Annotated in this window: 55 protein-coding genes and 2 tRNA genes (2 of these 57 cut by a window edge); 33 read left to right on the top strand and 24 right to left on the bottom strand. The window is 31.4% G+C overall.

The features are described 5' to 3' along the window. A protein-coding gene (locus ABGB03_RS05515) for an FAD-dependent oxidoreductase (protein ID WP_347925524.1) crosses the window boundary here: on the bottom strand, nucleotides 1–715 show its 5' portion. 533 nt of this gene lie to the left of the window's left edge; the window shows 715 of its 1,248 coding nt (coding positions 1–715); the start codon lies at nucleotides 713–715; its stop codon lies off the left edge, out of view. Between the two features lie 157 nt (nucleotides 716–872). Then, nucleotides 873–1,718 (bottom strand): universal stress protein, encoded by an 846-nt coding sequence (locus ABGB03_RS05510; RefSeq protein ID WP_347925523.1) that lies wholly within the window; start codon nucleotides 1,716–1,718, stop codon nucleotides 873–875. Nucleotides 1,719–1,891: 173 nt separating this feature from the next. Between ABGB03_RS05510 and ABGB03_RS05505 the strand changes: the two genes are divergently transcribed. From ABGB03_RS05505 to ABGB03_RS05490, 4 genes are all read left to right on the top strand, one after another. Then, entirely contained in the window at nucleotides 1,892–2,668 is a 777-nt protein-coding gene (locus tag ABGB03_RS05505; protein WP_347925522.1) for a DUF3108 domain-containing protein, read from the top strand. 2 nt (nucleotides 2,669–2,670) lie between these two features. Then, nucleotides 2,671–3,072: an FUSC family protein gene (locus ABGB03_RS05500; protein WP_347925520.1), complete on the top strand. Its 402-nt coding sequence runs from the start codon at nucleotides 2,671–2,673 to the stop codon at nucleotides 3,070–3,072. A 139-nt stretch (nucleotides 3,073–3,211) separates the two neighbouring features. Further along, a complete protein-coding gene (locus ABGB03_RS05495; RefSeq protein ID WP_347925518.1) occupies nucleotides 3,212–4,246 on the top strand; it encodes a M28 family metallopeptidase in 1,035 nt (344 codons plus the stop codon). Between the two features lie 96 nt (nucleotides 4,247–4,342). Continuing rightward, the gene (locus ABGB03_RS05490) at nucleotides 4,343–5,896 is read left to right on the top strand and encodes a M28 family peptidase (RefSeq protein WP_347925516.1); all 1,554 of its coding nucleotides are present in this window, start codon (nucleotides 4,343–4,345) and stop codon (nucleotides 5,894–5,896) included. 736 nt (nucleotides 5,897–6,632) lie between these two features. Here the strand turns inward: ABGB03_RS05490 and ABGB03_RS05485 are convergent. From ABGB03_RS05485 to ABGB03_RS05465, 5 genes are all read right to left on the bottom strand, one after another. Further along, nucleotides 6,633–6,708: transfer RNA gene (locus ABGB03_RS05485), tRNA-His, on the bottom strand. 72 nt (nucleotides 6,709–6,780) lie between these two features. After that, a complete protein-coding gene (gene bshB1 / locus ABGB03_RS05480; RefSeq protein ID WP_347925514.1) occupies nucleotides 6,781–7,503 on the bottom strand; it encodes a bacillithiol biosynthesis deacetylase BshB1 in 723 nt (240 codons plus the stop codon). Between the two features lie 56 nt (nucleotides 7,504–7,559). Beyond that, on the bottom strand, nucleotides 7,560–8,450 hold the full coding sequence (gene rlmF, locus ABGB03_RS05475; protein ID WP_347925513.1) for a 23S rRNA (adenine(1618)-N(6))-methyltransferase RlmF: 891 nt from the start codon (nucleotides 8,448–8,450) through the stop codon (nucleotides 7,560–7,562). A 46-nt stretch (nucleotides 8,451–8,496) separates the two neighbouring features. Continuing rightward, complete coding sequence (locus ABGB03_RS05470) at nucleotides 8,497–8,850, bottom strand: four helix bundle protein (RefSeq protein ID WP_347925512.1); 354 nt, start codon at nucleotides 8,848–8,850, stop codon at nucleotides 8,497–8,499. Nucleotides 8,851–8,868: 18 nt separating this feature from the next. After that, on the bottom strand, nucleotides 8,869–10,023 hold the full coding sequence (locus ABGB03_RS05465; RefSeq protein ID WP_347925510.1) for an aminotransferase class I/II-fold pyridoxal phosphate-dependent enzyme: 1,155 nt from the start codon (nucleotides 10,021–10,023) through the stop codon (nucleotides 8,869–8,871). Between the two features lie 57 nt (nucleotides 10,024–10,080). Between ABGB03_RS05465 and ABGB03_RS05460 the strand changes: the two genes are divergently transcribed. After that, the gene (locus ABGB03_RS05460) at nucleotides 10,081–10,656 is read left to right on the top strand and encodes a pseudouridine synthase (RefSeq protein WP_347925508.1); all 576 of its coding nucleotides are present in this window, start codon (nucleotides 10,081–10,083) and stop codon (nucleotides 10,654–10,656) included. Nucleotides 10,657–10,822: 166 nt separating this feature from the next. Here ABGB03_RS05460 and ABGB03_RS05455 read toward each other — a convergent pair whose 3' ends face one another. The 4 genes from ABGB03_RS05455 to ABGB03_RS05440 form a co-directional block, all read right to left on the bottom strand. Continuing rightward, on the bottom strand, nucleotides 10,823–12,229 hold the full coding sequence (locus ABGB03_RS05455) for an MATE family efflux transporter (protein ID WP_347925507.1): 1,407 nt from the start codon (nucleotides 12,227–12,229) through the stop codon (nucleotides 10,823–10,825). Nucleotides 12,230–12,658: 429 nt separating this feature from the next. Beyond that, nucleotides 12,659–13,324, bottom strand: coding sequence for a response regulator (locus ABGB03_RS05450; RefSeq protein WP_347925506.1), 666 nt, complete (start codon nucleotides 13,322–13,324; stop codon nucleotides 12,659–12,661). Nucleotides 13,325–13,326: 2 nt separating this feature from the next. Further along, on the bottom strand, nucleotides 13,327–14,976 hold the full coding sequence (locus ABGB03_RS05445; RefSeq protein WP_347925505.1) for a tetratricopeptide repeat protein: 1,650 nt from the start codon (nucleotides 14,974–14,976) through the stop codon (nucleotides 13,327–13,329). A 41-nt stretch (nucleotides 14,977–15,017) separates the two neighbouring features. Then, a complete protein-coding gene (locus tag ABGB03_RS05440) occupies nucleotides 15,018–15,170 on the bottom strand; it encodes a hypothetical protein (protein WP_347925504.1) in 153 nt (50 codons plus the stop codon). Between the two features lie 85 nt (nucleotides 15,171–15,255). Here ABGB03_RS05440 and ABGB03_RS05435 point away from each other — a divergent pair, with 85 nt between their 5' ends. Both ABGB03_RS05435 and ABGB03_RS05430 read left to right on the top strand, forming a co-directional pair. Further along, nucleotides 15,256–15,459 (top strand): hypothetical protein, encoded by a 204-nt coding sequence (locus ABGB03_RS05435; RefSeq protein WP_347925503.1) that lies wholly within the window; start codon nucleotides 15,256–15,258, stop codon nucleotides 15,457–15,459. Between the two features lie 75 nt (nucleotides 15,460–15,534). Beyond that, a complete protein-coding gene (locus ABGB03_RS05430; RefSeq protein WP_347925502.1) occupies nucleotides 15,535–16,311 on the top strand; it encodes a hypothetical protein in 777 nt (258 codons plus the stop codon). A gap of 20 nt (nucleotides 16,312–16,331) precedes the next feature. Here the strand turns inward: ABGB03_RS05430 and ABGB03_RS05425 are convergent, their stop codons facing one another. From ABGB03_RS05425 to ABGB03_RS05415, 3 genes are all read right to left on the bottom strand, one after another. After that, complete coding sequence (locus ABGB03_RS05425) at nucleotides 16,332–17,291, bottom strand: tetratricopeptide repeat protein (protein ID WP_347925500.1); 960 nt, start codon at nucleotides 17,289–17,291, stop codon at nucleotides 16,332–16,334. Between the two features lie 67 nt (nucleotides 17,292–17,358). Next, on the bottom strand, nucleotides 17,359–20,553 hold the full coding sequence (gene ccsA / locus ABGB03_RS05420) for a cytochrome c biogenesis protein CcsA (RefSeq protein ID WP_347925498.1): 3,195 nt from the start codon (nucleotides 20,551–20,553) through the stop codon (nucleotides 17,359–17,361). A gap of 92 nt (nucleotides 20,554–20,645) precedes the next feature. Next, nucleotides 20,646–21,032 (bottom strand): group III truncated hemoglobin, encoded by a 387-nt coding sequence (locus tag ABGB03_RS05415; RefSeq protein ID WP_347925496.1) that lies wholly within the window; start codon nucleotides 21,030–21,032, stop codon nucleotides 20,646–20,648. A 60-nt stretch (nucleotides 21,033–21,092) separates the two neighbouring features. On the opposite strand from ABGB03_RS05415, the gene ABGB03_RS05410 reads away from it, so the two are divergent. The 10 genes from ABGB03_RS05410 (at nucleotide 21,093) to ABGB03_RS05365 (ending at nucleotide 31,245) form a co-directional block, all read left to right on the top strand. Continuing rightward, entirely contained in the window at nucleotides 21,093–21,857 is a 765-nt protein-coding gene (locus ABGB03_RS05410) for a Rossmann-like and DUF2520 domain-containing protein (RefSeq protein WP_347925494.1), read from the top strand. Beyond that, nucleotides 21,841–22,368, top strand: coding sequence for an HAD-IIIA family hydrolase (locus ABGB03_RS05405; protein ID WP_347925492.1), 528 nt, complete (start codon nucleotides 21,841–21,843; stop codon nucleotides 22,366–22,368). Before ABGB03_RS05410 ends, ABGB03_RS05405 begins: the two co-directional genes overlap by 17 nt. Beyond that, nucleotides 22,365–22,685: a hypothetical protein gene (locus tag ABGB03_RS05400; protein ID WP_347925490.1), complete on the top strand. Its 321-nt coding sequence runs from the start codon at nucleotides 22,365–22,367 to the stop codon at nucleotides 22,683–22,685. The genes ABGB03_RS05405 and ABGB03_RS05400 overlap by 4 nt, the downstream gene beginning before the upstream one ends. A 2-nt stretch (nucleotides 22,686–22,687) precedes the next feature. Continuing rightward, complete coding sequence (locus ABGB03_RS05395) at nucleotides 22,688–23,602, top strand: geranylgeranylglycerol-phosphate geranylgeranyltransferase (protein ID WP_347925488.1); 915 nt, start codon at nucleotides 22,688–22,690, stop codon at nucleotides 23,600–23,602. Then, complete coding sequence (locus ABGB03_RS05390; RefSeq protein WP_347925486.1) at nucleotides 23,602–24,192, top strand: Maf-like protein; 591 nt, start codon at nucleotides 23,602–23,604, stop codon at nucleotides 24,190–24,192. The genes ABGB03_RS05395 and ABGB03_RS05390 overlap by 1 nt, the downstream gene beginning before the upstream one ends. 6 nt (nucleotides 24,193–24,198) lie before the next feature. Then, a complete protein-coding gene (locus ABGB03_RS05385) occupies nucleotides 24,199–25,107 on the top strand; it encodes a septum formation inhibitor Maf (RefSeq protein ID WP_347925484.1) in 909 nt (302 codons plus the stop codon). Nucleotides 25,108–25,151: 44 nt separating this feature from the next. Continuing rightward, a complete protein-coding gene (locus ABGB03_RS05380; RefSeq protein WP_347925482.1) occupies nucleotides 25,152–25,688 on the top strand; it encodes a mechanosensitive ion channel domain-containing protein in 537 nt (178 codons plus the stop codon). Nucleotides 25,689–25,722: 34 nt separating this feature from the next. Further along, nucleotides 25,723–26,787 (top strand): magnesium/cobalt transporter CorA, encoded by a 1,065-nt coding sequence (corA, locus tag ABGB03_RS05375; RefSeq protein WP_347925480.1) that lies wholly within the window; start codon nucleotides 25,723–25,725, stop codon nucleotides 26,785–26,787. A 76-nt stretch (nucleotides 26,788–26,863) separates the two neighbouring features. Beyond that, nucleotides 26,864–29,392, top strand: coding sequence for a PIG-L family deacetylase (locus tag ABGB03_RS05370; RefSeq protein WP_347925479.1), 2,529 nt, complete (start codon nucleotides 26,864–26,866; stop codon nucleotides 29,390–29,392). Between the two features lie 116 nt (nucleotides 29,393–29,508). Then, on the top strand, nucleotides 29,509–31,245 hold the full coding sequence (locus ABGB03_RS05365) for a sodium:solute symporter (RefSeq protein WP_347925477.1): 1,737 nt from the start codon (nucleotides 29,509–29,511) through the stop codon (nucleotides 31,243–31,245). A 133-nt stretch (nucleotides 31,246–31,378) separates the two neighbouring features. Here the strand turns inward: ABGB03_RS05365 and ABGB03_RS05360 are convergent, their stop codons facing one another. From ABGB03_RS05360 to arsB, 4 genes are all read right to left on the bottom strand, one after another. Next, nucleotides 31,379–31,942, bottom strand: a complete 564-nt coding sequence (locus tag ABGB03_RS05360) for a nucleotidyltransferase family protein (protein WP_347925475.1) — start codon at nucleotides 31,940–31,942, stop codon at nucleotides 31,379–31,381. A gap of 175 nt (nucleotides 31,943–32,117) precedes the next feature. Then, nucleotides 32,118–33,110 (bottom strand): alpha/beta hydrolase, encoded by a 993-nt coding sequence (locus ABGB03_RS05355; RefSeq protein ID WP_347925473.1) that lies wholly within the window; start codon nucleotides 33,108–33,110, stop codon nucleotides 32,118–32,120. Nucleotides 33,111–33,228: 118 nt separating this feature from the next. After that, entirely contained in the window at nucleotides 33,229–34,071 is an 843-nt protein-coding gene (locus ABGB03_RS05350) for a DUF2911 domain-containing protein (RefSeq protein ID WP_347925472.1), read from the bottom strand. Nucleotides 34,072–34,161: 90 nt separating this feature from the next. Continuing rightward, nucleotides 34,162–35,208 (bottom strand): ACR3 family arsenite efflux transporter, encoded by a 1,047-nt coding sequence (arsB, locus tag ABGB03_RS05345; RefSeq protein WP_347925470.1) that lies wholly within the window; start codon nucleotides 35,206–35,208, stop codon nucleotides 34,162–34,164. A gap of 221 nt (nucleotides 35,209–35,429) precedes the next feature. On the opposite strand from arsB, the gene ABGB03_RS05340 reads away from it, so the two are divergent. The 8 genes from ABGB03_RS05340 (at nucleotide 35,430) to ABGB03_RS05305 (ending at nucleotide 40,570) form a co-directional block, all read left to right on the top strand. Next, nucleotides 35,430–36,854 (top strand): SDR family oxidoreductase, encoded by a 1,425-nt coding sequence (locus ABGB03_RS05340; RefSeq protein ID WP_347925468.1) that lies wholly within the window; start codon nucleotides 35,430–35,432, stop codon nucleotides 36,852–36,854. Nucleotides 36,855–36,989: 135 nt separating this feature from the next. Continuing rightward, nucleotides 36,990–37,220 carry a hypothetical protein gene (locus ABGB03_RS05335; RefSeq protein WP_347925467.1) on the top strand — a complete coding sequence of 77 codons (231 nt, stop codon included), beginning with the start codon at nucleotides 36,990–36,992 and terminating at the stop codon, nucleotides 37,218–37,220. Between the two features lie 35 nt (nucleotides 37,221–37,255). Next, on the top strand, nucleotides 37,256–37,732 hold the full coding sequence (locus ABGB03_RS05330; protein ID WP_347925465.1) for a glutathione peroxidase: 477 nt from the start codon (nucleotides 37,256–37,258) through the stop codon (nucleotides 37,730–37,732). A 2-nt stretch (nucleotides 37,733–37,734) separates the two neighbouring features. Next, nucleotides 37,735–37,905 (top strand): Lacal_2735 family protein, encoded by a 171-nt coding sequence (locus ABGB03_RS05325; RefSeq protein WP_347925464.1) that lies wholly within the window; start codon nucleotides 37,735–37,737, stop codon nucleotides 37,903–37,905. Nucleotides 37,906–37,910: 5 nt separating this feature from the next. Next, nucleotides 37,911–38,372, top strand: coding sequence for a TspO/MBR family protein (locus ABGB03_RS05320; RefSeq protein ID WP_347925463.1), 462 nt, complete (start codon nucleotides 37,911–37,913; stop codon nucleotides 38,370–38,372). Further along, nucleotides 38,373–38,837: an SRPBCC family protein gene (locus ABGB03_RS05315; RefSeq protein WP_347925462.1), complete on the top strand. Its 465-nt coding sequence runs from the start codon at nucleotides 38,373–38,375 to the stop codon at nucleotides 38,835–38,837. Then, nucleotides 38,834–40,144, top strand: coding sequence for a deoxyribodipyrimidine photo-lyase (locus ABGB03_RS05310; RefSeq protein ID WP_347925461.1), 1,311 nt, complete (start codon nucleotides 38,834–38,836; stop codon nucleotides 40,142–40,144). The genes ABGB03_RS05315 and ABGB03_RS05310 overlap by 4 nt, the downstream gene beginning before the upstream one ends. Nucleotides 40,145–40,210: 66 nt before the next feature. After that, nucleotides 40,211–40,570 (top strand): nuclear transport factor 2 family protein, encoded by a 360-nt coding sequence (locus ABGB03_RS05305; RefSeq protein ID WP_347925459.1) that lies wholly within the window; start codon nucleotides 40,211–40,213, stop codon nucleotides 40,568–40,570. 86 nt (nucleotides 40,571–40,656) lie between these two features. Here ABGB03_RS05305 and murA read toward each other — a convergent pair whose 3' ends face one another. The 3 genes from murA to ABGB03_RS05290 form a co-directional block, all read right to left on the bottom strand. Continuing rightward, a complete protein-coding gene (murA, locus tag ABGB03_RS05300; RefSeq protein ID WP_347925458.1) occupies nucleotides 40,657–41,967 on the bottom strand; it encodes a UDP-N-acetylglucosamine 1-carboxyvinyltransferase in 1,311 nt (436 codons plus the stop codon). 7 nt (nucleotides 41,968–41,974) lie between these two features. Then, the gene (locus ABGB03_RS05295; protein WP_347925456.1) at nucleotides 41,975–42,616 is read right to left on the bottom strand and encodes a DUF4290 domain-containing protein; all 642 of its coding nucleotides are present in this window, start codon (nucleotides 42,614–42,616) and stop codon (nucleotides 41,975–41,977) included. A 135-nt stretch (nucleotides 42,617–42,751) separates the two neighbouring features. Further along, nucleotides 42,752–43,042, bottom strand: a complete 291-nt coding sequence (locus ABGB03_RS05290) for a DUF493 family protein (protein ID WP_347925454.1) — start codon at nucleotides 43,040–43,042, stop codon at nucleotides 42,752–42,754. Nucleotides 43,043–43,133: 91 nt separating this feature from the next. Here ABGB03_RS05290 and ABGB03_RS05285 point away from each other — a divergent pair, with 91 nt between their 5' ends. The 5 genes from ABGB03_RS05285 to ABGB03_RS05265 all read left to right on the top strand — a co-directional run bounded on the left by ABGB03_RS05285 (nucleotide 43,134) and on the right by ABGB03_RS05265 (nucleotide 47,674). Then, nucleotides 43,134–43,676, top strand: coding sequence for an ATP-binding protein (locus ABGB03_RS05285; RefSeq protein WP_347925452.1), 543 nt, complete (start codon nucleotides 43,134–43,136; stop codon nucleotides 43,674–43,676). Next, nucleotides 43,676–45,574 (top strand): RecQ family ATP-dependent DNA helicase, encoded by a 1,899-nt coding sequence (locus ABGB03_RS05280; RefSeq protein ID WP_347925450.1) that lies wholly within the window; start codon nucleotides 43,676–43,678, stop codon nucleotides 45,572–45,574. The genes ABGB03_RS05285 and ABGB03_RS05280 overlap by 1 nt, the downstream gene beginning before the upstream one ends. 1 nt (nucleotide 45,575) lies before the next feature. Further along, a complete protein-coding gene (gene fmt / locus ABGB03_RS05275; RefSeq protein ID WP_347925448.1) occupies nucleotides 45,576–46,526 on the top strand; it encodes a methionyl-tRNA formyltransferase in 951 nt (316 codons plus the stop codon). Nucleotides 46,527–46,716: 190 nt separating this feature from the next. After that, nucleotides 46,717–46,989: an HU family DNA-binding protein gene (locus ABGB03_RS05270; RefSeq protein ID WP_347925446.1), complete on the top strand. Its 273-nt coding sequence runs from the start codon at nucleotides 46,717–46,719 to the stop codon at nucleotides 46,987–46,989. A 124-nt stretch (nucleotides 46,990–47,113) separates the two neighbouring features. After that, complete coding sequence (locus ABGB03_RS05265) at nucleotides 47,114–47,674, top strand: YqgE/AlgH family protein (protein ID WP_347925445.1); 561 nt, start codon at nucleotides 47,114–47,116, stop codon at nucleotides 47,672–47,674. Here the strand turns inward: ABGB03_RS05265 and ABGB03_RS05260 are convergent. Beyond that, a complete protein-coding gene (locus ABGB03_RS05260; RefSeq protein ID WP_347925443.1) occupies nucleotides 47,671–48,516 on the bottom strand; it encodes an aminotransferase class IV in 846 nt (281 codons plus the stop codon). The two genes, ABGB03_RS05265 and ABGB03_RS05260, sit on opposite strands and share 4 nt — an antisense overlap. Before the next feature lie 52 nt (nucleotides 48,517–48,568). Then, nucleotides 48,569–48,955 carry an START-like domain-containing protein gene (locus tag ABGB03_RS05255; protein ID WP_347925441.1) on the bottom strand — a complete coding sequence of 129 codons (387 nt, stop codon included), beginning with the start codon at nucleotides 48,953–48,955 and terminating at the stop codon, nucleotides 48,569–48,571. A 134-nt stretch (nucleotides 48,956–49,089) separates the two neighbouring features. On the opposite strand from ABGB03_RS05255, the gene ABGB03_RS05250 reads away from it, so the two are divergent. Then, nucleotides 49,090–49,163, top strand: a tRNA-Met gene (locus ABGB03_RS05250). Between the two features lie 88 nt (nucleotides 49,164–49,251). On the opposite strand, the gene alr is transcribed toward ABGB03_RS05250, so the two are convergent. Beyond that, entirely contained in the window at nucleotides 49,252–50,475 is a 1,224-nt protein-coding gene (gene alr / locus ABGB03_RS05245) for an alanine racemase (protein WP_347925439.1), read from the bottom strand. Nucleotides 50,476–50,731: 256 nt separating this feature from the next. Between alr and ABGB03_RS05240 the strand changes: the two genes are divergently transcribed. Both ABGB03_RS05240 and ABGB03_RS05235 read left to right on the top strand, forming a co-directional pair. Continuing rightward, the gene (locus tag ABGB03_RS05240) at nucleotides 50,732–53,167 is read left to right on the top strand and encodes a M14 family zinc carboxypeptidase (RefSeq protein ID WP_347925437.1); all 2,436 of its coding nucleotides are present in this window, start codon (nucleotides 50,732–50,734) and stop codon (nucleotides 53,165–53,167) included. A 340-nt stretch (nucleotides 53,168–53,507) separates the two neighbouring features. Then, nucleotides 53,508–57,671, top strand: partial view of a choice-of-anchor D domain-containing protein gene (locus ABGB03_RS05235; RefSeq protein WP_347925435.1) — the 5' portion only. 1,101 nt of this gene lie beyond the right edge of the window; only the first 4,164 of its 5,265 coding nucleotides appear in the window; its start codon is at nucleotides 53,508–53,510; its stop codon lies beyond the right edge, outside the window.

Raw genomic sequence — 57,671 nt, 5'->3', positions numbered from 1 at the left:
TATCTGCATAGTCTACTATTTTGTTGTTTTCATAATCTACGCGCTCAATATTAAAATCAGTAACTTCTTTTATTCCTTTTTCTTCTAATAAATGATGCAATGCTTCAGTCGCTTTAGGCTTTGTAAAAGCTCCTCCCAAAGGTGTTACGTAAGTAATGTCTACTTTATCTCGCATACTTTTATTTTTAAAGAAAGAATCGGCAAGGAAAGCAAATTCTAAAGGTGCAACTGGACATTTAATTGGCATTTCAGTAATATGTACCACTAGCTTACCTCCCTCCCATTCGCGTAGCTTATTTCTCAATGCCTTAGCACCTTCATAGGTATAAAAATCGAATATGTTCTTGTACCACATTGGGCCATCCATTCCTTCAATTTCACTAGGAGCAATTTTAGTACCAGTTGCAACGATTAAAATATCATAATCTAATTGCGCATCTCCTTCAAGTTGGACTTTATTTTCATCAGGCTTTATTAATTCAATCTTTTTTTGAATGTAATTAACTCCTTTAGGTATAAACTTCTCCCCTTTCTTTTTAACTTGTTTCGTTGTGTAAATATCAAACGGAAGAAATAAAAACCCTGGTTGATAATAATGTGTTTTAAATTGATCTACAATAGTTATATTCCATTCTCTTTTTGGTAATTTTGAAATTAAATGATTTGCCATCATTGTTCCAGAAGTTCCCGCTCCTAATATTACTAAATTTTTCATCTTAATCATTTATTAACAAGCATTTTAAGTGCTTAATTACTTTGTAAAAGTACTTCGTATTATGTTTGAAAAACATGATAAAAATCATGGAAACCCCTAAAGTAACATAGGTTACAGAAGGGGTTTCCACTCTCGAAAATAATTTAATTATATCTGTTTATTGATTAGAGTTTTCCATAACTAAAAATGGAATATTAATTTTAAAAGCAAAAGTTTCTACCAAATGTCTAGTAAAAAGACGCTCTAAAAAAGAATGGTGTCGACTTGTCATTGCCAATATTTTAATGCTATTATCCTTTATGTAATCTTGTATTGCTTTAAAAATATCTGACTCTTCAATATTGATAAATTCATGCTTTAAACTACCAAAAAGAGTGTCCAAAAAGGTTCTATTATCTTCTTGATTTGATGTCAACTCACCATCACTTGTTACGTGTAAAATATCAATACTAGATGTATATAGGTTAGAAATATCTAACAGTGATTGAAAGTCTTCTTTATTGTATTTGATTGAAAAATTTGAAGTAAAAGCAATCTTATCTAGACCTATAAATTTGCATCCATCAGGAATTGCTAATACTGGAGTACTACATCGTTGCATAACTCGTGCTGTATTACTCCCAAAAAGAACTTTTTCGGCGCCTGAGGCTCCTTTAGTACCCATGATAATTATATCAATTTGCCTTGTCTCACAGGCTTGGTTAATACCATCTACAAAATTATCGTAATCAACTATCGAATAAAACTCGTGCAAGTCATTATTATAAGTTTCTTTAACTTCATCTATTACATTTTTAATTGATTTCTTAGCAATATCAATTAATGTATGATAGATGGTAGCTGAAGAGGTCATCGTCATTAAATCATCCGATACAAACGATGACGCCTTTTGGATATTTAATACATAAAATTCACACACTTCATTTTTAAATAACTCCACAGCATAATTAATTGCATTAATGGAATTCTTTGAAAAATCTGTAGGTAATAATATTGATTTCAATGTTTTATATTTTTAAGCACGATAAAAATATTATAGACAAAAGCCAAAAACTATGACAAATGTCAGTTAATTCAGTAACTGAAAAGAAATTATATTAGTTTCTTTTATATAAGCATTGTATTTTGGTATAATAAATGATAATATTTGCGTTATAATCAACAAACTTCTTTTATATGAAATCATTTGTTTTTACAATTTTATGTCTTACTTCTTGTCTTATTCAAAGTCAAAATACTGCTATTGGTTCTAACGAAAAACTTGTATTTACGGCATCTTATAATATGTCTGGTTTACTAACAGATTTAGCACAAGTCACCATGGAAACAAGTGAAGTTAAGACTTCAACAAGCACTTTGCTTCGTTTAAAAGGCAAAGCCAGAACTTACACCAAATGGGATAATTTTTTTAAAATCAATGATTTATACGAAAGCTATGTGCATCCAAGCTCTTTAAAACCATATTTATATAAAAGAGATATTAATGAAGGTGGTTATTACAAATTCATGCAATATAATTACAATCATAAAACCAATTCGGTAAAAAGTTTAAAACGTAAAAGAAGAGGTGACGGTACCTTTTGGGATGAAAATAAAAATCTTAGTATATCGTCAAATACTAGAGATATAATTGCAACGCTTTACCATATTAGAAATTTAGATATTCATAAAGCAAGTATTGGAAACTCAGATACATTCACAGTTTTAATGGACAACGAAGAGTTTAAAATAACACTTACTTTACTAGCTAAAGAAACTATTAATACTAGTATTGGCAAAAAAGAATGCTATAAATTAGCTATAGCAATGAACAATAATCTATTAAAAGGAAGTAATGATAACCTACTTTGGCTTACAGCAGACAAAAATAAAATACCTGTATATGCCAAATTTAAAGTTCCAGTTGGAAATGGTGAATTAAGAATACAAAGTGCAACCGGTTTAAAAAATTAAATATGACTCTATACATTTACTTAGGCATTATCAGCATTGTTTTAATTTTAATTTTTGCTGCAATTATTAAAAAATTAAGGTTAGCAGTAACAATATTAGCAATATTAGCAGCAAGTTTAGGATTGATGCTATCTATTTTACCTTTAGGTTCTATTGCTTTAATACCAATAATTGGTGCCTTTATTTTAGCATTTATTGCTTTTAAAATGGCTCAAAAAGATGGTGCAAATACCAAACTTGTTAAGGTCATTTTTTTAATAACAATCATTTCACTAGCATTAACTATATACAGATCGGTTTTTGAAGTTAATGTTGTAGAAAATGACATAGAAACCATTGAAAGAGAAAAGCAATCTAAAGAAGATGCTATTGAAGAATTAGAAGGTTTAGAAATTGAAGATTAAACATATTTTCACTTTATTTGCCTAACAATTAATTGCTTAGTTCATCAAATACTTAATTCTTTAGAGTTGTTATTACCTGTTTAATAGCCACTTAATAATGAGTTACATCTGGTAATAAGCATATTACAAAAGTTTATAAATGAAAATTTTAGTGTATGCTTCGGCTTTTATACTTGTAGGTTCTTGTGCTTCTTTAAGCAACAAAGAAAAAAGACAAGCAATAGTTGATAATATTAAAATTGTTCAACCAGACCAATTAAAAACCTACTCTAAAACAATAACTTCCAAGGAGTTAAAAGAACACCTATACATTTTTGCTTCAGATGAATTTCAAGGCCGAAAAGCTGGAAGTGCTGGACAAAAAAAAGGGGTGAACTTTATAAAAAACTATTATGTTTCTAAAGAAATTTCGTCACCATATCCAGATTCTAATTACTTTCAATTTATTCCCAAAAGCTATTTAGGAGAAGGTTATAATGATACAGAAAATGTTCTAGCTTTCATAAAAGGAGAAGAAAAACCTAATGAAATCATTGTGATTTCTGCACATCATGACCACGAAGGCATTGATGAAGATGGTAATGTATATAACGGCGCAGACGATGATGGCTCTGGTACAGTAGCACTCTTAGAAATGGCCGAAGCTTTTAAAAAAGCTAAAGATAATGGACATGGTCCAAAACGAAGTATTCTCTTTTTACACCTCACCGCTGAAGAAGTCGGACTACAAGGATCTAAATATTATACCGAAAATCCTGCTTTCCCTCTAGAAAATACTGTTGCAAACCTAAATATAGACATGATTGGTCGAGTAGATAAATCTCATTTAAAATCTCCAAACTATGTTTACCTAATTGGATCGGATAGATTAAGTACAGAATTACACTATATATCGGAAGCTATTAATAGTACGTTCAACAATCTTGAGCTGGATTATAAATACAATGATGAAAATGATCATAATCGTTATTATTACAGGTCAGATCACTACAACTTCGCGAAACATAATATTCCAGTAATTTTCTATTTTAATGGAGAACATGATGACTATCATCAAACTAGCGATACTGCCGATAAAATTAACTATGACATACTAGAAAAGCGTACAAAACTCATCTTTGCAACCGCGTGGCAACTTGCCAATCAAGAAAATCGCATAATTGTTGATAAATAATGTGTTAAAAAGTGTTAAAAGACACGCTATACAAAGCATCATAGTCGTTCTTTTTTTGTAATATCGCACAACACATAAATATAACAACCAATAAAAATGAAAAAAACACTATTACTATTAAGCGCAATGATAATAGTATTTTCTTGTAAAAAAGAAGCAACTCAAGAAGACGTCGCTACTTACGGAAGTACTATAACTCAAGAAGAGTTAAAGGATCATTTATACATTTATGCTTCTGATGAGTTTGAGGGAAGAGACACAGGAGCTCCAGGACAAAAGAAAGCAGTTGAGTATCTTAAAAAAGAATACGAAACTATGGGTATTCCATCGGTTATCGAAGGAAACTATTTTCAAACAGTGCCTTTAAATATTGTTAAAACGCCAAATGTTAGTATTTCAGTAAATGGTGAATCATTTAATTATTTCGATGACTTTATTTCTCAAACAGCTGCTGCTACTGGAACTATATCTGCTTCAGAAGTAGTTTATGCTGGTTATGGAATTGATGATGAAAAATACAGCGATTATACTAATCTTGATGTTAAGGGTAAAGTAGTTGTTGTAAAAGGCGGTGAGCCTAAAGACCAAGCAGGAAACAACATATTAAGCGGAGGTAAAGAAGCTTCTAAATGGTCTAATGGTCGTCAAGCACTTTCTTCTAAAAGAACTGCTGCTAAAGACAATGGTGCAAAAGCATTATTTTTTATGGATAATGAGTTATTTAACCGTTACGCAACATTCTATAAAGAACGTGACGCTAATGGTGGGAGTAATCGCTTATCATTACCTACAAAAGAAGATGCTGACCCTGAAATTTATGATTTCTTGATTAGCGAAAAAATGGGTAAAGCGTTAGTAGATAACATTAACGAATCTACTGAAACTGCAACACTCGCTACTAAGTTAGATATGAACTATGAAAGTATTACTGAGTCTATGCCGTCTGAAAACGTAGCAGCAATGATTACAGGTTCTGAAAAACCAGATGAGTATATTGTTATTTCTGCGCATTTAGATCACGTTGGTGTTAATGCTAAAGGTGAGATTTTTAATGGTGCTGATGATGATGGTTCTGGAACTGTATCATTATTAGAAGTTGCTGAAGCTTTTAAAACAGCTACCGATAAAGGTCATGGACCAAAACGTTCAGTTATCTTTTTACACGTAACTGGTGAAGAAAAAGGATTATTAGGTTCTAGATATTATACCGATTATGAGCCATTAAAACCTTTAGCAAATACAGTAGCTAACTTAAATATTGATATGGTTGGTCGTATTGACCCAAAACGTGAAGGAGATAGAAACTATATCTATTTAATTGGAGCGGATAAGTTAAGTACGGAATTACATGAAATCTCTGAAGAAGTAAATAAAACCTTTACGAATATTGAGTTAGACTATACCTATAATGATGAGAACGATCCAAATCGTTTTTACTATCGTTCAGATCATTATAACTTTGCAAAAAATAACATTCCAATCATATTTTATTTTAATGGAACTCACGATGACTACCATAGACATACAGATACTCCAGATAAAATTAATTATGACTTGTTAGAAAACAGATCGCGTTTGGTGTTCCATACAGCATGGGAATTAGCAAATCGTGCAGAACGTATTGTAGTTGATAAAGCTACTGAAGAATAGAAGTATATCTTAGTTATATAATATAAAGCCTTCCAAATGGAAGGCTTTTTTGTTTTTAATGCATTATAAGAAAATTCGCTAAATTTGAATTATCTATGTTTAAGATATACAACCAGAACGTATATCTATACACTGGTAAAGATTTAAACTTATTCACAAATATCGCTCACTTTAATGAATATTGATAAAAACAAATTAATTGGATTTTTCGGACTTGGAATTTTTGTGTACAAGACTATTTCAAGTATAAGTTATAGCTTTGGGAATTTTTTAAAAAATTTCTTAATTAATTTAAACACAAAGCATTCATTGACTTTTTGGGCATCTGAAATATGTGATGTCGCAGTATTTGTAATATTAATTAGCTTCATAATTAATAGGGTTTTTAACAATTATGAATCAATAAGTGACAAAATTCTAAAATACTTCATCTGGAGTTTTATTGCTTATTTTGTCGTACAACTTATTCAAATAGTTTATCCTTTACTTAATTACTATTTTGAATATGAAATTAACGATAAGATTACTGCTTACTATGAATATTTAGGGAACAAAAACAATTTATATTTTATACAATCAATTCTATATTATTTCGGAGAGGTTATTACAGTAATATTAATTTACATTAAAATAAAAAACCGTAACCAACACCTTGTATAGCTTATATCTTTTTATTAGCAAGCTACAATGCATTGTACAAAAAAAGTCCCTCATTTCTGAGAGACTTTGTCTTTCTGGGTGGAAGACGGGATTCGAACCCGCGACCCTTGGTACCACAAACCAATGCTCTAACCAACTGAGCTACAACCACCATGTTAATGGTGCCTCGAAAGGCGTGTGCAAATGTAAATTATTTCAAATTTTCTACAAAGATTTTTTTGCAATTATTTTATATCATACAAACTATCTACAGCAACATAGCGTTCTACTGTAAACCCTTCACCATGATCTACACCAATTAAACGTCCTAAATCTCTAGCACGATAAACAATACTATCAGTAAAATTACTACTGGAAATTGGTGTTTCAGGTTCTTTACTAGCTGGATCAAAAAATTGCGTTTTATACGCCAATACCGAATCCATTTTTTTATTCATAAATCCAGTAACATCTACTACAAAATCTGGTTCAATATTTTTCCATTGTATGTAATGATACACGTGTTTTGGTCTCCAAGGTTCTTGCCAACCATCTTCATCAGGACATTTAGTATCAATTTTTAGTAAACCACTTAAAAAACAGGCATCACTTACTAATTGGCTTCCTTTACCATGATCTATATGTCTATCGTCAATAGCATTGCATAATACAATCTCCGGACGATACTTTCTAATCATTTTTATAAGCTCTAATTGATGCTCCTTATCATTTATGAAAAAACCATCAGCAAATTCCATATTTGTTCTGGTTGCTACTCCTAAAGTTTTAGCTGCTTCTGTAGATTCTGCATCTCTAGTTTCGGCAGTACCACGTGTACCCAGCTCACCTCTTGTGAGGTCAATAATACCAACTTTTTTACCATTAGCAATTTCTTTGGCTATAGTAGCTCCACAGCCTAACTCTACATCGTCAGGATGGGCTCCAATTGCAAGTATATCTAGTTTCATGTAATTTATTATGAATTATAAATGCAAATTACGAATTATCGGGTAATCTAAAAGAACTATAATCGCCAATCTTTTTGTTGTTCACTTGTTAAAAAAGTCCAAGCCACTACTCTACTTACTTTATTTCCTTGTTCCATACTAATGACTTTCACTTCTTTAGCTCCAAGCTTTTTTAAAGACTTCTGCATAGATTTAACTAAGTCTTTATTTGACACTAAACTTGTATACCAAAAGTTATTAGTTTTAAACAAAGAACTTTCATATAAGTAATTATGCAGAAAAGCTTTTTCCCCTCCTTGATACCAGAGTTCATTGGCAGTACCACTAAAATTTCTAATAGGAATTGCATGTTCCATTTTCAAGCCTTTTAACTTTCTTATAGTTGCTTCTGTGGCTTCTTGTTCGCTTTTATAAAATGGAGGATTACACATACTTAATGTAAAAGCATCAGTTAGCTTAATAATTCCTTTTAAAATATGAGCATTATTTGTTTGTAAACGCAACTCAATATTAGAAGCTAAATTATTTTTATCAATAATTATTTGAGCATTTTTTAATGCTTTAACATCTACATCTGTACTAACAAAACTCCAATTATAAACACTATAACCAAGTAGAGGATAAATACATGTAGCTCCAGTACCAACATCCAAAACCTTAATTGGATTTGGTGATTTAAAATTCTTAAGCAAATCGGCTAGATAATGGATATAATCTACGCGTCCAGGAATAGGTGGACATAAATGATCATCTTGAAACTCCCAATAATCTACAGCATAATAGGTCTTTAAAAGTGCTTTATTAAGCAATTTTACTGCTTCTGGGTTTGCAAAATCAATAGTTAATGTCCCATAATCATTTTTAAAAATATAAGGTTTTAACTCAGGGACAGATTGAGATAATTTTTCAAAATCATAGTTTTTTTGATGTTTGTTGTTTTTATGCAAAATGTATTCAATTACGAATTTTCAATTATAAATTATGACTGATTAATTAGGAATTACGAATGGTTTTTTGAATACTCCCAATAATTCGTAACAATTCTTCTATATCTTCTAGCAATGGCAGACTTTGCTTTTTTGTTAAAAAATCAGTATCTGTCAATAAACGCAACCAATACTTAGTTTCTCTAGCTTCTTTATAAGCAATTGTAAGTTTAGCATAAAAGTCTTTTCGTGATTGTCCTCCAATCGCTTCTTCAATATTAGCTCCAACAGAGGTAGCTGACCTTAATAATTGCTTTGATAATGTGTATTCTTTTTTATCCTCACTGAGGTGTTTATAAAGCTTTACAATTTTGATTGCAAATGCATAACTTTTAACTTGAACTACATTATCACTTTTCATATTCTTAATTAATCATTCCTAATTCCTAATTCTAGCTAACGCTTGTTCGATATCTTCCATTAAATCATCAACTTCTTCCAATCCAACTGAAAAACGTATTAACCTATCACTAATCCCTTGAGCTCTTCTCTCTTCAAGAGTTAGTGATGCATGCGAAGTCATTACTGGCAAAATCATGGTACTCTCCACGCCTGCTAAACTCATAGAAGGTTTTATTAATTTCAATGATTTTAAAAACGCTTCTGCATTCAAATCTTCAGCTAAATCAAACGATAGCATCGCTCCAAAACCTTTCATTTGCTTTTTTGCTAATTTGTAATCTGGATGACTCTTTAATCCAGGGTAATACACTTGACTAATTGCCTTATTCTTATTGAGGATTTTTGCTATTTTCTTAGCATTTTTTTGTTGCGCTTTTACACGAACATTTAACGTTTTCATGCTACGCTCCAACATCCAAACCATAAAGTCACTTAAATTACCTCCAAGGTTTTTAGCTAAATTCCAAATAGCATCAATGTTATCTTGAGAAGTTGCTACTGCTCCAGCACTAATATCGCTATGACCTCCAAAGTATTTTGTTGCGCTATGCAGCACAATATCAATCCCAAAATCAATTGGTTTTTGAATTATTGGCGTCGCAAATGTATTATCAATAACTGATAATATACCATTTGCTCTAGATAAGTTAGCAATAGCTTCTATATCTACTAACTTTAGTAAAGGGTTTGAAGGCGTTTCAATATATATCATCTTAGTATTAGGCTGTATACATTTTTTAAAATCATCAACATGTATACCTTTTGTAAAGCTATATTCAATATTATATCTACCAAATTGTTCTTCAATTAAGTTTCTTGTACCTCCATAAATATCATTTTGCAATATAATATGATCACCAGAACTTAAAAACGCCAACAGTGCTGTACTTATAGCTGCCATACCTGAACTGAAAATCATAGCAGATTCAGCTTTTTCTAAAGCAGCTATTTTTTTTGCTAGATATTCCTGATTTGGTGTGTTGAAATAACGAGGATATCGTTTTATATCAACATCCATAAACTCATAAGATGATGACATATATATTGGCGACACTGCACCTTTAAACGTTATATCTTTAACTTCTCCAGTATGCGTACAAGTAGTGTTTTCTCCAAGGTTTTTAGACTTCATATAATAGTGATTTTAACGATATAAAGTTAGAAAAAAAGCGATACATTGCATCTTATAATGCAGCAAGAAATTCATAGTCATTACATATTGCATAAACCTTACGGTTATTTAAGTCAGTTTATTAATAACCAGAATAAGCGAAAGAATAAAAAGCTACTTGGTGAACTTTATAATTTTGCTCAAGGCACCATGTCTATTGGTCGTTTAGACGAGACTTCAGAAGGCTTATTATTACTTACAACTAATGGGAAAGTTAGCTCGCATATAACTAGCAACAAAGTTGAAAAAGAATATTATGTGCAAGTTGATGGGCTAATTACTGATGAACAAATCAATCAATTGCAAAATGGAGTGACTATAACCATTCATGGAAAACCATACAATACAAAGCCATGCAAAGTTTTTCATGTTAATAGTCTAATTAATTATCCTATTGAAAAACGCCATGTCCGTGATGAGCGTCATGGTCCAACTTCGTGGGTGTCTATAACACTCACTGAAGGAAAATTTAGACAAGTACGAAAAATGACAGCAGCTGTTGGTTTTCCAACTTTAAGACTAGTACGTGTTAGAATTGGTGATATTAAGCTAGATCTAAATACAGGAATGGTTAGAGAAGTTAAGCAACTATAATCCTTTCGATTTAGCGATAATAGCTTTTAATCTTTCTTTTCGTATTTCTTTTTCTCAGTTTTAATCTTGTTCTTTTTACGAGTCATTAACTTGCTATGCTTAGCTTTATTCTTTGTGTTTTTTTCACGTCCTTGTTTTCCCATACATTCTTACTAATAGAATTCGTTTAAACTTCAACTAGCTTCCACTTTCCTTTTTTAAACCAAATAACACCAATAACTGCAATAAGCACTTCTGCTAAAGTAATAGCAGCAAACACGCCAATTGGACCATAATCTAAAGTAATAGCCATGAGATAAGCAAAAGGTAATTGAAACAGCCAAAAACACACAAAATTAATATATGTAGGTGTTTTAGTATCTCCTGAACCATTAAAAGCATTAATAACAACCATACCATAGCCATAAAACACATAACCCGCTGCAATTACTCGCAAACATAAACTTCCATACTTTATAACTTCTACTTCAGAAGTGAATATGGCAATTATTTGTGGTGAAAATACTAAATACACAATGGATACTAACAACATAAAAATAGCACTATACTTTCCTGTTAACCAAACAGAGTTTTCTGCGCGTTCTGGTTGTTTTGCTCCTAAATTTTGACCTACAAGCGTTGCAGCTGCATTACTCATTCCCCAAGCAGGCATTAAAGTAAACATCATCACACGAATAGCAATGGTATAACCAGCTAGTACTTCGCTACCAAATTCACTCATAATTCGCATTAAAAATACCCAACTTGAGGTGCCAATTAAAAACTGACCAATACCACCAAGTGATACTTTTATTAAATTCCACATCACTCCTACTTGCAGAACTAAATCTTTTACAGCAACTTTAATTTTGCTATAACCAAAAAATAAGATACATAATTGGAATAACACTGCACTACCACGACCAATAGTAGTCGCAATAGCTGCACCTTCAACACCATGTGCCTCAATAGGACCAAAACCAAATATAAATATGGGGTCAAGAATAATATTAAGTCCGTTTGATAATATGAGTGTCCACATGGCAATGGATGCGTTTCCAGCACCTCTAAAAATGGCATTGATTAAAAAGAGTAACATAATGGTAATGTTACCGCCCAAAAGTATTTGTGTGTAACCGTAACCTTCTTCTATAAGATCAGCTTCGGCTCCCATAATGCTTAAAATTTCTTTAGGATATAATATCCCAATAATACTAATACCAATAGCTACTGCTGTTCCAAGAAAAATAACTTGTACTGCAGCTTGCGAAGCTCCTTTTAAATCATTTTCGCCTACACGCCTTGCTACTACAGCTGTAGCTGCCATACTTAAACCAATGGCAACAGCATAGACTAAGGTGATTACAGACTCCGTTAAACCTATGGTTGCTACTGCATTAACGCTTACTTGTGATACATAGAATATATCGACAATGGCAAAAATAGATTCCATAAGCATCTCCAAAATCATAGGAATAGAGAGCATAAAAATTGCACGACGAATACTGCCCGTTGTAAAACTTTCTTCTTTACCAGACACAGCAATTTTGAAGTACTTGAAAAATTGTTTAATTGAAATTTTGTTAGATGACATAATTGATGATTAAATATAGACATAGCTAAATACCATAAGTATTTTGCAATAAAAGGTCGAAAAGAATTTCGACAAGACGAAAGTGGATTTAATCAATCATAGCAACAAATATGAGAATATAACTTGATAATTACAAGTATCAATAAAAATTATGGTCAAATAAAGAGAGTAAGAGCCCCTAGTTTAGCTCTTAAATGTATTGTATGCTTATAATTTATAAGAATTAAAAAAAACTCAGCTTTTTACTTTAATTAGATAACAGAAATTAAATATTCCATAACTGATTATACTTGTTAAAAAAAGCACGCTTCAAAAACAAAGTTTTTTAACGTGCTATCTTTCGTTCTCCCTAAGAACTAATTAATAGCACAATAATATAATTTCAATAAACAACTATTTTACGGATATCCGTAATATTTGAAAAAAGTATTAAATAAGACCCAAATCTTTTACTATTGCCACTAAATGTATAGCATTATTTGCCTTAAATTGTATTCGAAGTCTGTTTAATCGTTTTTCAATTGAACTTAGGCTACTAGGGGACATATTATTTACTTTGAAAAAAATACTTATTTCATCTTGAGATAATCCTTTAGATAATTGATTCACTAACTCTACATCATAATCATCAATTTCTAAACTTGCTTTTGGACTTAAAGCATGTTCTACTTTAGGTGACAAATAAACGCCATTTTTATAAACCTTTTTAACAGCTTTAGATAATTCAATTAATCCTTGCCTTCCCTTACAAACGTAAGCATCAGCTTTATGTTTATTTATAATCGTTCTAACTTTTTGCAACCTATCCTCAACAGAATATACTATAATCTTTAAATCAGGGAATTCAATTTTTAATGCTTTCAATAAATCTTCACCTGAGGCATACTTTTGCTCTCTATAGTCTGCCTTAAAAGATAAATCTGTAATCACTAAATCAAAAGGCTTATTATCTAGTATTGCTTTTTTTACTTTTAAATAAGCATCATCACAATACTGCACTTTCTCTACTTCTTTAACTCCTAAAGTATCAAGGATAGATATCACTCCTTGATTTATACTTCCTAAATCGTCTGCAACTAGAACTTTTGTAAACATATCTAAATTGTAATTATGGCTTTAAAACCATTGTTAATTTCAGATTCAAAATTAATTGTTCCGTTTATAGAATGTATACGGTTTTCCGCATTGCTCAAACCTCCATGCATTTTTAAGAGACACCCAATACCATTATCTTTATACACAATAGTCTTCTTGTCTTTAACTTCACTAAAAGTGACAACAACTATAGAGGCTTTACTATGCTTTTTCATGTTTACCATTAGCTCTTGAAGTACCCTATACAGCATTGTTCTTTTAATTTCCGATAGTGATTTCCATTGAATTTTAGATAATCCTTTTGTAATAACAGCAATATTATCCTGTTTAAAACTAAATAGCAAATCACTTAATAATTCTTCAAATTTTTCGTCAAAATTAATGGCTATGTTTTCTTTTGAAATGTCTCTAGTTTTGGTGTAAATATGCTCTAAATCATCCAAAACATCTTCATGTATATTACTATCCTGTTGCAACTTTGTCATTACATGATATACATCATTAGCAACTTCGTCATGTACTTTTTTTGAAATACGTGTTTCTGTATTATATATTTCTATATGACGGCGCTTTTTATGTCTAGATTTTAAAACAAAATATAAAAATGTTGCTATTAATAATACTAAAACAATAATACCTTGAGCTACCAGTGTTCGACGTTGCAGTTCCTGTTCTTTTAATTTTGATTTATAAAGTTCTTCGTTTTTTTTACTCAAATCATATTTATAAGCAGCAAATTTATTAGTATTTACCTGTCTCGCTTTAGTAATACTATCTGTCATTTCTTTATACTCTCTTACATAATCGTTTCCATTTAAGTCGACTATTAATCCCAAAGCATTTTGCCTATATGAAGTGCTATTAATTAATTGAGACATTTTTAAAGCCTTTTGAGCATACTCATTAGCTATAGCCTTATTGTTTCTGTCTTTATAATGTATAGCCAAACTATAATAACTAGAATACATTCCTTTAGAATATCCAAACTTTTCTCGTAGCCTTAATCCATCTTCCAAATAATTAAGAGCTTTATCTGAGTTCAATTTTGAATATGCAAATCCTAAATTATTTAAAACTAAAGCTATCAATAAAGTATCTTTAGCTTGCGATATTAATGACTGTGCCTTAAGTAATTCTTCTTTAGATTTTAAATAATTTCCTTGATCCTTAAAAACATTTGACCTATTATTAAAAATTCCTATACTATCTTCAGCATTTTGGGCGTTTAACATTGCATTATTATAAAGATCTAATGATTTTTCCACATTACTTTGCTCTCTATATGTTATTGCCAAATTAGTAGTTAACGATTTTCTAAGCTTTTTTAAATATGGCGTCTCTTCAAGCTTATCGATTAGATCAAGAGCTTTAATATAAGTGTTCTCACTTTCAACATACAAACCCCCTTCTTTTTCGATCATTGCTAAATTGATCAAATGAAATATAATTAAAGTAGTATCTTTCTTTACTAAAGCATATCCTTTTTTTTCGTTAAAAAAAGAATATGCTTTAGTAAGACTCTCACTGCTTTTTGGATTGCGTGCTATATTTTGGTAATACGCTATACTATCCTTCTCTTGAACGGCAAAACTCACCTTACTAAAAGTGAAAAAGCATATAAAAAAGAGGAATAAAATTCTTATTAATTTCATTCCTCTAATGTAAAAACAAATTTTTAGTTATTCTTTATTTATTAGTTACCATTTGGTGGCGGTGGCGGTGGATCATTATCATCACCACAGCATACTTCTGCTGTACTTGCATTTTCATCTAAAGGTTGAGGTGTACAAGAAAATAATCCCAAATTGAGGAAAACCGTAAACAATATTATAGATATTTTTTTCATTTTGTTGTGTTTAAAAGTTTGACATAAGTGTTGCTGTCCGATAACTTATATCGGATAAGCAAATGCTTACAACACTTGAATAACTTTGAAGAGAAAACCCTTCGTCGGGAAGTATGGAGAGCAAGAAGTAAAGGGTATTTTACTTCCCAATAGCAATAACATTTACTTTGCTACTCCAAAATTAGAGTTGAAGTTCGCAAGCTTTATTGCGAGTAAAGCGGCCATCAACTCTTTAACAAATGAAAAGAAAATTACTATTAGAATGTGGAAAGAAAATGGAAGAAATTAGGAAAGATTATGGACGAAAATTTTCATAATCAATTTAAGATGTAACAAATAAATTGAACTAATAATTAATTCTCTAATGCACAGAAAAATAATAATTAAGGCTTTTGAAAAGGCTCGGAAAGAAGCCCAAAAAAAAGGTATTAATCATCCCTCTAATAATTTTTTGGCAAAAATTTTATCTGATTATATTTCTAATGAATTTAAAACTCCTATTGGAGAGCGAAGGCTTAGAGATTATTATAAGCTAGCAATTCATAAAGGAATCAATGATGAAGGTGATATTAACATCACTCAGCTCAATGTTGTTAACGCTTTATGTGAGTATCTAGGATATAAAAACTATCAGGATTTTGTAGTTAAAAATCGCTTAAAAATTGTTTATGAAGATAACTCAAATGAGGAGGATACACTTATTACTATATCTCCCGAGAATATTTTAAAGAAGAATGATCGCATAGATATACGCATACGAAAAAATAAAATTGTACTCTCTATAAGTATGCTTGCAATTATTCTATTAATGACTGTAGTATCTATGAATAATCGACGATGGATGCGATGGCAAGAACACCAGTATGTAGAAGTGGAATTTAGTATAAACGAGTTTAAAAAAGGAAATTTAAAATTATATAAAGAAGAGCGTTTTAGTCTTTTTAAAAAAATTATTCCTGATTGTTATACTGTTTTTTTTGACACAGATGGAAATGAAAAAATTTGGTACGGAAGAAATGAACAAGAGAATATGGAATTTTACACTTTTTTAGGATTACATCCAATAACAAATAAAATTTTAAAACCTATAACACCAAACATTATAAAAAAACATATATGTGCTACTTATTCACAAAGTTAGATATCATTAAAACTATTTAACTATTGCATTCTACTTAAATCAGCCTCTGCTGATACGTATCCAAATCCAGCCCAATTTCCTGTTTTAATAATATTTTGAAACATACTAATAGCCTTGTCTTCATTGCCATTATAGAAGTGCCAATTAGCAATACCATATTGTGTTGCTTCATTTGCACCAACTGAGCCATTCTCTAGTTTTAACACTTCATTTTCTTTACGCAACCCTTTGTAAAATAATAACAAATCGTGATAGGCTATGTTTTCAATAATCTCCATATCTTCTGTTACAGGATTTAAAATAGAAGCTGCTTCATCTTTCATATTCATTCGCTGTAAAATCATATATAACCAATGTCTTGTTGCTACTTGCATATCGTCATTTTTTGAAGCTTCTAAGCAATCAGAAAATGATTTTAAAGCCATTTTAAGGTCATTTTTTAAATAATATGCTAACCCTAAATGGTAATAAATATTTGTATGTAAACTTGAAACAGGTGTGTTGAGTCTATTTGGAACACCATCAGGCTCTATAACATCTTCGGAGTCTTTAATAAGTAGAGCAGCATTTTCAAAATCAGTAATAGCATTATTAAATTGTCGTGTGCTTATGTATCTATGACCTCTATGCCTTAAAAATCTGGCGTCTTCTGGAAATTCATTAATACCTTCAGTAAATACTTCTATGGCTCTCTTATAATCTCCTAAATAAGCAACTCTTCTTCCTAACCAAATAATATTATCTGCTAACTTATCATTGCTTTCATAATCCTTTAAGGCCTCTAAGTATTTAACAATTTTAAGAGAATCTTTTGTTGCATCTACTTGCCCACTAATTAAAGGCGTGTTTAATAGTGACATCCCTTGCGAGGTGTTAATTTTAACCTTATCAAGGTTTTCTCGATTATTACAACTAAAAAACACTAGACCTACTACTAGTAGTATGGTATTGGTAGTACTGAATTTTTTGAAGAATTTCATATATAAAATTTTGATTTCTAAGGTACTAAAATTTAGTTATCAAAATTATTCTAAATACTAAAAATGATTACTTTTTATAATACTTAGCATATTTTCTATAAGCCAAAATTGCTACTACAGCTACTCCTAAAACAGCACCTAGTATAAAATACACACTTATTTCTTGGTCATCTTTAGCGTAACTATGTAATCCAGCTAAATAGAAGTTAACGCCAAAATAGGTCATTAAAATACTTGCAAACGCATAAATAGAAAACACATTAAATGTAAAGCGACCTCGAAGCCCAGGAACTAAACGCATATGAATTACAAAGGCATACACCATAATACTAATAAGCGCCCAAGTTTCTTTAGGATCCCAACCCCAATAACGTCCCCAACTTTCGTTTGCCCACATACCACCAAGAAAGTTACCAATAGCTAGCATTACTAATCCTACCGTTAATGCCATTTCATTAACTATGGTAAGCTCTTTAATGTTCAAGCCCATTTTAGCTTTATTATTCTCGTTTGTAAGAATCATTAATAATAATGATACAACTCCTAAAATCATACCTAGAGCAAATGGCCCATAACTACCAACTATTACTGCTACGTGAATCATTAACCAATAACTATCTAAAACTGGCTGTAAATTTGCAATAGAAGGGTCCATCCAGTTCCAGTGTGCAATCATTAATATCATAGAGGTTACAAATGCAGTTGAAGCCATAGTTATATCACTTTTCTTTCCAAATAGCAGCCCAAATAACATCGTAGCCCAAGCTACATAAATCATGGATTCATAAGCATCACTCCAAGGTGCATGACCAGAAATATACCATCTTACAATAAGTCCTGCAGTATGTAAAATAAATAATCCTAAAATGATGTATTTAAATATTTTAACAGCTAAGTTGATCCCTTTGCTTTTATCTTTAAATATTTGGACTATTAACAAAATAAACATAAGTGTACCTGCGTACATATACCAACTAAATAGCTTTTTGAAAATATCGTATTTGTTATAGGTAATTTCAGCATTAATCTTTTTATCGCTTATCATAACCTCAGCACCATACTTTTGCTGTGTTTTTTTAATGGCATCAAGTAACTTGCTACTTTCAGAAAAATCTCCAGACTTTTTTCCTTCGTTAAGCATATACAAATAAGCTTTAAAACCAGTGTTTATAAAGTTACCATAAAGTGAGTCTCTAAGTTGAATTTTTTGGTCTCTATAATCATAAGACGATATCCATTTATTATTATCATCCTCTGGAATTGGGTAAATCTTTAACGATTCGCCATTAAGCGTAGAGTAAAGTAAACTAACACGTTGGTTGGCTTCTCTAAACTCCTTTTGAATAGCTGTTGGCACTTGAGCTCTAGTCGCCTCAACCATATATGGGTCCAATTTATACTCTCCTCTTTCGGTAAAAAATTGTGCGAAAGTGGCATACTTTTCAGATGGATCTAAACCAATAATACTTCTTATTGTATCTGCTTTTTTAGCTTTTAGATAAATAAGTGGCACATTATACCATAAAATAGGACTCTCTTGTATTGATAAAAACACTTGATTTGCATCAAACTCTTCGTACGTGTCGTGTTTACTTAATTTACGTAGTAATTCAGAAGCATAGGTGTTTATCGGCTTCATTCGTCCATCGAAATCCTGAATTACCAAACGCCCAAATTTATCGGCTTGTTCTTTAGATATAATATTTGCTCTTAAAATAGAGTCTACTTGAATTTTATTAATTGTTGATGATTCATGTTCATGACCATCATCTTCTGTGTGCGTTTCCTGTGCACTAAGTCCAAAAGTGGTTGCTAAAAATAAAGCAATACACATAGCCGCTTTTTTAGCTTTTATTTTTTTGAGGCCTTTACGTAAATCATCAAAACGTGTATGCTTCGCAAACAAAATTGCCATCAATCCAAAGTACAGTAAGAAGTACCCTAAATACGTAATATTTGTTCCCCAAAAATCATGATTTACAGATAGAATTGTTCCTTTCTCATCACCATCAAATGAGGCTTGAAAGAATCTATATCCCTTATGATTCAAAATGTTATTCATATAAATATGAAAATCGAAATCACCTTCTTGTTCATCTAAAACAGTGACTTTACTTTCATAAGCTGAATAACTATTTTCTGTTCCTGGATAACGCTTTGCAATAAAATCATTAAGTTTTATACTAAATGGCAACTCAAAAACTTTTGAACCGTATTTAAAATGAAAATCCAGACCTCCAATAGTTACTTTTTTGAAAGCATTACTGGTACCCTTACCTCCTAGTAATTTTACCGTTTGCGTTTCGTTATTTGCTGACACACTTAATACTAATCCATCTTCATCATTTTTTAGCAATTCAGATTTTTTTACAACATCAAACACCCCTTTTATTACAGGTTTAGGAAACACCAATGTTTGGTTTCCTATAATATATCTAGAACGTAATACTAATGGTTGAATACTATCTTTAACCAATTTACCTTGAGCTTGTGTTGCCATAGTCATATACTCACCCTCAAAAGGTGATTGAATAGTCAATGAGCTATCTGTATGTGTAATATTTACTGCGCCATCTGTAGGTGTGTTTAAAGCATACAAAACGTTATGAATACTTTGCACTTGACCTTCTTTTAAAAAGTGATTATGGGAACCACCCATTCCAGCTTCTACAATCTTTAAGTAATTTTCACCTAAATCGTCTGGTACAATATCTTCTTCAGCTCCAAGAATAAATTCTTCAAGCTTTATACTTACAGGTTGATCATCATATCTCTCATTTCTTACAAAAAAATTATCAAGTCGATGAGAAAAATCAGTTTCATATTCTCTTGGAAGACGCTGCTTTTGTCCATTAATAACGTAATCTCCATCAATATAAACCGTTAAGTATGTCTTTTGAGATAAGAAAGTGCTTTCGGTAGCACCTTCTCGAATTGCCATCATACCTTCAAAACTTACATATCTAGTAATAAAAGCACCAATGAAAATAAATATAAAGGCTAAATGTAATGTTAGAGTTGCCCATTTCTCTTTTCTTAAAAGGCGATATCTAAATATGTTTCCTATAAAGTTTATGGTAAATAAAACCATAATAGTCTCAAACCACCATGCATTATAAATAAGTGTTCTTGAATATGGCGTTGGCGACGTTTCTTGTCCTGCATCCATAAAAGTTCCTATTGCCATTGCCAATGCAAAAACAATAAATAAAGTAGCAGTAAGTCTTGTAGAAAAAAGAATATTGGAGAGTTTTTTTAACATAACAGAAATCGTCTTTTAAAATCATGCAAATTTAGTATTTTCTTTACAAAGAATAGTTATTAAATAATCTTTTAACAGGCAGTAAATTATTCTTATTTCTGTCTAGCTTCAAATATTTTAAGATATAAAAAAGTACCCATTTTTCTGGCGCGACGTTTAGCATTTTCGGCAGTTTCTCCTATAAAAAGCTCTTCGATAGTTTCAAACCATAAATTTAGCCACACACCAAAATGCAATTCAGATATTTTGTTACCGTGTTCTTTATCAGCTTTTGCATGGGCTTTTAAAGGGTCTCCATAGTATTTTGTTTGCAAGAACAGACTAGATTCCCAAAATGTTGTCAATCTATCTAAGTGTTCATCCCAATCTTCAATATTTCCAAAAAAAGGTCCTAAAGTTTCATTTACTCTCACTTTAGCGTAGAATGTAGATACTAGTTTATAAATATCTTCACGTGTTTTAATATCTTTCTTTTCCATTGTTTACAAAGATAGTTCATCAAACTTTTAAATCATATTTTACTTATCTATTTTAGCAGTATGTTATCAGTAGTATTAATTGGCGCAGGAAATGTAGCATCGCATTTGTATAAAGCTTTAGAAAAAGCTAAAGACATCACTGTTTTACAATGGTACAATAGAAATCTAAAAACTATTGAATCTTACCGAAATAAGGTTAGTATCACTAATAATCTTGCAGATTTAAAAACTGCCGATATCTACATTATTGCCGTTAGTGATGATGTAATTGGAGCGTTATCATCACAACTACCATTTAGTAATCAGCTTGTTGTACATACATCGGGAAGTGTGAGTTTACACGATTTAGACAAAAAAAATAGACGTGGTGTGTTTTACCCTTTGCAAACATTTACGAAAGATGCAGATATAGATTTTACAGAAGTCCCAATTTGTATAGAAATAGAAGACAAGAATGACTTACAACTCCTAAAAGAGCTTTCGAAAGCTCTAGGTTGTAAGCATTACAGGGTAAATTCCGATCAACGTGCTGCATTACATTTGGCTGCCGTTTTTGTAAATAACTTTACAAATCAATTATATCGTATTGGTCATGAAATTACAGAATCTAAAAGTGTAGATTTTAATATTTTAAAACCTTTAATAAAAGAAACTGCAAACAAAATAGAATTATTATCTCCTTATATGGCTCAAACTGGTCCAGCAAAACGAGGTGATAAAAAAACGATTAAAAAGCATTTAAAAACCTTAGATAAAGACATTCATAAAGATATTTATGAATTGCTAACAAAATCAATTAAACAAACTCATGGGAAAAAGCTATAAAGAATATTTACACCATATAACGACCTTTATTTTTGATGTAGACGGTGTACTTACAGATGGTACTGTAACTATTACTACCAAAGGAGAAATGCTGCGAAGAATGAACATTAAAGATGGTTATGCAATAAAAACTGCCGTGGATCAAGGCTATAATGTTTGTGTGATTTCTGGAGGGTCTAACGAAGGCGTTCGTTTGCGTTTAAAAGGATTAGGTGTTAATGACATTTACTTAGGTGCTCACAATAAAATTGACCAAATGAATGAGTTTCTACACATCTACGATATAAAACTAGAGAATGTACTTTATATGGGAGACGATATTCCAGATTACCCAACAATGACATTAGTAGGTTTACCTTGTTGTCCTCAAGATGCTGCACCAGAAATTAAAGAGATTTCTAGTTATATTTCTCATAAAAATGGTGGCAAAGGTGCAGTACGCGATGTGATTGAGCAAGTGTTAAAAGTACAAGGTAAATGGAATGCTAATTTTGATGCGAAATACGATTGAGAGGAAATAGAAGAAATAAAAGAAGGCATAAAATTGGTTTTGGTTATATAGGTTCTGGCAATACTCACGACGTTTTTTTTAGGAAACCAAAGGTTGCATTTTCTGAAATTAAGCACAAACTCAATTTACAAAGTCAAGAGAAGTTTCATAAAGACTTTAATGACAAGAAATTAACCAATATTGAAAGAAATAGAATTAAAGATAGAATTAGAGAAACTGAAAAACAACGAATGAAGAAAATAGTATTCATTTTTATTATTACTTTTCTAATAATATTCATTTTAGTTAGATACCTAATTAGTTATTTATTCTCTTAAAGATGACTAATATTTTAAACCTCGTCCGCTGGAAAAATCTTCTGCTTATTGCATTAGTTCAAGTTCTTGTTAAATACGCCCTTTTTGAGTCTTTTAATATTCAACTTACTTTACATACACTGCAATTCTCTTTACTTGTATTAGCTACCGTATTTATTGCAGCAGCAGGAAATATTATTAACGATATTTATGATGTTGAAACTGATTTAGTAAACAAACCAAAAAAAGTCATAGTAGGTAAAATAATTTCAGAAAAAACAGCTTTAAACTTATTTATTGCTTTAAATGTACTTGGAGTTGGTCTTGGGTTTTATTTGTCAAATACAATTAACAGAAACGGTTTTGCAGTCATATTTGTAATTATTTCTGCACTACTTTACATTTATGCATCTTACTTAAAACAAACATGTCTTCTAGGTAATATTATTATTTCAATATTAGTAGCATTAAGCATTCTAATAGTGCCTATTTTTGATTTAATTCCTTCTTTAACAAGTAGTAATAGAGAATTATACTTAGACATTTTTAAAATTGCATTATACTATGCGCTTTTTGCTTTTATAATAAATCTTTTAAGAGAAATCATTAAAGATATTGAAGATATTAATGGCGACTATAAGTCGCAAATGAAAACACTGCCAATTATTATTGGTAGAGATAGAGCAACTATGCTTGTTTTTGCGCTTTCATTTATTCCTTTACTAGCTCTAATAAATTATATTGTTTCGCAATTATATAATAACATATTAGCTGTTGTGTATTTTCTAATATTTGTGCTTGGGCCAATGCTATATTTTACAATCAAGATCTTTTCGGCAGAACTAAAAAAAGAGTATCAGCATTTATCTAATGTTTTAAAAGTAATTATGTTATTTGGTGTGTTATCTTTGTTACTATATCCATTAATTATTAATTAATGCTAAACGAAAAACTAAAAAATTATCGAATTATTTTAGCATCAGGCTCTCCTAGGCGTCAGGAATTTTTTAAAAATCTTGGTTTAGAATTTGATGTTATTTTAAAACCCGTAAAAGAAGAATACCCAAACCGTTTACGTCATTTTGAAATTAGCAACTATCTAGCACAGTTAAAATCCCTGCCTTTTGAAAGTGAGTTGCAGCCAAATGACATCCTCATTACTAGTGACACTATAGTTTGGCATAATGAAGAAGCTCTTGGTAAACCAAGATCAGAACAAGAGGCTTTTAACATGTTAAAATCTATGAGCAATACTACACACGAAGTCATTACTTCTGTCTGTTTTAAAACAATCTCTTCTGAAAAAACAATACATGATATTACAAAAGTGACTTTTAAAGAGTTAACTGATGATGAAATTTGGTACTACATAAGTCATTTTCCACCAATGGATAAAGCTGGCGCATATGGTATACAAGAATGGATTGGACAAATTGGAGTCACCCACTTAGAGGGTTCCTATTTTAATGTAATGGGATTACCTGTACATAAAGTATATCAAAATTTAATTGACATTGTAGAAAAATAAGGTTCTATGAAAACACATAATAACAAAAGCATTACTAGCTTTCTTATAGCAGTTCTTTTAATTGTTAGTATATCTTGTAAAAACAATGAAGATAAAAAAACAACCAAACTATCAAGTAATACAAAGTATAGAGAACTAAGCGACGAGTTTAAAGATTATTGGTATGCTGGAGAAGCAGAAATAACATCTTATGAGTTAGAACAAGCTCGCTATGGTGAAATTAGAAAAGGACATGCAGTATTAATCTATGTTACCGAAGATTTTCTTCCAGTAGAACAAGTAAAAGCAAATAACCAAAATCCTGAAAATATATCAGTTTTAAAGTTAAACGCAACCAAAAAATTCAATACAGGTATTTATCCATATTCCATCATGCAAAGCACCTTCTATCCCCTTCCAAAAGTAGAACATGCTATTAAAATATCTAGTTCAATACAAGAGTGGTGTGGACAAACCTATATGCAACTCAATAATAAGAAAGATTTTGAAATCAATTCACATTCGTACTTTGAAGGTGAGGCTGACCAAAACTACCAATTAGAAAAAACGATTTTAGAAAATGAACTTTGGACACAGCTTCGAATAAATCCAAAAGAGCTACCAACTGGAAGTTTAAACATAATTCCTTCGTTTGAATTTATTAGTTTGAAACATGTTGAGTTAAAACCATATCAAGCAAACGCTGAATTAAAATTAGGCTCTTACTCTATTAGTTATCCCGAATTAGAAAGAGTTTTAACTATTAACTTTAATAAAACATCACCTTACGAGATATTAAGTTGGACAGAAACAACTAAAAGTGATAGTGAAACATTAACTACTAAAGCAACAAAATTAAAAACCATTAAATCGCCATATTGGAGCAAAAATAGCAACAAGGATAGTATGTTAAGAGAAACTCTTATGCTTAAATAGTTTTTTTGATTAGCAACTTTTTATCTTTACAAAAAGATTACAAAATGACCAATTTCTTAACAACATATCAAAACGAGTTAATTAATACACTAATTGTTTTTTCAATTCTATTTACTTTGCGATTTATTATTAAAACTGCTATAAATAAAATAGGCAGAAAAAGCGGTATTAATGATGCAAGAATCAAACTTATTAATAGGTATGTAACCGTCACACTATTTCTTATTGTATTACTTATTGAAGCCTTTATTTTTGGTGCAGAACCAGAAGATTTATCATTAGTGTTTTCTTCAGTTTTTGCAGTTATTGGAATTGCGCTTTTTGCAATTTGGTCTATTTTAAGTAATATAACCTCTGGTGTTATCATGTTTTTTTCATTTCCATATAAAGTTGGAGACAAAATACAAATACATGATAAAGATTTTCCAATAGAAGCCATTATTGAAGATATTCGAGCTTTTCAATTACACCTTAGAATGGATAATGGCGATTTAGTGACCTATCCAAACAATTTAATTCTACAAAAAGCAGTGACTTTAGTTGAAAAAGATGCTATAGATGATGGTAGTGATGCTATATAAATAGTATATTTATAACATATAGTATTATGTTTTTATGGCAAAAAAAAGAACTACAAAATACAAAAAACACGTTGGACAAATTCCAGGTGCTTTAATATATACAGGGAGTAAATTGTCTAAACTTTTTATTGAATCTTTTGATTACAATGCAGATCATGTTGAAGAGAAAGAGCTGAAAAACATTAAAGATGTTCTTCATTACAAAACCACCGATTCTATAACTTGGATTAACATAAATGGTCTAAATAATATTAATGAAATAGAAAAAATTGGTGAAAATTATGATATTCACCCTTTAACACTTGAAGATATTGTAAATACCTCGCAGCGCCCAAAAATAGATGAATATGAAGGATATTTATTTGTCGTTGTAAAAATGCTGTATTATGATAACGATGAAAATGTCGTTTCAGAACAAGTAAGTTTTGTGTTAGGCGCTAATTATGTATTATCTTTTCAAGAAGCCGAAGGGGATGTTTTTGATTCCGTTAGAGATAGAATAAGAACCAAAAAAGGAAGGATTCGCAATTTAGGAGCAGATTATCTACTCTATACGCTTATTGATTCTGTGGTAGACCATTACTACGAAATTATAGAAACAATGGGTAATAAAATTGAAGAGTTAGAAGACCTCCTTTTTAGTGGCAACCCAAAAGAAGATATAACCACACAAATTCAATCACTTAAACGTGAAGTTTTAAAAGTGCGACGAGCAATTTTTCCATTGCGAGAAATAATTAATAGAATTGAAAAAATTGAGCATAAACTTATTCATAAAAAAACCATTCATTTTTACCGAGACATCTATGATCATATCATTCAAGTATCAGAAAACATTGATATTTATAGAGAAATGATTTGGGGACTTATGGATATGTACATGACTACCATAAGTAATAAAATGAATGAAGTCATGAAAGTACTTACTATTATTGCAACTATATTTATTCCGCTAACCTTTATTGCTGGAATTTATGGAATGAATTTCGAGAATATTCCCGAACTGCACTATAAAAATGGGTATTTCGTATTATGGGGAATTATGATTGTTCTTTTTATTGGCATGTTATTCTACTTTAAGCGCAAAAAGTGGCTATAACCGTTAAAGAAAGATTAAAACCAAGCTTTTCACTTGGTTTCTTTTATATATTTGGTTTCTAGCAAACCTAATAACCATGCAAAAATTTAAATTAGCAATTGCCATTGCTCTTTTTTCTACAATAATTACTTACGGCCAACAACCAAAAAAACCAAGTACTTCCGAAATTTATGAAGCGGTACAAAAACTAAATGTTTTAGGTTCTGTGTTATATGTAGCTGCACATCCTGATGACGAAAACACACGTCTTATCTCGTATATGTCCAATCATGTTAAGGCTAGAACAGCTTATCTATCTGTGACTCGTGGTGATGGTGGACAGAATTTAATTGGACCAGAAATTCGAGAATTATTAGGTGTTATTCGTACGCAAGAATTATTAGCTGCGAGACATGTAGATGGTGGCGAACAACGTTTTACAAGAGCTAACGATTTTGGATATTCTAAACATCCTGACGAAACCTTTGCTATTTGGGATAAAGAAAAAGTATTAGGTGATGTTATTTGGGCCATACGACAATTTAAACCAGATGTTATTATAAATAGGTTCGACCATAGAAACCCAGGAACCACACATGGTCATCATACAGGTTCAGCCATGTTAAGCATGGAAGCTTTTGATATGGTTGCAGACAAAAATAGTTACCCAGACCAATTAAAACACGTGGATACCTGGCAACCTAAAAGATTATTCTTTAATACTGGTTGGTGGTTTTATGGGAGTCAAGAAAATTTTGAAAAAGCCGATAAAAGTGGAATGCTAAACTTTGATGTTGGTGTATTCTATCCACATAAAGGATTGTCAAATAACGAAGTGGCGTCACTAGCAAGTAGCCAACATTTATGTCAAGGATTTGGTCGCTTAACAACACGTGGGTCACAGCAAGAATACATAGAATTTTTAAAAGGAGAATTCCCAGAAAATAAAGACAATATCTTTTCTGGAATCGACACATCTTGGAATCGTGTTAAAGACGGAAAAGCTATTGGAGACATTTTATATAAGGTAGAAAAAAACTTCAATTTTAGAGACCCTTCCGTTCATTTAGACGATTTAGTTAACGCATATAAACTTCTACAAAACATTGAAGATAAGCATTGGAAAGACATAAAAATCAATGAATTAAAACATATTATTGAAGCGTGTACAGGGTTGTACTTAGAAGTGTCATCAAATACACCAACAACAAGTAGCGGAAGTGATATTACATTAAATTTCGAAACACTTAATAGAAGTAATGCTAGCTTAAAATTAATGTCTTACCAAGTGTCTTCAAATAATAATTCAATAGAAAAAAATCAAACACTTTTACCAAATGTAAAGGAGGTTTTTAAACAAGAAATCACCTTACCTAGAAGCATAAAAACAACCACACCTTACTGGCTTGAAGAAAAAGGAACTTTAGGAGTATATAAGGTAGATGACCAAACGTTAATTGGGAAACCAGAAACACCTAGAGGTTTAACTGTCGATTTTAATGTAATGGTTAATAATACGCTTATCACATTTACTAAAGATGTTGTATATCGCTACTCAAAACCAGATAAAGGGGAATTATATAGACCTTTCGAGATTATTCCAGAAGTATCTACTAGCATTAGCAATAAAGTAATCATTTTTGAAAACGACAAGCAAAAAGAAATTCAAGTGATTGTAAAAGCTGGTAGAGATAATATAGAAGGGTCCATTACCCTTGAACATCCTAAAGATTGGAATGTATATCCACAACAACAAAAAGTGACGATAGAAAATAAAGGAGAAACTCAAAAGTTAGTATTTACGGTTATTCCACCAAAATTCCAAAGTGAAGGAACGCTTGTACCAAAAGTATCTGTTAACGGAAAAACCTATTCAAAAGAATTAATAGAAATAGATTATAGCCACATTCCTTTTCAAACAGTGTTATTGCCAAGCGAAAGTAAAATTGTTCGCTTAGACATTCAAAAACGCGGTGAAAATATTGCTTATATAGAAGGAGCTGGCGATGTTGTTCCTGAAAGTTTACAACAAATAGGCTATAACGTAGTAAAAATAAAACCTGAAGATATTACTTCTGAAAATTTAGCGCGTTTTGATGCCGTTGTTGTTGGGATTAGGGCTTATAACATTGTAGATGAACTAAAATTTAAGCAAGATATTTTGTTTGATTTTGTAGAGCAAGGTGGCAATATGATTGTGCAATACAATACTAGCAGAGGTGTTAAGGTCGATAACATTGCTCCTTTCGATTTAAAACTATCGAGAGACAGAGTTACCGACGAAAACGCGGAAGTAAGAATATTAAATCCAGACCACGAACTTTTAAATTTCCCAAATAAAATTACGTCAAAAGATTTTGATGGTTGGACTCAAGAACGTGGACTCTACTTCCCTAACGAATGGAGTAAAGAGTTTACACCTCTTATTTCAATAAACGATAAAGGAGAAACACCTAAAGATGGAAGCTTATTGATTGCCAAACATGGTAAAGGACATTATATCTATACAGGATTAAGCTTTTTTAGAGAGTTTCCTGCAGGCGTTTCTGGAGCCTATAGACTTTTCTCAAATATGTTATCTATTGGGAAGGATAATATTAATTTAAACAAAAAACTAACTGACTAATATGGAAAATCATTCATACCAAAAAGCAAAATGGAAAAACTGGTACACTCTGGTTTTAGTGGCTAATGCCATATATATTATTCTTTTTTATATCATAACTCAGTCGCTGTCGTAGTATGAATCATTTTACAAAATTAGAAACCTTAGATTGGACTATCCTAATATTTACACTAGTTACCATTGTGGCTTATGGTACTTGGATAACCAGAAAAAATAGAGATGTTAAAGACTACTTAAAAGGCGGAAGCACCTCAAAATGGTGGACTATTGGTTTATCTGTCATGGCGACTCAAGCAAGTGCTATTACCTTCCTTTCTACACCAGGACAAGCATTTAATGATGGTATGGGCTTTGTGCAATTCTATTTTGGATTGCCAATTGCTATGATTGTTATTTGCATGGTGTTTATTCCATTGTACCATCGATTAAATGTATATACTGCTTATGAGTTTTTAGAAAATCGGTTCGATTTAAAAACAAGAACCTTAACAGCAATCCTCTTTTTAATACAACGTGGACTCGCTGCTGGAATTACCATTTTTGCACCTTCAATTATATTATCTGTAGTACTTGGTTGGAACTTGATATTGCTAAACATTATTATCGGAATCCTTGTCATCATCTATACTGTGACTGGAGGCACTAAAGCAGTAAGTGTGACTCAAAAACACCAAATGATTGTGATTTTTACAGGAATGGTTGTTGCATTTATTATTATAGTTAGCAAGCTCCCTGCAGACATCACATTTTCTAAAGCATTAGAAATAGCTGGTGCAAATGGCAAGATGGAAGTGTTAGATTTTTCATTCGACTTAAATAATCGCTACACATTTTGGAGTGGTATTATTGGTGGTACGTTTTTAATGCTCTCTTATTTTGGAACAGACCAAAGTCAGGTGCAACGTTATTTAAGCGGAAAATCGGTTAAAGAAATGCAATTAGGTTTACTGTTTAATGGCTTGTTAAAAGTACCAATGCAGTTCTTTATTTTATTAGTTGGTGTGATGGTATTTGTATTTTACCAGTTTAATGCAGCGCCTTTAAATTTTAATCCAGATGCAACCAAAACAGTTTTGAACTCGGAATATGCCGATGAATACAAAGCATTACAAGCACAACAAGCCGCTATTTTTAATGATAAGCAAACTTATATTGCCGACTTTATTAATGACAATAACGAAGCTAATACTAAGAAAATAGCTGAAGCAAACAATGCTTATGAAGCACTAAGAAGCGAAGCGAGAATTTTAATTGAAAAAGCAGCAGATGCACAACAGGTAAAAGTTGAAAAAAATGACAAAGATTATGTGTTTATCAACTTTATATTAAACAACTTACCAAGAGGCTTAATAGGCTTATTATTGGCAGTTATTTTAAGTGCAGCTATGTCGAGTACCTCTAGTGAATTAAACGCTTTGGCATCCACGACGACTATCGACTTATACAAACGAAATACTGGTAAGCATTCTGAAGAAGAGATGGTAAAAGCCTCCAAACTATTTACGTTGGGTTGGGGAATTTTAGCCATTGGTATTGCTTGTGTCGCAAACCTCGCCGAAAATTTAATACAATTAGTAAATATTATTGGCTCTATTTTCTACGGAAATGTTTTAGGTATCTTTTTACTAGCCTTTTTTGTAAGGTGGGTAAAAGGAAATGCAGTGTTTACCGCAGCTTTAATTACACAAGTCTTGGTGATAGGCTTATTTTTACTAAACGAATACGAATTTATTAATTTACCATTTCTATGGTTAAATTTTGTTGGTTGTGTGATAGTCATGGTAATTGCCATTCTGCTTCAAACAATGGATAGAAGTTCGCCTAGTGAAGAGTTAGAAGCTATTGGTGAGTAAAATAGTGGATTAAATTACGCTTATCGGTTTTGTATATGAAAAGTAGCGGATTTTTACAGACTAACTTTTCGGTTTTACAATGACCTCTAATTTATTAATTTTCCTTTGTTTAAGCACTTAAACCGCTATTTTTTTATACGTTGTTGTAGCCAGTTTTTATTTCTAATTCGTTCCATTTTTCTTTCCAGTTCTTCTTTTCAATTCTATTCTTGTAAATGGTCAAATCAAACCTCGGTGTTGGTACAACTAAAAGATTAAATAAATCTTCTAATCCATAAGGTGCGATATACTCAATTTTGTTTTTGAAATTCAATCTTACAGCTATTGAAGTAGCAGTTTCAGGCCAAAAGGAAATAGCTTTATTACAATCAGTATATTGTTTGTGTCCATTTCTAATATGCATCCTTGCTTGATTCTTAACAGACCAATTTAGTTTAGGATTCAGATTTCTCAGTTTGCTCTCTATTTCTAAGTCAAACTTTTTGGTCAAATTTGATTTGTCAAAATATATTATGTCAATATCATTAAGTTCAGTTCTGTCTTTCCCGTGTTTTTCGTCCCAAATTTTATTTCTAACAAAACCAGCTCCAATCCAACAATCTTTTAGGTTTAAATCTCTGACTATTTTCAAAATGTTAGTCATCCATTTATCACTTTCAATAATATCGATTAGTTTATTTTCTAACTCTTCAGGCATTTTTGGGTAATTGGCTACAATGTCATGATATGTAACGTTTTAATGTTTTATATCAAACGATAAGCGAAGTTAGAATTTTCTTACTACAAAGTCAATTGTATCATTATTATTTGATGACAAAGTTATTAACTAAAAAAGTGAGTCAATTGGCTCGTTTTTTAAATTTTTGCAGAAATCATAATTCTAAAAAACTATGAATCCATGTTTTTTTATCTAGTATAAAGTTAGGATGCACATCGCCATTTTTAAGAGTCATGGAATGGTCTGTTACTTTATAGTTTTTAATTTTAAAATTAGGCTTATCTGGTATTAAAGCAATTGATTTTTTTGGGTCAACCAAAATATCTAATTCGCCATATTGAAACAATACTGGACATGTTATACCATCTAGTTTATCTTCTTGAGTAAAATGTACATCTTGTGATAATGGTCTTTGTGGTAATCGTGTCGAATTGCTTGGTAAATAATTAATTTCTGGATGAAGCTTTCTAAAGGCATTTACTTTTTTAATAGTTTCACTTGAAATGCTGCCTGAACTAACTTCCTCCAGATAGATATCCCAAAGACGTACAGCTTCGTTTACAGTAACAGAATCGATATTTCTTGACAAGAAATTATGCTTAATGGCGTATAAATGGTTTTTTTTATAAGACTCAATGGGTCCAGATACAGCATTCACAAAAGCTATCTCATTAGGATATTCAATAGCCATATTAAGAGCAAGCCTCCCTCCTTCGCTCATGCCATGTACGCCAACTTTATTAGAATTGACATACGCTTTATTAGACAACCAAGTAAACAATTCGTAATATTCATTGGTTTTATCTACAAAGCTTTGTGCTCTCCATCCTTTTTTTGTGTTTGATAACCCAGCTCCAGATTTATCACATACTAATGCCACAACTCCTTGTTTTGCAAAAAACTCAGCTTCATAAAGATAATTAGACAACCCAACATCGCCACCACCTTGCAAGCATAAAACAGCAGGCGTTTTTTTATCAACACCAATAGGTCTATACAAAATCCCGAATATAGTACCATTGGAAGTTTCAATTTTAACAGAGTCCTTGGTAACTTCATATTCATTAGTAGCAATTGTTGGTAATTGTTTTGAAGCATTACTTACACAACTTGTAAGGAATACAAATACGATAAAAATATATTTCATTGCGACTTATTTAATGACTATTTTCAAGTTGATTTAAAAATACAACAAACTCTCAAATATAGTTATAAAAAAAAGCGAGCATATAGCTCGCTTTTTTTATTCTATATAATATAAATCATTAATTCATCCACTCAGCAAGAGACGCTTTGTTCATTTTAACATACTGTGCATTTCCAGCTTTTTCAGAAGCAGCTAAAGATTTTTTAGCTAGTTCTACAGCACCTTTTTTATCACCTGCGGCAGCATAAATAAGGGACTGTTGACGCAGTTGCCAAAATGCAGGGTTTTCAATCTTGCTCATAGCCTTATCTATCCATTTTTTTGCAGTAGCTGGATCTTTACCTGCGCTTAAATAATAACCTGCAGCAGCATAATAATCGTTTGCACTAGGGCCACCCAACATTTTATCAATAGCAGCCGATACTTTAGCATCAGTTGGTACAGTAAAAGGCACAGTGATATACGTTTGTTCCCATATGATATCTAAATTAGCACTAGCATTTCTAATATTATTGATATCAATAGTAAATGTTTCTACAACAAAAGGAATTGGCATAGCTTCAACTGTTGCTTTTGCAGCAATTTTAGATTCATCCAAAGTTTGAGGTGCTCCATTTCCTTGATGTTCTGTGTATAAATACACGTCCCAATTCTTTTCTCCTGGTATAGTGAAAATAGCATATGTTCCTGCTTTTACATCTTGACCTGCAAAAGTAATATCGTCACTAAAAGTAATTTTAGTTCTTGCATTAGCTCCTGTTCTCCATACTTTTCCATATTGTTCTAATCCACCAAATATTTTTCTACCCTTTACTCCTGGTCTAGAATAGTCAATAGTAATGTCTGTTAACCCAACCTTTTGCTCTACTTTAGACGCAGGACTTGGCGCAGGGGTTTGCAATTGTGCATTTATTGCGTAAGACAATGTAAACGCAAGCATTATTAAAAGTAATTTTTTCATGTGTATTAAGATTTAATGTTTATTTTTTTAATTACACAAATTTACAAAATCAAACTAAGAAAATAATGACTCCAATTATATTTTGTATTACTATGCTTTTAGGTAATATTTCTTTCTAAGCCAAAATGCAACTCTAACTAATAAAATTAAAGCAGGAACTTCAACCAAAGGCCCAATAACGCCAGTGAATGCTTGCCCAGAATTTAATCCGAATACTGCAATAGATACCGCAATAGCTAGCTCGAAATTGTTTCCAGCTGCTGTAAACGAAATAGCAGCATTTTTGTCGTAAGACGCTCCCATGGCTTTAGACACAAAGAAGCCAATAAGAAACATGATTGCAAAATAAATAAGCAAAGGAATTGCTATAGTTACAACATCCATGGGAATCTCAACAATCAATTCTCCTTTTAGCGAAAACATCACTACTATTGTGAATAACAATGCTATTAAAGTAATTGGTGAAATTGTTGGGATGAATTTTTTGGTGTACCACTCCTCGCCTTTTGCTTTTACTAATATAAGTCTACTTAATATGCCTGCTAAAAAAGGAATGCCCAAATAAATTGCGACGCTTTCAGCTATTGTCACAATGGAAATATCTACAATAGCACCTTCAAAACCAAAAAGAGGTGGAAGTTTGGTAATAAAAATCCATGCATAAAAACTATATGCAAACACCTGAAATACACTATTTAATGCCACCAAACCAGCGCCATATTCGCTGCTACCTTCTGCTAAATCATTCCACACTAAGACCATCGCAATACAGCGAGCTAAACCAATTAAAATCAATCCTACCATATATTCTGGGTGATCTTGTAGAAATATTAATGCAAGCGCAAACATTAAAATTGGACCTACTATCCAATTTAAAAACAATGAAATAGACAATACCTTAACATTCTTAAAAACTTTAGGTAATAAGCTATAATTTACTTTTGCCAAAGGTGGATACATCATCAATATTAAACCAATCGCTATTGGAATATTGGTTGTGCCACTACTATAAGAATCTATGTATGACGTAATAGGTGGGAAAAAATATCCTAAAGCAACACCTAAACCCATAGCAATGAATATCCATAAAGTAAGATAAGAATCTAAAAAACTAAGCTTTTTACCTGATACTGCCATTACATATAATATTTAAAGCAAAAGTAAATATTAAACAACTTATATAATAATCTTAATAGACCTTTGATAGCATTCTTTACAAAAACGTAACATTGAATAAAGCACTTTTGTTTATTTTTTTTAGTTATTAACTAAACAATTTGTATTTTTAAAAAATAATTTACAAAAAAACGATTAGAGTGTCAAAGAATAAAAAACAGTTTTATTAATAAACATTATTTATGAAAATTCTTGTAACAGGTGCAACAGGATATATTGGCAAACGCTTAATACCATTATTAGCTAATGATGGTCATCATGTTGTTTGCGCGGTAAGAGATAAGTTACGTACAGATAAAAGTTATGCTGAAGATGACTTAATTGATGTTGTTGAAGCTGATTTTTTAAAACCAGAAACACTTAATAACATTCCTGAAGATATTGATGCAGCCTTCTACTTAATTCACTCTATGTCAAATTCTTCAAAAGATTTCGAATCTCTTGAAGAACGATGTGCCATCAATTTTAAAAATCAACTTAAAAAAACTAATGTAAAACAAGTTATCTATTTAAGTGGTATTACCAACGAAGATCACTTATCAAAACACTTACGGTCACGCAAAAATGTTGAAGACATGCTAAAGTCTAACACCTATGGGCTAACCATTTTTAAGGCTGGAATTATTGTGGGTTCTGGAAGTTCTTCGTTTGAAATAATAAGAGATTTGGTTGAAAAACTGCCATTTATGATTGCACCAAAGTGGTTAAACACAAAAACGCAGCCACTTGCTGTTAGAGATGTCTTGACGTTTTTACATCGCAGTGTTGGTCGCCAAGACCTATATAATAAATCATTTGACGTTTTCGGTCCTGAAATTTTAACTTACAAGCAAATGCTCTTACAATTTGCACAAGTAAGAGGATTGAAAAGATATATCCTAACAGTTCCAATAATGACACCTAAATTATCTTCGTATTGGCTATACTTTGTAACTTCAACATCTTACAAACTCGCCACAACTTTGGTAGATAGTATGGGAGTTCAAATTATTGGAAAACCAAGTGCTATTAACCAACTACTAAATGTCCAACCAAAGTCCTATAAAGAAGCAGTCGCATTAGCTTTCGAAAAAATTGAACAAAATAGTATTGTTTCTAGCTGGAAGGACTCTATGGTTAGTAGTGGACGATTAAGAAATAATTTACATAAATATATCAATGTGCCAAAGTTTGGTTGTTTTATAGACTATAAACAACGACATGTTAACGATGCTGATCAAACCATTGATAAAATATGGAGTATTGGTGGAAAAACAGGTTGGTACTATGGTAACTTTCTTTGGCGAATAAGAGGCTATATTGATAAACTGTTTGGAGGTATTGGTTTGCGCCGTGGACGTACAAACACAACTGAACTCAATGCTGGGGACGCGCTCGATTTTTGGAGGGTGATTTTTGCCGATAAGTCAAAACAAAAGCTACTCCTTTATGCAGAAATGAAACTTCCTGGTGAGGCATGGCTAGAATTTAAAATTGAAGATAATATATTGAAGCAAACTGCCACATTTAGACCCAGAGGTTTAGCTGGAAGACTTTATTGGTATAGTGTATTGCCTTTTCATGGGTTTATCTTTAATGGTATGATAAAAAAGTTAGCTAATAATTAAAATTAAATAATAGCTCTGTACAAAGCACAAATGTTAATTTTTGTTTAATATTATTTATTTTTTATTAAACATTTTGTATCTTTGTGTTATCAAAAATTGATTACAGTAAATTATATAACGATTAAATTAATACACATGGACATCATAAATAAAGCTTTAGAATTCGAAAAGCAAAAAAGAAGTAGCTTGTCTATAAGTGATAGAGTAAGAATTACTAGAGAAGCAAAATCACTTATATTAGGTTTAAATGAGATTTATAAAGAAAAGAAAGATGCTAAAATTATGGATATTATGAAGCGTCTAACTGTTATAAAACAAAAAATAGAAAAGCGACTTAAAGGAAGACCTTTAACAGAGGCTTACTAAAATGAAGCCTTTTTACTTTTAATTCCGATAAAAAAATGTCAAAATCTTCTATTTATGATATTAGGATAAATAGCCTACAAGGCAAGCCTATTAATTTATCTGAATTTAAAGGCAAATACATATTATTTGTCAACGTTGCATCAAAATGTGGCTTTACACCTCAGTATAAAGACCTACAAAAATTACATGAAAAATTTGATGATTCACTAGTAGTGATAGGTGTTCCTTGCAATCAATTTGGAAGCCAAGAACCAGGGGACTCTTTTGAAATTCAAGAGTTTTGTGAAGTGAATTATGGCGTGGAATTTCTTATAACCGAAAAGGTAAATGTTAAAGGAAGTGAACAACATGCACTTTATAAATGGCTTACAGATAAAGATTTTAATGGTTTTAAAAAATCCTCTGTAAAATGGAACTTTCAAAAATATCTTATCAACCCTAAAGGTGATCTCGTTGATTATTTTTATTCAACAACTAGCCCGATTAGTAAAAAAATCATTAAACACCTATAATCATGTTTGGACTATTTAAATCGAAATCAAAACTTGACGTTTTGCAAAAGCATTATGAAAAACTAATGGGTGAATGGCATCAACTATCATCAATTGATCGTAGTAAAAGTGATGAAAAATATGCTGAAGCTCAAAAAGTTTTAGACCAAATTGAAACTCTCAAACAAAGCTAATTGAAATGAAGGTTTTTCAACTAATCCTGTTTCTTGTTATAAACTTTGGTGGTTTATACATTGGTAATCTACTAATGAATAATGGCCCAACATCTCAATGGTACTTCAATTTAAACCAAGCGCCTTGGACACCTCCAGGTTGGGTTTTTGGCGTTGCTTGGACAGCAATAATGATTTGCTTTTCTATCTATTTAGCATATCTTTTTAAATGGCAAAATTCTAGCTTCTTATGGTTATTATATGGTTTGCAAGTCCTTCTAAACGTAAGTTGGAATTATCTGTTTTTTAATCAACACTTAACTTTTATCGGTTTAATAGTGATAGTACTTTTATTAATTGTGATTTTGTATTACTTCCTAACATTTAAAACAGATGTGATGCAAAACATAAGATATTTATTACTACCCTATATTATTTGGCTATGCATTGCGGTATCACTCAACTTATACATTGTTATTCGTAATTAAATGAAAATATACACGCTACATAAAAAGCAAAATTTACCAATTACGGTTGATCAAGCTTGGGAATTTCTATCAAGTCCAGCTAATTTAAAAATTATCACTCCAGATTATATGAGTTTTGATATCCTATCAGGAGCAGATAGACCAATGTATCCAGGACAAATTATACAATACATTGTTACGCCAGTTTTAGGAATTAAAACAAAATGGGTCACCGAAATTACACATGTAAAAGATAAACAATACTTTGTAGACGAACAACGCTTTGGGCCATATGCATTATGGCATCATAAGCATTTTATTAAAGAAATTGAAGGTGGTATTGAAATGGAAGATATTATAGATTACAAAGTACCTTTTGGTTGGCTTGGACAATTAGTGCAACCACTATTAGTGAAGCCAAAACTGGAAGAAATTTTTACATATCGGACCAAAAAACTAGAAGCACTTTTTGGTACATATAAATGAAAGAAACTATAAATATATTCTGGTTTAGACGCGATTTGCGTTTAGAAGATAATGTTGCACTTTTCCATGCATTAAATACTAAACACAATGTTTTACCAATATTCATCTTTGATAAAGATATTCTAGAATCACTTCCTAAAAATGATACACGAGTCACTTTTATACACAAAACGTTAAGTGATATTAATAACACATTAAAAGAAAAGTTTAAAAGTTCTTTAGCAACATTTCACAATAGACCTATAGAGGTTTTTAAAAAGCTAGTCGACAATTATGCTATTGACACAGTATTTACAAATCACGATTATGAACCCTATGCTATAAAGCGTGATAATGATGTGAAAGCGTTTTTAGATACAAAAAATATTGATTTTAAAAACTTTAAAGACCAAGTCATTTTTGAAACCAATGAAGTTGTTAAAGATGATGGCACACCATACAAGGTATACACACCATATTCAAAAAAATGGATAGAGAATCTTAAAAGCCATCCGATTAAAAATTTTAATTCCGATGAACTTTTATCAAATCTAGTAAATGGTACAAATCTCCCATTTTTATCATTAGATGCTATAGGCTTTAAAGCATCAAAACAAACCATTGAGCCTTATCATGTTTCCGAAGCAATTATTAATCAATACGAAGCCACAAGAAACTTTCCAGCAAAAGAAGGTACGTCAAAATTAGGTCCACATTTGCGCTTTGGAACCGTTAGTGTTAGAAAAATGGTTCAAAAAGCTTTAAAGAGTCATAATAATACTTTTTTGAAAGAACTTATTTGGCGTGAGTTTTTTATGCAAATTCTGTGGCATTTTCCGCATACCATTACAAAAAGCTTTAAACCACAATACGATGCTATACAATGGAGAAATAATAAAGAAGAATTTAAAGCTTGGTGTGAAGGTAAAACAGGTTATCCGTTAGTTGATGCAGGAATGCGTGAGCTCAACGAAACAGGATTTATGCACAATCGTGTACGCATGTTGGTTGGTAGTTTTTTATGCAAGCATTTATTGATTGATTGGCGCTTAGGTGAAGCCTATTTTGCTGAAAAACTACACGATTATGAATTAGCCAGTAATGTTGGTAATTGGCAATGGGTTGCTGGTTGTGGTGTTGACGCTGCGCCTTATTTTCGCATTTTTAATCCAACTACCCAAATTGAAAAATTTGATAAAGATCATAAATACATCAAAAAATGGGTGCCAGAATATCAAGAGTTAACTTATTCTCCACCAATTGTAGACCATAAATTTGCTAGAGAGCGCTGTTTAAAAACTTACAAAGAGGCATTAAATAAATTCTAATATTTTTATAATAGAATTATGGTGCAATTTTGCTAAATTTAGGTCTAACATAAAACTATCATTATAATGAATACACAAGAAGTAGCAAACAAATGGGCAGAAATGTGCAGAAATGGTGAAAATTTAGAATGCGTTGAGCAATTGTATGCAGATAATGTTACAAGTAAAGAAATGCCTGGTTTTCCTGAGGCTATAGTTAGCGGAAAAACCAATGTATTAAATAAAAATAAAATTTGGCTAAATAATGTGGAAGTGTTTCACAAAGGTGAAATAAGTGATCCTGTAGTAGCTGGAAATCATTTTACTTCAAAAATGGGTTTTGATGTTACATTTAAAGAAAAAGGACGAACTCAAATGGAAGAAGTATGTGTTTTTGAAGTAAAAGATGGAAAAATTGTAAGCGAACAATTCTTCTATGATATGTAATATATCATCTTACATAATAAATAAAGCTCCTAAAATTAGGAGCTTTATTTATTATATAACTTACTAGTTCTGCGTCTATAGCATTTTCAACTTACTCTTTCAATCTTAGCACCAATAGCACGTAAACGTTCGTCTATACGTTCGTAACCACGATCTATTTGTTCAATGTTATGTATTGTTGATGTTCCTTTTGCAGACAAGGCAGCAATTAACAACGAAATACCAGCTCTAATATCCGGAGACGTCATTGTGGTAGCTTTTAAGCTTGACTTAAAGTCATGACCAATTACGTTAGCTCTATGAGGATCGCATAATATAATTTTTGCACCCATATCAATTAACTTATCTACAAAAAACAAGCGACTTTCAAACATTTTTTGATGTACTAATACTGTACCTCGAGCCTGAGTTGCTACTACTAAAACAATGCTCAATAAATCTGGAGTAAATCCAGGCCATGGTGCATCACTAACGGTTAAAATAGAACCATCAATATAGCTTTGTATTTCGTAACCATCTTCATGAGCAGGAATATGAATATCGTCGCCTTGGCGCTCAACAGTTATTCCTAATTTTCTAAATACTGTAGGGATTAATCCAAGATTATCCCAACTTACATTTTTAATGGTAAGTTCACTTTTAGTCATTGCAGCCAAACCTATCCAACTTCCAATTTCAACCATATCTGGAAGCATCGTGTGTTCTGTTCCTCCTAAACTATCTACACCTTCAATAATGAGCATATTAGAACCAATACCAGAAATATTAGCTCCCATTCTATTTAACATTTTACAAAGTTGTTGTAAATAAGGTTCGCAAGCTGCATTGTAAATAGTTGTAGTCCCTTCTGCTAAAACAGCAGCCATCACAATATTTGCAGTTCCTGTAACAGAAGCCTCGTCAAGAAGCATATATGTTCCTTTTAATCTTTTTGCTTCTACACCATAGAAATGTTCCTCACGATTATATCTAAAGGATGCTCCAAGATTAATAAACCCTTGAAAATGTGTATCCAATCTACGACGTCCTATTTTGTCGCCTCCAGGCTTAGGAATAAACCCTTTGCCAAAACGCGCTAACAATGGTCCAACAATCATAATTGAGCCACGTAAACCACGACCATCAATTTTAAATTGTTCAGATTCTAAATAAGGTAAATTAACATTGTCTGCCTGAAAACTATAAGAACCATGAGCTAACTTATTAACTGTAACTCCTAATTTTTCTAAAAGTTTAATAAGTTTATTAACATCAACAATATCTGGGATATTATGTATAGTAATTTTTTCTGGAGTTAGAAGAACTGCACATAAAATTTGAAGTGCTTCATTTTTTGCTCCCTGTGGTTGAATTTCACCTTTTAATTGGTGGCCACCTTCAATCTTAAATATACTCATTGAATAATTAATAGCGTTTACGACCTCGGTTGGTATTCTTCTTACCAGTAGTCTTTTTATTGCTTGTGTATTTCTTTTTAGAACGCATTAAACTGGTTGAATCACTTAGGTCTTCTTCACTTTTTCTTAAGTCAATTTTCCCATCAGACAACTCATAAAGGTGATCAAAAATAACAACATCTTCAACTGTATCTTTATTCCAATTTAAGAAGCACTTTTTCATGTGATTAGCAATTGTATATAACAAAGCTTCTTTCATTTCACCATCTTCCCAAGTATTAGCAACATCGATCATGGTTTTTATATTGTTTCCATAAAATCTGTATTTTGGGAAATTTTGTGGATATGGCAAAGGTTCTGGTTTCGCTTCCAACACCTCTCTCGAAGGTTTTTCGTAAGGAGAATCTGCGTCTAATTCAAAATCAGACATAATAAAAAGCTGATCCCAAAGTTTATGCTGAAAATCTGGTACATCACGCAAATGTGGTTGCAAATTTCCCATAACAGAAATAATGGCTTTAGCTAGTTTATTACGCTCTTCTTTAGTTTCTCGTGATTTAGCATAATTAATCATTTTTTGCATATGACGTCCATACTCTGGTATAATTAAATGCTCACGCTCTGTATTGTACTCTAATTGATCTATCAAAATATTGTATTATGTATGTGTAGAATTAATAAGTTCTTATGAAGTTTTCACTTGCGCCAAAGTACAAAAAAATAAACAATAGCCATTGTTTTTAAATGATTTTTGGCATATTAATTATCTAAAAATTAGACAACTTTATAACGAAATAACATCTTTCACATTGTTTGTTACTTTTATATACATAGAAATAACAGCATCTGGATCTTTCATGACTACATTTATTGAAACACTTGTGTACTTTCCGTTTTTAGACTCAACGGTATTAATTACCGCACCAGTATTATCAAAAAGAGCTTCAATCTTTTCAATTTTGTCAGTATCTGATTTAACAATAAACTTATATAAATACTCCGATGGCCATGAAGCCGTTTCTAAAAGTTGTGTTTTTAATTTCTTGTAAAATTCTTCTGCATTTGGTGCACTCATAACCTTTTTTTATAGCGTGACAAATATACACTTTTAAATATTTTTTATTTCTGCATTTAATTACGATTTTTACTGAGAAAATCAATAAACTTTGGGTGCAAAAAAAATTGTCATAACTGGTGGTCCAGGTACTGGTAAAACTTCTATTATTAATGAATTATTACGTAGAGATTTTGTATGCCTAGAAGAAGTTTCTCGCCAAGTAACTTTAAATGCACAAAAGCAAGGTATTGACCAATTATTTTTAACCAAACCACTCTTGTTTAGCGATTTGCTACTAGAAGGCAGAAAAAAACAGTACCTAGAAGCCACGTCTAGCGATGTTGATCTTACTTTTTTAGATAGAGGAATTCCAGATGTAGTAGCATATATGGATTACTTAGGCACTGTATATCCTGAAAGATTTGTTGAAGCTTGTAAAGAGCATATTTACGAACATGTATTTATTTTAGCACCTTGGCAACAAATTTATGTTAGTGATAATGAACGCTATGAAAATTTCGATCAAGCTGTACAAATTCATGACCACTTAGTAAATACGTATTCTCAATATGGTTACGATTTACATGATGTGCCTTTTGATTCTGTTGAAAAACGTGCAGATTTCATACTAAATATAGTGGAGAGTTTATAGTGGCACATCCAATTCAAATACTAGAAAAATATTGGAACCATACTAGTTTCAGACCTCTTCAAGAAGATATCATCAATGCTATTCTTGAAGGTGAAGATACATTTGCTTTACTTCCAACTGGAGGTGGAAAATCTATTTGCTTTCAAATTCCAGCATTAGTAAAAGAAGGAATTTGTATTGTAATTTCACCATTAATTGCTTTAATGAAAGACCAAGTTAGGGCTTTAAAAGAGAAAGACATTAAAGCTATGGCTTTAACAAGCGAGTATAAATATGATGAGCTTAATATGATGCTCGACAATTGCATTTATGGTAATTACAAATTCTTATACCTTTCTCCTGAGCGCTTACAACAAGATATAGTTCAAGATAGAATAAGACAAATGAATGTCAGCCTTATCGCTGTCGATGAAGCACATTGTATTAGTCAATGGGGAAACGATTTTAGACCTGCATATAAAAACATTACCATACTTAGAGAATTACAGCCAACTGTTAATATTGTTGCTCTAACTGCAACTGCAAAAACCAACGTAGTAGAAGATATTATAACCAATCTTGATTTTATAAGTCCAAAAATTTTCAAACAAAGTTTTAAGAGAGAGCACTTAGCTTTTATGGTTTTTGAGGTTGAAGACAAGCTTTATAAAATTGAGCAAATATTAAAGAAGAATCCTCAATCATCCATTATTTACGCCAGAAGCAGAAAACACACATACGAGATTCATACTTATTTAAAAAGTAAGGGGTTTTTAAGTACGTATTATCATGGTGGTCTTTCAAACAACGAAAAAGAATCTCATTTTAATCAATGGTTTAATAATCAAAAGCAAATAATGGTAGCTACCAATGCTTTTGGAATGGGAATTGATAAAGCTGATGTAAAAACGGTTATTCATGTAAATCTTCCTGAGAGTTTAGAAAGCTATTTCCAAGAGGCAGGAAGGGCTGGACGTAATAACGAAAAAGCTTTTGCGGTTATTTTAAAAAATAAAGGCGACGAACAACATGTAAAGAATCAATTTCTAAAGATTTTACCTAGTATAGACTTTATAAAACTGGTCTACCGAAAGCTATGCAACTACTTTCAAATATCTTATGGAGAAGGAGAATTTACAACTCATGATTTTAATTTTAATACTTTTTGTAAAACATATAAATTTAACACACATACTACATATAATGCATTACAAGCTTTAGATAGAACAAGTATTATCCATTTATCACAACAATACCAAAACACCTCAATTATTATGTTTTTGGTAAGTAGTAATCACTTATTTACTTATCTAGAGAAACACCAAAGTATAAGTATGATAGTAAAGTCCATTTTAAGAACTTATGGTGGTGCTTTCGATCAAGATGTAAAGATTAACACCTTTATGATAGCTAATAAATTATCTTTAAAAGAAGATGAGGTAATTAATGCATTAGTTCAGCTTGAAAAAGATGCTATTATTTCACTAAAGCTTAACAAAACAGATGCTGAAGTTACTTTTTTAGAACCCAGAGAAGACGATAAAACTATAAATAGAATAGCAAAAATTATAGAACAGCAAAATGAGTTAAAAGAATTGCAAGTTAATGCTGTTATTGACTATGCAAATAATAATTCCATATGTAAAAGTACACAGCTTCTCTCCTATTTTGGTGAAGAAAATGCTAAAGATTGTGGGATTTGCTCAGTATGCATAAAAAAGAATACGAAAGCACCAGCTATAGTGCTAAATACAGATATTGAAAAAATAATTTCGGTTTTAGAAGAAAAACCTTTATCATCAAGAGAAATCATAGAGATTACTAAAATAAAAGAACATCTTATCTCATCAATATTAAGAGACATGCTTGAAAACAACTTAATAGAAATTACACATACAAATACTTATAAAATAAAGTAATATGACAAAAGATTTAAGAATTGTATTTATGGGAACACCCGATTTTGCAGTTACTATTTTAAAATCGTTAGTAGAAAACGACTATAATATAGTAGGCGTAATTACAGCACCTGACAAACCAGCAGGAAGAGGAAGAAAACTTCATGAAAGTCCTGTGAAAGAGTATGCAAAATCTATTGGGTTAAACATTTTACAACCAACAAATCTAAAAAATGACCATTTTATTGAAAAACTAAAGTCCTTAGAGGCTAGCCTCCAAATTGTTGTAGCATTTAGAATGTTACCAAAAATAGTTTGGCAAATGCCAGAGTATGGCACATTTAATTTGCATGCATCATTATTACCAAATTATAGAGGTGCAGCTCCAATTAATTGGGCTATTATTAATGGAGAAACAAAAACTGGAGTTTCTACTTTTTTTATAGATGAACATATTGATACAGGAGAAATGATTCTTCAATCTGAAGTAGAGATATCACCAGATGAAACTTCAGGTGTTTTACATGATAAATTAATGCATTTAGGAAGTGAATTAGTTATAAAGACTGTCGAGTTAATAAAAAAGGGTACAGTTAAAACGATTCCACAACCAAAAAATGTCAAAATAAAAACAGCACACAAACTAAATAAAGATAATTGCAAAATAGATTGGACAGACTCGCTCGATAATATCTATAATAAAATAAGAGGATTATGTCCATATCCAGCAGCATGGAGTTTGTTAGATAATGGAGATAGCGAATTAAACCTTAAGGTCTATAAAGTCGAAAAACAAAAGCAAGATCATAGTTTTAGTATTGGAGAAATTGTAAGCTCAAAAAAATCTGTGAAAGTAGCTGTGAAAAATGGATTTATAATATTAAAAGAAATTAAACTTCCTGGAAAGCGCAAAATGGATATTATTTCACTTCTTAATGGTTATACATTTAATAAAGATGCAAAAATGCTCTAAACCCTTGTGATTGCTGATATTACAAATTTTAAGTGAAAATTAGTCGTCTTTATTAACAATTGCATTAAGTTATCAACAAAAACACGTTTTTCCCTTGCTATTACTTGTGTGAATGGATTATACGTATAATTTTGTGTAGGATTTAACAAAAAAGTTAACCCAAATAATAAACAATTTAAAACTTAATTTTATGAACAAAACAGATTTAATCAATGGAATGGCAGAAAACGCTGGAATTACTAAAGCTGCTGCTAAAAAAGCATTAGATGGTCTATTAATTGACATTGAAGGAGCATTACAAAAAGGAAACAGAGTTTCTTTAGTAGGTTTTGGATCATGGTCAGTTACAAGAAGAGCTGCTAGAGATGGAAGAAATCCACAAACAGGAAAAACTATAAAAATCAAAGCTAAAAACGTTGTAAAGTTTAAAGCTGGATCTGATTTAGGTAATGCTGTAAACTAAAAAGTAAGCATAATTTTATATTAAAAGGTTCGTTGAATAACGAACCTTTTTTAGTTTAAGAGCGCTACAAAATATTGCTTTTTAAATAAATATGTATTAGATTGTAGATATAAACTTAGTGAATATGGTTAATCATAACCCAAAAAAAGGCCATTTGCTCATAGCTGAACCATCCATTTTAGGGGATGTCTCTTTTAATCGATCTGTGATTTTATTAGCCGACCACAATGAAGAAGGATCTATAGGTTTTATACTAAACAAACCGCTGGATTACACTATCAGTGATTTAATTCCAGAAATAGAAGGTGCTTTTAAGATTTATAACGGAGGTCCTGTGGAGCAGGATAATTTATATTTTATTCATAAAGTTCCTGAGTTAATTCCAAATAGCATAGAAATATCTAATGGTATTTATTGGGGAGGTGATTTTGAAAAAGTTACTGAACTTATTAATAATAATACCTTAAGCAATAATGATATTAGATTCTTTTTAGGATATACAGGTTGGGAAAACAAGCAACTTGCTAGTGAGTTGCTTTCTAATACTTGGATAGTAGCAGCTAATGTTTATAAAAAATCCATTATTGAAAAAAATGATGTGAATTTTTGGAAAGAAAAAATGCTCGAATTGGGAGGCGAATATAGTATTTGGTCCAATGCGCCTGAAAACCCTAGCTATAACTAAGTTAACCTTACTTTTACATTCAATTTAGCTAATACACTTTTAGAAAAACTGATTGAGAATTGCTTTTTTCTATAATTAGTTATTGGTTGTATTCCAGAAATTACATTTGTTAAAAACAGTTCATCTGCTTGCTGTAATTCAAATGGAGAAATAGAAGTTTCTTCAATAGTATAATCGGGAATTTGCCTAATTTTCTCAATAATTTGCTTTCTCATAATACCTTTTACACAACCATCACTTATTGGTGGTGTTTTAATATTTTTCCCTTTAACTAAAAAGATATTCGAATTTAGCGCTTCAACAACACTTTTATTAGTATTTAGCAATAAACAATTATCGAGTTTGTTTTCTTTAGCATATATACCTCCTATTACATTGATAAGCCTGTTATTGCTTTTCAAAGTAGATAATAAACTAGGTGATATATAGTGATCTTTATAAAGATCCACTTTAAATGTTTCTTCATTAAACTCATAAAAATCATCATCCAAGATCTTTGTAGTAATGAGATAAGAAATATCATTAGTACTAGGCGTATATAATCCTTCGCTCTCTCTATAAACAACTAGTTTTGCTCTTACAGGTTTCTGTTTTTGATTATTAGTCTCAACAAGCTTTAAAATTTCATTTTCAAGAAATTCTAGAGTAAAACTAATTGGTATTTCCATTCTTAAAATACGCATTGAAGCCATTAATCTAAAATAATGATCTTCAAAAAAAAGTATTTTAGAATGTGATATTTTAATTGTTTCAAAAACAGCATCCCCATAATTAAAACCTCTGTTATTTATTGGAAGAGAAGCCGTTGTTTCTTGTAAAATGTTTCCGTTAATATTTACCATAAAAAAAGTCCCGAATAAATCGGGACAAATATAATTTATTTAATAAGAATAGTTATGCTGATCCCAGTACTTGCTTTAAATCTGAAATTTGATTTTCCCAAAGCATTTTTACTTCATCTACTTCATCTTTATCAGCAAAATCTGTTACCATTAATGACACATCTTTAGTAATATCATCTACCTGAATTCTAATTTCAAAATAAGCTGCATCATCTTCACCATTTTGCCATTTAAACTTTACACGTTCTCCGTTTTTTTTACTTAAAAGCTTAGCTTGCTCCTCACTATCATCCCATATAAAGGTGAATAGCTCGCCTCTTGAATTTACATTATCTGCAAACCATTCGGACAACCCAGATGGTGTTGAAATGTATTGATATAGTAATTGAGGTGATGCATGTATTGGAAACTCTAAGTCAATTTTTATTTTATCATCCATAAATTCTAAAAAAAATTAGATGGTTAATATATACATTAATTATTTAGTTTTAAAACTAAAAATTAAAAATATTTTTGTTGGGTTAATATTTGCTCTAAATCATTTTGTTTTTATATTTGCAGCCGCAATGATATGGCGAGATAGCTCAGTTGGTTAGAGCGTTGGATTCATAACCCAGAGGTCCCGAGTTCAAATCTCGGTCTCGCTACTAAAGATAAAACCTGATACTAAGTATCAGGTTTTTTTATTTAAAGCTTCAAAGTTAACTTTCAAATTAAAAAGCATACAAGAATTATCTAAACAATACTTTTTGGTAATCGAGAGCTTAAATGCATTAAAATATCATACACTGAAGTACCAGTTACATCTGAAATATGATTTGGATGAATCTCAATGTGATCTGGTCCTTCTAAAATTGCCACATCTCCTACTTCAACCTCTTTACTGCTTCCAAGTTCAATTATAGTATGACTAGCACTCACAGCTCCAATAACTGGATATACCTTACCATTCACCAAAATTTTTGCTCCCTTAACAGCATTACGTATATAACCATCGGCATGTCCAATTGGAATTGTAGCTACCCATACTGGTTTTTTTGCAATATAATTACGTCCGTAACTCACACTATCTCCAACACGTAGTTGCTCAACTCTAACAATTCTCGCCTTAAATCTATAAGCAACTTTCAGTTCTGAAATCTTTTTTTCTTTCTCATAATATGTAGGATAAGCACCATATAAACTAATTCCTGGTCTTACCATATCTAAAGCCGAATCTGGAAAATGAAAAATAGCATTGGAAGATGCCGCATGCAGCTTACCTATATCAATTCCTTTTTTTGATACTTCATTACTTAAGCTTTTCAGTCTCTCTAATTGAATTTTATCATACTCAGGCTCTTCAGTAAATCCCATAAATGCACCAAGAATATTAATGTTTTTACTTGAAGCAATATTTTCGATCCAAGGAAGAGCTTTATGATAAGGAATTCCCATACGGCTCATTCCTGTATCAATATATAAATGAACATTCACTGGCTTACCAGCTTTTACAGATATTTCATCAAGTAGCTTATGCATTCCTTCATTATATATTGATAATTGTATATCATGGGAAACTAATGTTTCAAAATCTTTATCAGTTGTCATTCCCATGTGTAATATTGGCTTGCGTATTCCAGCATTTCTAACAGCTAAACAAACGTCAGTTTTTACAGCTGCAAAACCAACAATTTCTGGCATTTCTTCTAATATTTTAGCCACATTTACATCACCTAACCCATAACCATTATTTTTTATAACTGCCATAATGGGCCTATTTCCTGAAAGCTTATATAAAGCTTTTACATTGTGTTTTATAGCTTCGGGTATTATTTCAATCCATGGATCAAATCTATCATTATCTATATCTAAGGAAGATTCTTTAATTAATGAGGCTTTAGAAGTAAAGGAGGGAAAAAGTACTATAGATGTTAATAAAGCGCCTGACTTTAAAAAAACTCTTCGGGTATTCTTCATTTTATTGATTTAAATCGAGTTATTACTAATGAACAATATACAGAATGCCAACTACTTATACAATAAAGCTATGCCTTCTCAAATCAAAAAAAGCACTAACTATTATTCTTACATCTATTTTTAGTAAACAGCTTATTTTTAATGCTTTAATTATTTTATCGCAAAAGAATATTGCATTTAATCGGATTTTTATGCATTTTATAGATAATAATTATATATTAGCAAAAAATTTCTAAAAACTTTAACCCTAAGTCTAATGAAAAAAATTACTCTTATTCCTATTTTATTTATGCTTATTTGCAGCAATATTTATGCGCAAAATACAGCTAAACAAAAAGCAGAAGCTTACCTAGAAACTAAAGGAGAAGTATGCTTTACATTTAAAGCCAACTCAATTGAACAATTGGAAGAAATTTCTTCATTTTTATCTTTAGGACATAAACCTATTAAAAGAGGTGAATTAATAGTTGAAGCTTATGCTAACAAAAAAACATTTTCGAAATTCTTAGAATATGGATTATCATACGACGTATCAAAGAATGATAATGAATTGCCATTTAATCCACATGTAAGTGAATCATCTAAAAAAGACTTACTAGTACAAACAGAAAACTCAAGACGAAGAGCAGGTTGGGATACAACTTGGGACTCTTACCCTAAATATTCTGAATATGTTGCAAAAATGAATTACTATGCAACAAACTATCCAACTTTATGCTCTTTAGAAAGTATTGGAACAACACAAAGCGGTAGAGAGCTATTAGTATTAAAAATTACTGATAATGTGTCCGTTAATGAAGGGGAACCTGAATTTTTCTATACTTCTACAATGCATGGTGATGAATTAGTAGGTTTTCCGTTAATGATTAGGTTAATTGACTATTTACTAACAAACTATGGCACAGATACTGAAGTTACCAACATAGTTAACTCAACTGAAATCTACATCAATCCTAATGCTAATCCAGATGGATCATATAGATTAGGTGATACTGATGTAATTAGTAGCCCAATAAGAGCTAACGATAGTGGTCAAGATTTAAACAGAAATTACCCTGATAATGTAGCTGGATTACACTATGATGGTACTTATGAAGATGAAACTATAGCATTTATTAATTATGCCAAAAGCAAAAACTTTGTGCTATCTGCAAATTTACATGGAGGTACTGAATTAGTTAATTACCCTTATGATAATGCTTATGTAAGTCAATATACTCATGCTGATACTGATTACTTTGAATATATTTCTGTTGAGTATGCTACAAACGCACAAAACAATAGTCCTTCTGGATATATGACAGCTGACGATGATTCACATTATATTGTGAGTCCAGGTGTAACTCATGGTGCAGAATGGTACAGAGTTTATGGAGGAAGACAAGATTTTATGAATTTTTATCATGGAGATAAAGAAGTTACTCTTGAATTATCAGATACTAAATGGGTAAGTGGTCCAAATTTACCTGCTCATTGGACATATAATAAACAAGCTTTCTTAGACTTTATAAAGCAAGCAAACTACGGAATACAAGGATTTATAACTGATGAGTCTGGAAATCCAGTTGTAGCAAAAATAGAAATTGTAGGACATGATAAATTAAATACATTTAGAATGTCAGAATCTGGTCTAGGCGAATACCAAAAATTAGTAAAAGGAGGTACATATAATGTTACTTATTCAGCACCTGGATATATATCACAAACAATTTCTACAACTGTAGTAGACAATGCTACAACCATACAAAATGTAACTCTAGTAGCAACTACATCTGCACCAACAGCTAGTGATGTAACAATTAATAGTGGAGAAACTGCATCTTTATCAGCTACAGGCTCAGGTACAATTAATTGGTATGAAAATATTGATGATACTACACCTGTATATGTAGGAGCAAATTATACTACTCCTACTTTAACAGCAACTAGATCGTATTTTGCTGAAGATGAAATTACAAAAGGAAACGTAGGCTCAACCGATAATGCTGTAAATGGAGGTTTCTTTGCTGGTGGATCTACTGAGCGTTATTTAGTTTTTGATGCAACAGAAATTGTTAGATTAAATAAAGTTACCATTAACGCTCAACAAGCTGGTGAAATTGAAGTACAATTACAAGATAACACTGGTAAGGTATTAGATGCAGAAATTATCCTTGTTGAAAATTCAGGAGTACAACAAATCGATTTAGATTTTTTAATACCTATAGGTACAGATTTAAGACTAGTAAGTGTTAATATGTCTACAGGGTTTAACCTATATAGAAATAATGCAGCAGTAAGCTACCCATATACTAATGGTTCAATTTCTATAAAAAATAGTAATGCTGGTACAGGATTTTATTATTTCTTTTATGATTGGGAAATTGAAAATATAGTAAGCCCAAGAAGTGAAGTAGTAGTAACTGTTGAAGACCCTTTAAATATCAAAGATAACATTCTTAATCTAGCAAATGTATATCCAAACCCTTTTAAAAACTCAATAGATATAGAGCTACCATTAAACGTAAATAGTGATAATGTAGAACTTATTCTATATGACATTAGAAGTAGAGCAATCAATACAACATCAACAAATAACAATGGAAAGCTTAGAATTAGCTCATTAAATACACTATCTCAAGGTGCATATTTTCTTAAGATAACTGATACTAATACTGGGAAAAATGTTATTAAAAAACTTATAAAAAATTAAATTTTTAAATATATAGTAATAAAAAAGGCGACCTTATTAAGTCGCCTTTTTTATTACTATAAGTTAACTCATTTATTATAAATGATTAACTCTTAACCCTAAATGGTATAGATTAAGTATATTCTTACGAAATCTTCTTTTTTATAGTAGAAAAAAGCCTTAAAAACAAATAAATAGTAAAAAATCATTAAAAATGAGTTAAATCTTAAAAAAATAAACAATTGATAATCAATATTTTAATTTTACAACTTACCGTTTATCGATTTTATTTGCATTTCATGGATTACTAGTATATATTTGCTTAAATTTTAATTAGTCCCAAACTAATATTTAACCTCTTATGAAAAAAAATACTTTTTTAATAAGGTCTAGTATACTTATATTAGGTATGCTACTTTCAACGAATGCTTCTTCACAAACATCAGAAGTTATTGTTTCTGTTAATTGGCCTAGTTGGTCTGGAGAAAATCGTGTAGTAATCTATACCCCAGGAGGGACAACTATAGCTACAATTGATGATGCTTATGATGGAGGCAATCGAACTTATAGCACCTCATTAAACTTGGGATGCTTAAGTGATGCCTCAAATTATTATATCATCATGTATGACATCTATGGAGACGGTTGGAATGGTGGTGCATCTAATGTTACAATTACTTCAGGAGGAGCTACTGTATTAACTAATTCTGGAGCGGGGGCTAATGCTTCTGGAACAACAGTTTATTTTAATGTATCTGGTGGAGGAGGAGCTTGCGTTCTAACTCCCGAAATAAACATCCAAGGTAATGCTGTATCTATTGTTGATGGAGATACAACACCTTCACTAACTGATGATACAAATTTTGGTAATATAGATGTAGCAGCAGGATCTAATGCTAACACATTTACTATTCAAAATACTGATACTGGAGTACTTAACCTAACTGGTACTGGACCTACCTATGTAGCAGTTTCTGGTACTCATGCTGCTGATTTTAGTGTTACTACAAACCCAACAACACCAATTGCTGCTTCTGGAAGTACGACTTTTACAGTAACCTTTAACCCAAGTGCTGCTGGTTTAAGAACAGCTACACTAACTATTGCTAATGACGATAGTGATGAAAACCCTTATAATTTTGATATTCAAGGCTATGGGACTTCAACTGTTCAAGAAATAAATATAACTGGAAACTCTGTAGATATAGTAAATAATGACTTAACCCCATCTTTGACAGATGGTACAGATTTTGGAAATGTACATATAACTGGTGTTACAAACGTAAACACTTTTACTATCGAAAATTTAGGAACTGTAAATAATTTAAACCTAACTGGTATTTCACCTTATGTAGTAGTTTCTGGAACAAATGCAGCCGATTTTACAGTAACAACTATTCCAAATACACCAATTTCTGCTGCTAGTAATACAACATTTGCAATAACTTTTGACCCTAGCGCAGTAGGGTTAAGATCTGCAACGTTAACCATTGCAAATAATGATAGTGATGAATTCACATATGTATTTAATATTCAAGGAACTGGAATAAACACTGAAGCTCCTGGAGGTGTTACTACAAATTTAGGATTATGGCTTAAAGGAACTGATGGATTAGCATATACTGATGGACAAAGTGTAGGTTTGTGGAGTGACCAAGGAAATGGAGCTGATGCAACGGTAAATACTGCTGGTCAAGAGCCTACTTACCGAGATAACGCGACAAAGAACGTTAATTTTAACCCTGTTGTAGAATTTGATAATTCTTATGCTACATATACTTTAGATGGTGACTTTTCATTTGACGATACATCCACACAATTTTTAGAAGGCACAAGCGGTATGTATACCCAAGAAATATTTGTAGTTATGATACCGGATGATACTCCAATAAACAACAGTTATGGTTTTTTTGATGTGTTTTGTGGTGATGAGAATCCAGGAACTAACGAAACTGATGCCACTGGTATTGGTACTGGAGATTTTACTGGTCGTTTTACTGATGAAATAATATGCTTTTCCGTTGGTACTACTAATGCTGGTTTAGGATATGGTGTTGCAGAAATTGGAACAGGTAGTTCTTATAATAATATTGGTATTATTAATGCACGAAATAATGCTGGTGCAACACAACAAGAGTTATATTATAATGCAAATAATATTGAAACTACACAAAATGACATTCCAGATTTTTCTAATGTAACTAATTCAAGATATTGGATTGGGCGAAGTGAAGGTTGGGAAGCAAGTTTAAATGCTCGAATGGCAGAAATCATCACCTTTTCATCTAGAAAAAGTGATGCCGACTTAACTGATGAACGTAATAGAATACAATCTTATTTAGGCATAAAATATGGTATTACTTTAGGTGTTAATGGTACCTCTCAAGATTATGTAGATAGTGATGGAACTGTTATTTGGGATCAATCTGAAAATAGTGGTTATAATTATGACATTGCTGGTATTGGTCGTGATGCAAGTTCTGGGCTTAACCAAAAACAATCTAGTAGTGTAAATAATGCAACTGATGGCACAGGGCCTATTGAGGGCATATTGACCATTGGGCTTTCAGACATATATGCCACAAATAACTTAAATAAATCAAGTAACCCTACAGAACTAAATGATAAAGAATATTTAGTTTGGGGTAATAATGGTGCAGATTTAAACTTAGCAGCTTCTGTAATAAATGTCGATATGAGTTCTGGTATAGGTGGATTATCAACTCCAGTAACTTTTACTGGGATGCAACGTATTTGGAAAGTAGTAGAAAATGGTGGTGATATCCCTTCCGTATCGGTTAGAATACCTCAAAATGCCATTAGAAACATCTCTCCTCCTGGAAGTTATTTAATGTTTATTTCAGATACACCTATATTTGATCCTACTGCCGATTATAGAGTAATGACTCCTGACGGAAGCGGGAACTTGGAAACAGATTATGATTTTAATAGTACAAAATACATCACTTTTGGCTATGCTCCTCAAGTAATTGTAGAACGCTCAATTTATTTTGATGGCGTTGTAGATTATGTAGATGTTGAAGATAATTTAGATTTAAATACATCAGCCTTTACTATCTCTGCATGGATTAAAAGAGACACAGGCACTACAAATGCCTCTATTGTTTCAAAAAGAGATAATGCATTTACTGAAGGATATGATTTAAGAATAAATGCAACTGGAAGACTTGTATTTACTTATAATGGTGGTGCAGTTACTTTAACTTCTTCTGTGGCTATTCCAGAAAATGAATGGCACCAAGTAGCAGTAATTTATAATAGTGGTACTGCAACTTTATTTATTGACGGTGTTGCTGATACTTCTGCATCATCTTTAGCGGCACCAGTAGCAACATCACGAAAATTCCTAATGGCAGCGGCTGATGGCTACGACCCTAATACAACTGATTATTTTGCGGGAAATATTGATGAAGTTAGAGTATGGGATACTGCGCTTACTTCTGGTCAACTTAGATATATCATGAATCAGGAAATATCTAATGATGCTACTTTAGCATTAGAGTATGGTGATGTAATACCTACTTCTATAACAAATAACGAAATAAGTGCTGTTCCTTGGGCTAGTTTAGCAGGATATTATCCTATGTCTGTATATACGTATACAAATACAAATGATTTGTCAGGTAATAATCACCAAGGTGCCTTAAGAAATTTAAATACTGTCGATTTTCAAACTGCTCCACTACCATATCAATCACAAGCTAATGGTCCTTGGACTACTGATGCTACTTGGTTAAACAATAGTGTACAGACATTACCAAATGCTTTATCTATTGTAGACGGAGTAACTCCTATAGATTGGAATATTGTAGAAACAAATCATAACATTACTATAGATACTAATGCAGGTCTTGGCCGTGAGCGTTCAGTTTTAGGGCTAATAGTATCCAGTAATGAATTACAAGTCAATGGTAATACTGCTGCTGGCACTGGTAATGGATTAACCGTTACACATTACTTAAAAATTGATGGTACTATAGACCTTGAAGGAGAATCGCAATTAATACAAACAAATCTTAGTGACTTAGACGCTACATCTAGTGGTACATTAGAACGTGATCAACAAGGTACTGCCGATTTGTATACCTATAACTATTGGGCTGCACCTGTAGGTGTTAGTAATGCAACAACAAACAATAATAATTATACACTCCCTGATGTACTCAACGATGGAACAACTCCTGCTACACCTTTAGGTATTAGTTGGCTAACTTCTGGTTATGATGGAACTTCTGGATCGCCTGTTGGAATTGCTGATTATTGGATATGGAAATATGCTAACCAAGTAACCGACAATTATCCATCATGGCAACATGTGAGAAGTACAGGATCATTACAACCTGGTGAAGGTTTTACTATGAAAGGAACTACTGATACTGGTGGCGCTATTTCAACCGAACAAAATTATGTTTTTAATGGAAAACCTCATAATGCTGATATAACATTAACGTTATCTGCTGGTAATGATTATTTAATTGGAAATCCATATGCCTCAGCAATTGAT

Source organism: Pontimicrobium sp. SW4, from assembly GCF_039954625.1.
GTDB lineage: Bacteria > Bacteroidota > Bacteroidia > Flavobacteriales > Flavobacteriaceae > Pontimicrobium.
This window is presented reverse-complemented; position numbering and strand designations above follow the sequence as displayed.

What these genes read in the sequence shown, in the direction of transcription:
- ABGB03_RS05265 (WP_347925445.1), top strand. Translation starts at nt 47,114, where the DNA reads ATGGTTAATCATAACCCAAAAAAAGGCCATTTGCTCATAGCTGAACCA.
- ABGB03_RS05440 (WP_347925504.1), bottom strand. Translation starts at nt 15,170, where the DNA reads ATGAAAAAAATATCTATAATATTGTTTACGGTTTTCCTCAATTTGGGA.
- ABGB03_RS05500 (WP_347925520.1), top strand. Translation starts at nt 2,671, where the DNA reads ATGACTCTATACATTTACTTAGGCATTATCAGCATTGTTTTAATTTTA.
- ABGB03_RS05450 (WP_347925506.1), bottom strand. Translation starts at nt 13,324, where the DNA reads ATGTTTACAAAAGTTCTAGTTGCAGACGATTTAGGAAGTATAAATCAA.
- ABGB03_RS05405 (WP_347925492.1), top strand. Translation starts at nt 21,841, where the DNA reads ATGGGAAAAAGCTATAAAGAATATTTACACCATATAACGACCTTTATT.
- ABGB03_RS05460 (WP_347925508.1), top strand. Translation starts at nt 10,081, where the DNA reads ATGCAGCAAGAAATTCATAGTCATTACATATTGCATAAACCTTACGGT.
- murA (WP_347925458.1), bottom strand. Translation starts at nt 41,967, where the DNA reads ATGAGTATATTTAAGATTGAAGGTGGCCACCAATTAAAAGGTGAAATT.
- ABGB03_RS05490 (WP_347925516.1), top strand. Translation starts at nt 4,343, where the DNA reads ATGAAAAAAACACTATTACTATTAAGCGCAATGATAATAGTATTTTCT.
- ABGB03_RS05360 (WP_347925475.1), bottom strand. Translation starts at nt 31,942, where the DNA reads ATGCCTGAAGAGTTAGAAAATAAACTAATCGATATTATTGAAAGTGAT.
- ABGB03_RS05305 (WP_347925459.1), top strand. Translation starts at nt 40,211, where the DNA reads ATGAATACACAAGAAGTAGCAAACAAATGGGCAGAAATGTGCAGAAAT.
- ABGB03_RS05425 (WP_347925500.1), bottom strand. Translation starts at nt 17,291, where the DNA reads ATGAAATTCTTCAAAAAATTCAGTACTACCAATACCATACTACTAGTA.
- ABGB03_RS05260 (WP_347925443.1), bottom strand. Translation starts at nt 48,516, where the DNA reads ATGGTAAATATTAACGGAAACATTTTACAAGAAACAACGGCTTCTCTT.
- ABGB03_RS05315 (WP_347925462.1), top strand. Translation starts at nt 38,373, where the DNA reads ATGAAAATATACACGCTACATAAAAAGCAAAATTTACCAATTACGGTT.
- ABGB03_RS05325 (WP_347925464.1), top strand. Translation starts at nt 37,735, where the DNA reads ATGTTTGGACTATTTAAATCGAAATCAAAACTTGACGTTTTGCAAAAG.
- ABGB03_RS05290 (WP_347925454.1), bottom strand. Translation starts at nt 43,042, where the DNA reads ATGAGTGCACCAAATGCAGAAGAATTTTACAAGAAATTAAAAACACAA.
- ABGB03_RS05395 (WP_347925488.1), top strand. Translation starts at nt 22,688, where the DNA reads ATGACTAATATTTTAAACCTCGTCCGCTGGAAAAATCTTCTGCTTATT.
- ABGB03_RS05455 (WP_347925507.1), bottom strand. Translation starts at nt 12,229, where the DNA reads ATGTCATCTAACAAAATTTCAATTAAACAATTTTTCAAGTACTTCAAA.
- ABGB03_RS05445 (WP_347925505.1), bottom strand. Translation starts at nt 14,976, where the DNA reads ATGAAATTAATAAGAATTTTATTCCTCTTTTTTATATGCTTTTTCACT.
- ABGB03_RS05380 (WP_347925482.1), top strand. Translation starts at nt 25,152, where the DNA reads ATGACCAATTTCTTAACAACATATCAAAACGAGTTAATTAATACACTA.
- fmt (WP_347925448.1), top strand. Translation starts at nt 45,576, where the DNA reads ATGACAAAAGATTTAAGAATTGTATTTATGGGAACACCCGATTTTGCA.
- ABGB03_RS05330 (WP_347925465.1), top strand. Translation starts at nt 37,256, where the DNA reads ATGTCAAAATCTTCTATTTATGATATTAGGATAAATAGCCTACAAGGC.
- ABGB03_RS05310 (WP_347925461.1), top strand. Translation starts at nt 38,834, where the DNA reads ATGAAAGAAACTATAAATATATTCTGGTTTAGACGCGATTTGCGTTTA.
- arsB (WP_347925470.1), bottom strand. Translation starts at nt 35,208, where the DNA reads ATGGCAGTATCAGGTAAAAAGCTTAGTTTTTTAGATTCTTATCTTACT.
- ABGB03_RS05410 (WP_347925494.1), top strand. Translation starts at nt 21,093, where the DNA reads ATGTTATCAGTAGTATTAATTGGCGCAGGAAATGTAGCATCGCATTTG.
- ABGB03_RS05335 (WP_347925467.1), top strand. Translation starts at nt 36,990, where the DNA reads ATGGACATCATAAATAAAGCTTTAGAATTCGAAAAGCAAAAAAGAAGT.
- ABGB03_RS05465 (WP_347925510.1), bottom strand. Translation starts at nt 10,023, where the DNA reads ATGAAGTCTAAAAACCTTGGAGAAAACACTACTTGTACGCATACTGGA.
- ABGB03_RS05470 (WP_347925512.1), bottom strand. Translation starts at nt 8,850, where the DNA reads ATGAAAAGTGATAATGTAGTTCAAGTTAAAAGTTATGCATTTGCAATC.
- ABGB03_RS05355 (WP_347925473.1), bottom strand. Translation starts at nt 33,110, where the DNA reads ATGAAATATATTTTTATCGTATTTGTATTCCTTACAAGTTGTGTAAGT.
- ABGB03_RS05340 (WP_347925468.1), top strand. Translation starts at nt 35,430, where the DNA reads ATGAAAATTCTTGTAACAGGTGCAACAGGATATATTGGCAAACGCTTA.
- ABGB03_RS05430 (WP_347925502.1), top strand. Translation starts at nt 15,535, where the DNA reads ATGCACAGAAAAATAATAATTAAGGCTTTTGAAAAGGCTCGGAAAGAA.
- ABGB03_RS05255 (WP_347925441.1), bottom strand. Translation starts at nt 48,955, where the DNA reads ATGGATGATAAAATAAAAATTGACTTAGAGTTTCCAATACATGCATCA.
- bshB1 (WP_347925514.1), bottom strand. Translation starts at nt 7,503, where the DNA reads ATGAAACTAGATATACTTGCAATTGGAGCCCATCCTGACGATGTAGAG.
- ABGB03_RS05385 (WP_347925484.1), top strand. Translation starts at nt 24,199, where the DNA reads ATGAAAACACATAATAACAAAAGCATTACTAGCTTTCTTATAGCAGTT.
- alr (WP_347925439.1), bottom strand. Translation starts at nt 50,475, where the DNA reads ATGAAGAATACCCGAAGAGTTTTTTTAAAGTCAGGCGCTTTATTAACA.
- ccsA (WP_347925498.1), bottom strand. Translation starts at nt 20,553, where the DNA reads ATGTTAAAAAAACTCTCCAATATTCTTTTTTCTACAAGACTTACTGCT.
- ABGB03_RS05350 (WP_347925472.1), bottom strand. Translation starts at nt 34,071, where the DNA reads ATGAAAAAATTACTTTTAATAATGCTTGCGTTTACATTGTCTTACGCA.
- ABGB03_RS05370 (WP_347925479.1), top strand. Translation starts at nt 26,864, where the DNA reads ATGCAAAAATTTAAATTAGCAATTGCCATTGCTCTTTTTTCTACAATA.
- ABGB03_RS05505 (WP_347925522.1), top strand. Translation starts at nt 1,892, where the DNA reads ATGAAATCATTTGTTTTTACAATTTTATGTCTTACTTCTTGTCTTATT.
- ABGB03_RS05320 (WP_347925463.1), top strand. Translation starts at nt 37,911, where the DNA reads ATGAAGGTTTTTCAACTAATCCTGTTTCTTGTTATAAACTTTGGTGGT.
- ABGB03_RS05495 (WP_347925518.1), top strand. Translation starts at nt 3,212, where the DNA reads ATGAAAATTTTAGTGTATGCTTCGGCTTTTATACTTGTAGGTTCTTGT.
- ABGB03_RS05365 (WP_347925477.1), top strand. Translation starts at nt 29,509, where the DNA reads ATGAATCATTTTACAAAATTAGAAACCTTAGATTGGACTATCCTAATA.
- ABGB03_RS05415 (WP_347925496.1), bottom strand. Translation starts at nt 21,032, where the DNA reads ATGGAAAAGAAAGATATTAAAACACGTGAAGATATTTATAAACTAGTA.
- ABGB03_RS05270 (WP_347925446.1), top strand. Translation starts at nt 46,717, where the DNA reads ATGAACAAAACAGATTTAATCAATGGAATGGCAGAAAACGCTGGAATT.
- ABGB03_RS05240 (WP_347925437.1), top strand. Translation starts at nt 50,732, where the DNA reads ATGAAAAAAATTACTCTTATTCCTATTTTATTTATGCTTATTTGCAGC.
- corA (WP_347925480.1), top strand. Translation starts at nt 25,723, where the DNA reads ATGGCAAAAAAAAGAACTACAAAATACAAAAAACACGTTGGACAAATT.
- ABGB03_RS05390 (WP_347925486.1), top strand. Translation starts at nt 23,602, where the DNA reads ATGCTAAACGAAAAACTAAAAAATTATCGAATTATTTTAGCATCAGGC.